Genomic DNA, 57,671 nt, shown 5'->3' with positions numbered 1-57,671 from the left:
GGCTTCCGATATTCAACCCAACGCCGAATGCCTCTCGCACACGCACCATAACTCGTCCCGCGAGCAAGGAATGACCGCCGAGAGCGAAGAAATCATCATCGATGCTTACGCGGGGAAGCCCCAGCACCTCTGCGAACAGGGCGCATATGATTTCCTCTTGCGGTGTACGCGGTTCGCGTCCCATTGCTGCCGCAGCGCGATCCGGCGCAGGCAGAGCTTTGCGGTCGATTTTACGGTTCGGTGTAAGCGGCATCGCATCAAGAACAACGAAAGTGGACGGCACCATATAATCCGGAAGCTTCCGGACTGCATATTGACGCAGTTCTGCAGGTTCAAGTCCAGACGATGATGATGGAACCACATAAGCCGCCAACCGCCGTTCACCCGCATGATCCTCATATAGGGTAACCGTTACTTGTGAGATGTCAGGATGGGCACCCAGCAGCGCCTCGATTTCACCCGTTTCAATCCGGAATCCACGTAGCTTCACTTGGTGATCCGCACGTCCCAAATAATCGATCGTGCCGTCTCTCAACCAACGCACCATATCTCCCGTACGATACATTCGCGTACCAGGAGGACCGAATGGATCGGCAACGAAGCGCTCAGCAGTCAAATCCGCACGTCCCAAGTATCCGCGCGCAAGTCCGGCGCCTGCAATATACAATTCTCCCGCTACCCCGGGAGGCACTGGCTCCAATGAACTGTCGAGCACATACAGCCTTGTATTCTGAATTGGCCGCCCGATAGACGGCTTGTTCGTTGGACTATGATCAAGCAGCCCCGCAGTCGAATAAATTGTCGTTTCCGTCGGGCCATATTGATTGTTAACCTCGCCGTTCAACTCCTGCAGCGCCAGCTTCAACACGAGCGGCAGTGCCTCGCCGCCCGTAATCATCTTGAGCCCGGTGAATCGTTCCGGCCTGCTGTCGGCAAGCGCCCGCCACAGTGTCGGCGTCGCCTGCATGATCGTCGCACCTGTCGCTGCAATACGGTTTGCTAGCGCTGACGGATCCAGAATCGTTTCTTTGCGGGCAATATCGAGTACAGATCCGGATATAAGCGGCAGCAGCAGCTCCATTACGGATATGTCAAATGATATTGTTGTGACGGACAGCATCCGATCCTGTTCGCTCAACGCCAACCGGGCCTTCATGTCATGCAGCAGATTGGTCAAGCCGCCAAATGTAAGCATGACCCCCTTCGGCTTCCCAGTGGAGCCAGAAGTGTAAATGACATATGAAATATGCGATGCTGAAATTGCCTTGATCCTGTCCTCATCCGTAGGATTGTGAGCAGGTGATTCCTCCAGTGCGTCTATCGTTGCCGATTCATCCAGCACGATGGTCTTCCTGCTGCAAGGTGGCAAGCTCGCGGACGTCTCCTTCGTCGCAATCAGACAGACCGGATCAGCATCCTCCAGCATATAGGCAAGCCGTTCGATTGGATAGTCCGGATCAAGCGGCAAATAAGCGGCTCCTGTCTTATGGATAGCCAATATAGCGATGACCGCTTCCACCGAGCGTGGGAGAGACAGCGCCACAATACGATCAGGCCCGACACCGCAGGAGATGAGATAATGGGCAAGCTGATTTGCCTTCGCATTCAACTCTCCATATCGAAGCCGCTCGTCCTCGCACACGACCGAAACTGCTTCGGGAGCGCGCTCCACCTGTTCCTCGAACAACTCTGGCACACTTATGCTCGGCACATCATGTGCAGTATCGTTCCATTCCTCAAGCACCTGTTGGCGTTCTTCAGGCGTAATCACCGGAAGCTGTCCAATAGGCCGATTCGATTCGGCATGCGAAATTCCATCCAATAGATGCAGGAAGCGCTTTTGATGGGCATATAGCTCATCCAGGCTGTAGATTTCCGGATTCGCGTCGAAGTCGAGACGCAGCCCACTGCCATCCGCATGGCTGTATACGTTAATCGTCAAATCATCGACAGGCCCTGCGGACAGGTTGCTGACTTTGCCGCGATAGCCTGCGAAACTGACATCCTCGACAAAAGGCATGACATTAATGAGCGGGCCGATTAACCTGCGATTATCGCCAAGCAGCTTCAAGTCTCTGCGCAAATCCTGATGGCGATACCCTTGATGACGCCGAATCATGCGGATCTCCCGTGTCACCTCACGCAGCAGGTCGCCAAGGCTTCTCTCAGGACTTACCTCCACACGCAGCGGAAGCAAATTCATGACCATACCAGGAACGCGCAATGCGGCTGATCCTAGTCGGCACATTACAGGCAGACCAAGAATGATCTCCTCTTCCTGTGTCAACCGATGCACATATATCGCGGTCGCTGCTGCGAGAACATCCGGCCAGCTTGTTCCCATCTCAGCTGCAATCGACTGCCATCCGCTCACGGTGGCAGCCGGAATATGCGCAGTGCGGCGTACGAAGTGACGGGCCGTTCGCTGTGCATGTCCTCCAAGGCTAACTGCTTCCGGCCTGTCGGAGAAGCGCTCCAGCCAGAATTCCCGGTCACGATTCATCTGTTCCGATGAACGATATGCTGCATCTTCCTCCAAAATGGATTGCAAGGAACCGAACATTCCGGCTCCATTCGGAAGATCATAGGTTAATGCTGTATAGTTTTGCGCCACACGCTGCATCAACAATGCTGCGCCGAATCCGTCAATGACAATATGGTGAATGCGCTGATACCAGAGGTACCGCTCGCTCTCGATCTTAAACAGTGCCTCCGTGAAGAGAGGCCCCGTATGCAAATCAACGGGCTTCTCCATATCGCGGTTCATCCACGCTCGGGCTGTGCCTTCAGGGTCAACCTCTCTGCTTAGATCAATCATGTGCAGCACCCAGTCGTCTGTGGGGACGATCTTCTGCCATGGACCGTCTGCATCCTCTCCAAAGCGGACATGCAGCGCCTCGCCCTCTGTCACCGCCTGACGCAGAGCCGCTTCGAAGCGAGCAGGATCTATCGGCCCGCGAATGTCCACACATTCAGCGGTATTGAAAATAGGGTTGTCAGGATCGAGCTGCTGCGCGAACCAGATTCCAGCCTGCGCTCCTGATAGCGGCCATCGTTCCTTCTCCTGTTCGTGCATGATGATGACCTCCTTTTATATCGAGTAATAATCATAATTAGGCACCGAGTTACTGTTGAGCTTGGCGGACAAGAGCTCCCACCAGCTTGCTACCGTCGGCCGTTCCGCCAATTCCACGAAGCTTACCGCAATGCTGCTGCGCTTCCAGCGTTCCACTAAGCTCATAATCCGAATCGAGTCCAACCCCCATTGCGTGATTAGATTATCTTGATCGCCAATCGCAGACGCCTCCTCCTGCAGCAGTTGCGCAACCGTTTCGCGCACAGATTGCATTGTTACCGAAAATCCCGCTTCTGCTCCGGCTGTTTCCTCTGCTTCCTGCTCGGCAGCATTCCGGTTAAGAGCGTTCAGAACCCATTCCGTCGTTGCCACTACTGCACAGCGCTCAGCCGCATAAGTTAACGCCATGCGATGCTTATCGAGCGAAAAATCAGCTACCGCATCTGCAATGAGGAAGGGCTGGACATCCTGCATAAATGCCTCGCACGAGGTCATCAGGCAGCCAATATGCGCGTAGATCCCACATACGAGCAGTTGATCCCGTCCGCGTTCCCGTAATATTTCAAGCAAATTCGTCTTCTGAAAGGCACTGTAGCGCCATTTTGTCACGAGAATATCGTTCACCCGCGGCGCCAGCTCGTCTACGAACTTTTTCTGATATGGCCCATCATTAATTCCCGACCCCCAGAAGTCTTGCAGCAATCCGCGCTGCTCAGGGGTCTGTCCCCCCGGCTGCGCCGAATACACGACAGGTATGCCAAGCTCTGAACAGCGTTCGCGCAGCTCCTTAATATTCGCAATCAGTTCGACCAGCGGCGATTCGCCAGCCTGATAGGCATCGACGAAATACTGCTGCATGTCATGGATGAGCAGTACGGCACGGCTTGGATCCGGACTCCAGTCGACCCTGTTCTCTGGCAGTTCTGCCTCACTTGGCATTCGATATGGAAGGATAGTAGGAAGACCCATCGTTTCTCCTCTTTTCACTAGTTTTTATGGATAAACTCTGCAACAACACGAGACATTTTCATGAACACGAAACCTTATCACTTACTTTTCACATACTCCTATAGGCACTCACAAATACTTTTTCTAGCGGCTCTCAGACACTTTTAGACAATTCTTTAGGCGCTTCTTCAAGCGTTTCTTCAAGCACTACTTCTGTTGCTACTTCAGTTACTGCTAATGCTTCGTAACATTTCTAAATGCATCTCCGCTTATCACTTACTTCTTGCTCAATGCCTCCTGCTTCGCAGCGATCAGCTCCCGCAGGATTTTCTTGCTTACCTTGCCGACTCCCGTCTGTGGAAAGGATTCGACGAACTCTACGCGGTCGGGAATTTTATATAATGCAAGCCCTCTGTCTCTTAGAAAAGCCTTCAACTCGCTGCCCGTTATGGCAGCTTCATAGGGAATGACGAATGCGCATGTGCGCTCGCCAAGGAATTCATCCGGCATAGACACAACAGCGGCATCATGCACACCAGGATGGGCAAGCAAATGATTCTCGATTTCCTCAGCCGCCACCTTATCTCCGCCGCGATTGATCTGATCCTTCGCCCGCCCCTCAATTACCAAATATCCGGCCGGAGTCATTCTGGCCATATCGCCTGTGCGATAAAAGCCGTCAGATGTAAAGGATCTTGCGTTGTGCTGCTCGGCTCGGTAATATCCGCGAATGGTGTACGGCCCGCGCGTCAGCAAATGTCCCACCTCGCCCGGAGCCACTTCGTCATCCTCATCATCAACGATGCGGATTTCATCATAGGGAGACATTGGGCGGCCCTGCGTAGTAATTATCGTCTCCTCGGGGTCATCGAGCCTCGTATAGTTCACCAAGCCCTCTGCCATCCCATACACCTGCTGCAATGTGCAGCCAATTGTCGATCTTACCCGCTTAGCAGCTTCTGCGCTGAACTTGGCGCCCCCAACCTGCAGCACTTCCAAGTGAGTGAGGTCGTAGCGGCGCGATTCCGCGGCATCCAGCCAAATTAAGGCGAGCGGCGGCACAACGGCTGCGATGGTGACACCTTCCTTGGCAATAAGCGGGAAAGCTTCATCAGGACTTGCTCCGCGGGCAAGCACGATCCGCCCTCCTGCATATAGCGTGCCAAGCACGCCAGGAGAGCTGAGCGGATAATTATGCGCAATCGGCAGCACCGCCAGATATACGCTGTGTTCATTCAACGCGCAAACTTCTGCGCTCATGCGCAGGCTATATATGTAATCGTCGTGCGTCCGTGGAATGAGCTTCGGTAAGCCGGTTGTCCCGCCAGATAATTGGAGGAAAGCGACATCCCCGGAGCTCGGCCCCTTAATCTCGCCAATGCTAGGCTCCGCATACAGATCATCCAGCGCTGTATATTCGCCTGGCTCACCTACAACAATAACGCGGCTTGAATCTGGCAGCGTGTCCTTCACCTGTGCGGCGAGCTCGCGATAATCGAACCCCGCATCCTTATCAGGGATCACATACGCGGCAGCCTGTGTGAACTCACATAAGTAGCCGATCTCGTTCCTGCGGTGCACTGGCAAGGAGAAGACAGGCAGTGCTCCGATGCGAAACAGCGCAAATATGACCTCAAAAAATTGCGGAATATTCGGAAGCTGGACAATAACTCGATCCTGCGCCCTAATCCCCAAACGATAGAATCCAGCAGCAAGGCGATCCGCCTGCTCATCCAGTTCCGCATAACTGATTCGCCGATCGCCGCTCACAATTGCGATGCGATCTCCATATCGGGCTGCACGGTGGCGCAGCATCGTGCCGAATGTCTCTCTCTGCCAGCATCCTTCCTGTCTATAACGTGCAGCAAATTCTTCCGGCCATGTCGGGCATCCTGCCAGCATCGTTCATCCCCCCTGCATCATCATCGGTTGTTGTTCATTCAGCCCCATCGCTTGCAGCAGCGTGCGAAGCTTGGCGGACGTCTCGGCAAGCTCCGCTTCCGCGGACGAGCCGACTACGATTCCCGCTCCCGCGAAGAGACGAAGCGAGCGGCCCTCCACTTCCGCACAGCGAATCGTAACGGCCCATTCTCCGTCTCCATTCGCATCGCACCAGCCGACCGCTCCCGTGAAGAACCTACGCTCGAACGGTTCAATCTCCCGGATTAAGTTCCGAGCGGCCTCCGTAGGCGTTCCGCAAATGGCAGGCGTCGGATGCAGCGCTAGAGCAAGCTCTAAGGAGGATATGTCATGATCCGCAAGCACTCCGTTTATTTCCGTAGACAGATGCCACATCGTCTTCGTAGAAACAAGGGACGGGCCTTCCGGCACATGAAGCTTGCTGCAATACGGACGGAGAGCGGATACGACCGCCTCAATGACAACCGCGTGCTCATGCAGATCCTTGTCCGATCTTAGAAGCTGGGCGGCACGACGCTCATCCTCGTTCAGATCATCGCTGCGTGCTGCTGAACCAGCCAACGGGTTCACCTTAATGTGCATTCCCCGCTTTGTTACGAGCAGCTCGGGGCTTGCTCCAATTAACGTTTGGGCTGTTCCGTTGGCAGCAACCACACCCTTGTCCTTGCTTGCATGCGGGTGCTCTATCGTTAATGGCACTGCAAACGTATATCCACGAGTGTTTTGGCAGAGTAATCGATGCAGCAAGCGTTGCACATCCACATCATGTGTCAACGTCACTTCCAAGGATCGGGACAACACCACCTTCTGGAGTTCGCCCGTTTGCAATCGCTCAAGAACCTGGTTAACGCCTTGTTTATACTGTTCTGGCTCCGGAATTGCTCGTACACAATAACTGTCCTGTTCCGGTTCCTGTTGCAAATAATCATGCGCATCCATGCGCAATGGCTTGTACCGATGCACTTCCTTCGGTACATATAGACACACAGGCTCCTCCATGTGAAACGGAATTGCACCGACAACGACCGGGCAATCACGATCCCCCTGCCGAGCTGCATCCAGCAGCTTCGACACGGCCTGAGGCAAGCTCTCTTCATCCACGGCCTGCCAATCCACCAGCCGCGCCCATTCCCCGTGCGTCAGCAAAGCTCCTTGAGGCGACGAGAAAAGAAAGGACGATCCCGCCTGATATTGTTCCAGAAGCCGTATCCCCTCACTTGTGGGAACGGTATCGCATTTCAACATGTCAATCGACTCCTTCCGATATATCAGTCACCTGACCTCAGTATCAACAGCCCAATGTCGCACCGCCGTCGATACACATGTCGTGCATCGTGATGTGTCTTGCCTGTTCGGATGCGAGAAACAGAACAGCATCAGCAATATCCGATGGCTGCGCGATTCTGCCCAGCGGTATCCCGAGGCGGAACGATTCAGGCGAACCCGCAATCATTGCTTCCGCTCCGTTCTGTCCATTCCACAGTGAGCGCTGCATCTCCGTATCCGTGGAGCCTGGCGACACAATATTGCAGCGAATACGATGCCGAGCGTATTCCAAGCCCAAACACTTCGTGAACATCGTTGTAGCTGCTTTCGATGCCGCATAGGCGGACATCTGCGTGCGCGGTACACCGGAGGCATTGGAGCCTACGGTCACAATCGCTCCCGATCTGCGCTTGGCCATACGCGTTACGACAGCGCGCGACATATAGAATACGCCATTGACATTGACACTGAAGGTTGACTGCCAATCTTCATCGCTCAGCGTCTCAATCGGGCCCAGCCGCAGTATGCCTGCCACATTGACAAGAACGCCGATCGGGCCAAGCTCTTCTTCTATCCGCTCCACCGTTCGATTTACGGCCATACTGTCGGATACGTCGACTGGATAAGCGGCGGCATGATATCCGCCTGCATTAAGCTCGGCTGCGAGGCTGGTACAACCAGCCTCATTCCGATCAACGACAGCCACGGCTGCACCTTGAACGGCAAGCGCGCGCGCCACCGCCTCTCCGATTCCCTGAGCCGCACCTGTGACAACGGCCACTTTGCCTTCAAGCCCTGAATATTTCATCCTGCCAACCTCTCTTTATTTGTCCGGGTGTAGTGCGAATCGCAGCGCCCGGCTCACCAATATTGGAAGTACCGAAACATGCCCTTCCTGCTCGAATTCCTTGTATTCCGCCTCTACCCCGATGGCGGCCGATATGGCTGACAGGCGATTCGCCAGCTCGTTCGCACGCTCACAGTTACGGCATACATGCGTTTTTTCAAGCTCACCAACACCGAGGAGTAATTGTGCTTGCAGCGGGCGTTCTTGCATTCGTGCTTGCGCGATGAAGTTTCGCTCCAGCTCTTGCATGTAGTCCGGATTCCAATGGAGCGATGGACTGCCCGCGATGTAATATCGAAAAGCCTCTGGCTTGCTGAACAGCGTATAGATCGTGAACAAACCACCTAACGAATGACCAAACAGCGCCTGACGATCGCGGTCAATCTGGAACTCACTCTCGATCTGCGGCTTTAGATCCTCCTCTATGAATTGCAGGAAAGCTGCTGCTCCGCCTTGATCAGGGAGTGGTGTGCCATCTGGGCGCTGCTTGAAGTCCGAGGCTGGCAGCGGTGTGAAGTCGTAGAAGCGATCTGGTGCATATGGTCCGTTCGTCTCATACCCAATGCCTACCACAACTGCGGGCAGCACACCGGTCTTATCCGGTCTGCGGCATTGCAGCCGCAGCGCTTCCACCATCATGCCGAATACGGAATTGCCGTCCAGCAAGTAAATAACCGGATAACCGCTTGGTGGAGGCGATCCTAGGGGCTGAGCCACCATTATTTGATACGATCGCCGTTCTGCGCGTGAACGAAGCACCCACTGTTCAGCAAGTGGAATCTCGATCCTGCGGCGTGAAAAGTCGGTAAGCGTCGGCGTTGATTTCATTTGTTCCAACCGCTTTGCCCCCTATTCCGTCAACAGTCGAACAGCATCATCAACGATTTTTTCATATGCAATCAAGCCGCTTCCGAGCCAGTACTGGTTGTTCACTTCATAGACATGACCCTGTTTGGCCGCAGGCATGCTCTTCCAAATTGGACTGTCCATCATCTCTTTCATGCGGTCGCTTCCTTGATCGTAAGCGTTGATGACGAAAATATAGTCCGCATCCATTTCAGGAAGGACTTCTAGCGAAAGATTCGCGCTGTTCTCATTGGCCACCAGCTTCGTAATACCAAGTCCCAAATCCTGATGGAGCACATATCCGCACAAATACTTGCCTCCCATCAGACTAATACCTCTTGGCGCAAACCGAATGATGGCGACCTTCTTGTTCTCAACAGCCTTGCTCAGCTTCTCCTTGGCGTCCGTTACCTTTTGCCGATATGCCTGTAATGCTGCATCAGCCTCAGTGGACTTACCTAGCAAGTCTCCTATTGTGACGAGCGATTTCTCGATATTTCCGGACGCATTTTTAAAAACATACGTCGGCGCGATCTTCGCATAGCTCTCATATATTGTTGCGTCCTTGGCGTATGTCTCCGTGTGCAAGATAATTAATTCCGGGTTATAGGACATTAACACCTCCGGCGAAGGAAGCCCTGCCGACAAGTCCAACTTAGGAACATCCTTCAGTTCTTCTTGCAAGTACTCATGCCCCTTCTTCCCGTTAGACCATTGCGCCACTGGCTTCACGCCCAGCTTCAGCAAGGAGTCCTCCATGTTAGGGGCGAATACCCGCTTCGGTGTGGACGGAAGCTTGATCTCATGTCCAAGCTCGTCCGTTACCGTCCGCTCTTCGGTTGTCGCAACATTCTTCGCTCCCGCGGCAGCGGCTGACACATTGGACGTGGCTTCTTTCGGGCTCTGAGATTCGGATGCGGCATTGCCATCCTCCTTTTTGGCCCCGCAGCCCGCGAGCAAACTTCCGATAAGTACGCAGCACAATAGTGCTGTTAGTCTAAATTTCCAACCTTTTGCCCCTGCATTCCGTCGATTTAACACGATCCCTCTCCTCCAATGATAACGATTCTCAATCGACTCTGAGTATACTCACGTTGCGAAGGATTCACCATAGCCATAATCCTGAAATGTGTTTGGACAATTTCCAGTAAAGAGCAGCAAAGCCTCATCCAGCATCCGAGCAATCGCAACAGCTGAATATTCGAACCAAGGATCTGCGGTTATCGGATGTACATGCCCGTTCCGTACCGCTTGAAGCTGCCTCCATTCGGGAGAATGCTGCAGTGACAGCCAATATTTGCGGGATGAAGCCTCTGGGCACACGGCAAGTAGAATCCGTTCAGGATTCAGCTCACGAAGCTCATCCATCGAGATCGGGGAATGGCCTTGCAGCCCTCTTTCGCAAGCAGCCTTGAGATGCAAGTCATCGTACAGTACTTCCTCCAAGCCTCGATTCTGGTACACGAATAGTTGAGTCTGGTAGATTCGCAGTGCCATGACGCGATCGTCTCCCAACTGCTGCGCCGCTTGTGCGCGTCCGGCTTGGGCGTTTTTTTCGTAATGATCGATCCATTGCTGCGCAAGCTCTTCCTTGTTCAAAAAGCAGGCAATTCCCATAAGCTGCTTTCTCCAGCCCGCTTTACTCGATACATTGTGAACAGGAGCGATCCCATTCAGTTTGCTGCTCTCGCGCATTTGGAGCTGATCTGAGGCAATGATGACGTCCGGCCGTGCCCGGCACAGCTTATCCAAATTAATTTCAAACGTGAATTTATGATATGGATCAGTTAAAAGAAGATGCGTTTTAATTTTGTCGCTGTAGAGGTTGTAATAATAAGGAGACCACTTGGGATCGAGAGGCGCTGCCTCCGGGATGAGTTGGAGCGCAAGCAAGTGGCCTATTGTCGAAGATGAGCATACGGCGATGCTCCTCTTGGAATCTTTGGCGAAATCGGATGGCGACAGACCGACCTCCTTCTTGAACTTGCGGCTAAAATAGAACTCGTCTCGGTAGCCTACCTTCTGCGCAATGTCTCGCAACTTGGCGTCTGATTCCGTCAGCAAGCGCTTCGCATGCATAATGCGCACATCCGTCAAAAATCCCATCGCGCTCTGACCGAACCTTCGTTTAAATAAATCCACAAAATATTTGGGGCTGATGCTCGCCATTTCCGCCAATTGTCCAATCGTGAGCTGCTCATTATAATGGCGCTCCATGAACGCTTTAATCTCCTGCAAATCCGTCTTCTGCATGAGGCCCATCACGTTCGAGCCGTTATCTGTATGCGCTGTTTCCGTTGCACGCATAAATATCCCTCCCTTTTGAAGTCGCGATGAAGTTGATGAATAATATAAATATAACAGATATTGATAATGATTCTCATTTTCAAACATAAACTAACACACCATTTTAAGGAAGTCAACGGAAATATGGAAATACAAAAAAAGACCCCAACATCTGTTGAGGTTCCAGCGTGTAGACAAAGTATCTTTAGATACAAGGTCTACACGCTTTTTTTGTCGAATACATAAGAGAACAATGTGAACGAGGTGAAAATCATGCTTCATCAGGAAATGGAAGATGGCCGCTATCAGATTGCGGTTGTTGCTTTAGACGAACTGGTTCCCCAAGATCATTTGGTTCGTAAAATTGAAGAAGTCATCGACTTCTCCTTCATTTACGACTTGGTAAAAGACCTGTACAGTGCAGATCAGGGTCGGCCCAGCATTGACCCGGTGGTTCTCATTAAGATGGTCTTCATTCAATATCTATTCGGCATCGTCCATGCGCCAAACCATTCGTGAAATCGAAACTAATGTGGCTTACCGCTGGTTTCTCGGCTATGACTTACCCGTTCCATTCCTCATTTCAGTACCTTTGGCAAAAACTATGTGCGTCGCTACAAGGATACCGACATTTTCGAGCAGATTTTCAGCCAGATCCTGAAACAGGCCTGCCGCCATAATTTAGTGGATCCCTCCGTACTCTTCATCGATGCGACACACGTAAAAGCCAACGCTAACAAGAAGAAATACATCAAGCAAATGGTGGAACAAGAGCCGAAAAGGTACCAGACTGAGTTGAAAGCGGAACTGAATCGGAACCGGGCAATGCACGGAAAGAAGCCACTGCCCCAAAAGTCTGAAGCTGCTGTCAAGGAAGTTAAAGTCAGCACAGCCGACCCGGAAAGCGGCTGGTTTGTGAGAAATGAGAAAGAGCAAACCTTTGCCTATTCGGTGCATGCTGCCTGCGACCGAAATGGCTTTATCCTTGGAACAAAGGTCACAGGAGCTCATGTCCACGACAGCAAGATGTTGCTTGAGGTTTTAAAAGAAGTTGCAGATAGCTTTGGCTGCCCCCAAGCGGTAGCTGCAGATGCCGGATACAAGACCCCACACATTTGTAAAACGTTGCTGGATAAGCAGATTCGCCCCGTTATGCCCTACACCCGTCCACATACGAAGGACGGATTCTTCCGGAAGCATGAATACGTCTATGATGAGCATTACGATTGTTATCTCTGTCCGGCTGTCAGGTGTTAATCTATGAGACTACAACCCGGGAAGGATATAAGCAATACCGTTCGAATCCGAGTATTTGCAGAAATTGCCCGTTACGGAGCCAGTGCACGGAGAGCAAAGACGTGATCAAGCGAGTGACCCGTCATGTCTGGGCGAGGTATGTGGAAGAGGTTGACCATCTTAGGCACACACCGGAGAACAAACAGTTATATGCTAAACGAAAAGAAACGATTGAACGTGTCTTCGCCGATCTCAAAGAAAAGCATGGCATGCGATGGACCACTTTACGAGGACTTCAAAAAGTGGCCTTGCAGACGATGCTTGTTTTCAGTGCCATGAACCTCAAAAAACTGGCGAATTGGATGTGGAGGAAAAAAGGACCTTTCTCTATTTTCAAGCTCTGAAAACCATTTTTTTTTTGAAAAAATGCCCCGGTTACACATGTAACCTGAGGCATTTGTCGACAGTCTGAAAGCACCTTTAGGTGCTTTTTTTATTAATAACATCTAACGGCGAGTGTCTATTACCAGTCTGTACGGTGTGTTAGGATCATAATCCGAAGGGTATCTCCCTCGCACTAATACATACACGTCTTCACCCGGATTAATAGTGGTTGTCAGAAAACGCGGTATTGCAGGACTACCGTAGTTGCCCTCATCTTTGAACGAAATAACTTGTCCGTCATTTTTGAATACAATAAACATCAGATCATACGTGCCACCACTATTAGGTGGGGTAAATAACGCTGCTACTGTACGCATGCCTGGAGTAGTGTTCTTTACATGGTAGAAATCGAGATCATCGGGAGCGTCGAGGTAACCCCCATGCTCATGCACATAGCCAAGGTCAACCTCAATTGCAGTATCAAAGGTATCTGCAACACCTTTTTGCGCAAAAGCAGATGGTGCAAAAGTTAGTAGTAGCACGGAAGTAATCAAGGCTGTTATTACTTTTCTTATTCTCATACATTCACCTCCAAATGCAATATGAGTCGGCCGAACTCTTAACAAAATATTACCAATTAATCAATCTTCTGGTATATAGTGCAATAGGACTAATATTTTGTCGATTATTAAACATTAATGTAATATTCTATAAAGAAAACTTAATCTAAGTGGATTGTGGACATAGAGAGGGTGTAAAATAGAGTATGCCTTTCTCAGTTACTTATATTACTGTTGCTCCAGAATAAATGTAGTGACTTGTACACATAAAGAATCGGAGATATGAAAGAGCGTTCGAACATTCGGAATACAGGGGCTCGGTACACAAAAAGCCCCGTTCAATTGGCGGCAGCTTCTTTAAACTTCAATTCCTCATTGGTACGTTCAATACCCCAAAAATGCCGTCGCTACGCCCATTCTAAGAAACAGTCATGTAAACAAACAACCCATATTTTCTTAAATCTGAACATACAAACATCTCATTGATTCCTTTCAATATCAATGATTTTCCCTTTATAGCTCCTTTGTATAATTAGTCGTCGATCCCCAAGACTTTTTACGCTATTGGAGGTCGACGACAAGTTTTTACGTATACTAGGATTTATCGTCACCTTTATGATTTCTCTTTTCAATATTATAATATAGAACCATAGTAGCATACATAAATCAGTTCATTCACCGTTCAATTAGAAATTTAAATGCGGTTGAACGGGTGGCAAAAGGTTGAATGGAGGGGCAACATGAAAGTAATTGGTTTGCTTGGCGGAATGAGTTGGGAGTCTTCGGTTGAATATTATCGGATAATTAATGAAGAGGTAAAAAGAAAACTGGGAGGGCTGCATTCAGCGAAATGCCTTCTATACAGCGTCGATTTTGATGAAATTGAACAGTACCAAGCAGAAGGAAATTGGGAAAAAGCCGGTGAAGTATTAGCTAACGCTGCTCGCTCTTTGGAGAAAGGAGGAGCTGATTTTATCGTTATTTGTACGAATACGATGCACAAAGTTATAGATGATATCCGATCCAAAATCAATATCCCCATTGTACATATAGCAGATGCAACGGCAAATCGAATTAAAGAAAAAGGGCTTCGAACCATTGGGTTGCTTGGCACCAAATATACGATGGAGCAGGATTTTTATAAATCACGCTTAGAGCTGAATGGGATAAAAGTTATTGTACCAAATGCCGATGAAAGAGAACTTATCAATAAGATTATTTATGAAGAATTATGTTTGGGAAAAATTCATCAAGAATCAAGAGACTACTATAAAAAAGTGATCCAGGGATTGATTGAACTAGGAGCCGAAGGAATTATATTAGGTTGTACGGAGATCGGGTTATTGGTAAATCCGGAGGATTCCAAAGTACCTGTATTTGACACAACCTATATACATGCTGTTGAAGCTGTAAATATATCATTAAATTAGGCATTGTTAAACGCCATATCACTAGCAAGTAGACAGAATTAGTAATGCATCTTATGCTGCGACCGTTTCCCGGTATCCACTGGGGAACGGTTGTTTAGTTTGTTCTGAAGGAGATGGAGCCGGTAAATAATCCATCCTTTTTGGAAAAAATGAAAAACCGCCCATAAGAGCGGCCTTAATATTATTTAGTCTTATATTCATTTACTTCGAACGTTAAGATCTTATCAAAGATAACATAGTCTTTTCGTGCGCTGAATGGTCCTTTGTTATTGTTGTGCTTGTTGATAGCATAAGATGCAGTTCCTGATCCAGCTTGTTTATTTTCGTACCATGTGATGAATGCATTTACCTCTTCTATGCTTAAGTCAAATTCCTTTTCAAGTCCGGTAACCATAGTTACTGTCAACAATGCTCTTTCTCCAGTAACTTCAACTGCTTTTGGCGTGGCTGATGCTTCATTAGAATCATAACTCTTAACACCATTTACAACGGATTTTACTACATAAAAATATGTAATATCGTTTAATACAGTCGTATCCGTGTATGTTTCATACGTTGCCCCTGTTACTGTAGTATTGGCGATCGGGTTATAAGGGCCGCCTTTTGTTGTGGAACGTAATACGATGTATTCGCTAGCATTTTGTACTGCTTTCCATGTTAATGTTACTTGTCGATCTCCAGCAAGAGCATTCAAATTTAACGGAGCATCCTTATCAATCATGTACCCGTCTTCATCAATGTCGACTGCATCCATTGTAGGTGAATATCTATTATCATCAATGTATGTTATTTCTACTGTATGTTCCCCTTTTGATAGTCCTGTTTTTTCATACGTTAGGACCGCAAAAGAATTCCCGTGTTCAGCCAACTTGTATGTTTCTGGCACGCCGTCTACCGTTACTTTCGCTGTTCTACTGGTATTATACGTTCTATGCAACAGTCTAAACTTAGTTCCATAGAAAGAAAAAGAAACTTTTGCATTAGCGTCTACTGTGTATCTATATGGTTCTCCTAGTATTCCCCTCGAATCTTTGTCTGCAACTGCCCATGGTTTACTACTCTCTAATTTTATTGCGGAATCATGATCATCTATTCTTTTCCATCCACTTTCAGGTTGCAATAATTGTGAGCCTATTGCTGCTGCAAATACACTAGTTGATACAGAGAAAAACATAAATGCCGCTATAACTACCGCTAAATACTTTTTCAACTCAGTCACTCCTCATGTGATTTAATCTTTCACAGATTACCCTATCAACATATACGTTGTCTAAACAATATATTACTTTTTTAATCATTTTAACCATTTAATAGTAATTCTTTTTTTCCATCCTATCACATATTTAAGTTTCAGAATATTAAGAGCTACCACTACTCCTCTGAAAGCGTTCATCCAGGTTCAAGATTAAAACACGCTTTGCAAGCCAAGCTGTCGCCTTTTGCTAGCGATTTCTTTTTATTTTCCACTTGTCGGCGTTCCTCGTTAACTTTTCATGTTATGCGGTGGCAGCAACAACAAGAAAGAGACCAACATCAACCATCCTATCCCCCATTGCAATATGATAATATTGTTAATAGGAGAAGGAGGCATCTATGAAGAAACTATACATACCTTTCCTGCTTTTGGTCGTATTGCTGACAGCTTGCACACCAACTAGTACGGAAACTCAAGGAAACATCCAGCAAGAGAAGCCCAAGCAAGAGAAGCCTAAGACGCAATCGTCAGACGTATTGAAAGTATATTATCTGGACGTTGGTCAGGGAGATTCAACCCTAATTCGCACGCCCAAGGGACAACATGTCCTAATTGATGGAGGGGACAACAGTCAAGGTGAGAACGTGGTCAAATATTTGAAGCAGTACGGGGTTAAAGAGCTTGACGCAGTCATAGCCACTCACCCTGACGCCGATCATATTGGTGGTCTGGATACCGTGCTTAATGCGATTCCAGCCAAATCCGTATATGCGCCCAGAGTATCTCACACAACGAAGACCTATGAGGATTTCCTATTAGCGGTCAAAAAGCAAAAACTCAAGATCAAATCCGCAAAAGCAGGGGTCGTGCTCCCGCTCGATGGCGTACAAGCTGAGTTCCTTGCTCCAGTCGGAGATTATGGAAAGGACTTAAATGCATGGAGCGCAGTTCTTAAGGTTACATACAAAAATACATCGTACTTATTCTCAGGGGACGCTGAGCGCAAAAGCGAAACCGACATGGTCAACATCGGTGCGAATTTAAAAGCAGATGTATACAAAGTCGGCCACCATGGGTCGGATACGTCTACCTCAGCTGAGTTCCTAAAAGCAATTCATCCAACGTATGCGGTAATCAGCGTTGGCAAGGATAACAAATATAATCATCCGAAAGATGTCATCATGAAACGCCTTAAGAAAGCCAATGTCAAAGTGTTCCGAACTGATAAAGAGGGCACTGTCATTTCAATAAGTGACGGAAAGTCAATAACATTTGAGAAGGCGAGGTAACAACATTGATTCAAGGGGTAATCGACCAGATTGAATGTGATATCGTAACCATTGAAGTAGAAGATGGACATACCATCGAATATCCGAAGCATCTGCTCCCTGCAGAAGCTGAGGTTGGAGATGTTGTTCATATTGTCGGAAATGTAATCACGATTGACAAACAAGCTACAGAAGAACGCAGAAAAGAAGTCGACCAGCTGATGGATGAGTTATTCGAAGATTAATCATTTGCTTTCACAATATGCACCCATAGAATAGAAAACGGACTGCGATAACCTGCAAGCATCCTTAGCCTGGGATAGATATTCCCCTGCTAAGGATGCTTTTTCTTTTGCCATGACTATGAGACATAATCTCTCACAGGACTGTAAGCGTAATTAAAGTAATAATCTTCCGGATCAATTCATCCTGTTGTACAGATTTGTGCTCTCGTTGAAATGATTGATCACCGCCACATAAATGGGTGTAGCTTACACATCCATTTTGCTCAGTCGGTTTCGGACTTGCCAGCATACTCTAGTAAATGTAGTAAATGTCGTGGGAGAAAAGAAAAGTGCATCATATAAAAGGCACAGTACAAGCGGTACAGATTAGTAAATGCAGTACAGACTACGGGATGCAGCGATTCAAGGTTTCCCGTACTAATCAACGCGAGCTATTCCCTACTAAATAAAAACAGCCTTGCTTCATCAGCAAGGCATAAACACGATGATGTCGATCATTGAAGTCGGTAACGATATTGTTCAATCCTATCGTATTATATAGAGCAAGAGCACAAGATGATAACCAACAAGATAAACAGAACTAAGATTGCGCCTGTGCTCGTGAAGCCTCCAAATCCACAGCCTCTGCCAGCAAATTCACCCATTGAGATGACCTCCTTTCTCTAGGTACACAACATAGTATGATGGAGAACAAGGATAGACACGGCGCTTTGCCCAAGCAGAAATAATTAGGCATTCACATAAGTCAAGCAGCGTTTGTCCCTCGGCAAGACTCATTTACATTTATTTCTGCAACCAACAGCCATGAAGCATGCACAAATACCGCCAACGAAATTCGTTGGCGGTACGGATTGTTACGTTTAAATTAGCCAGTTATACAAATCACCTGATGCTTTCCCCACTGTTACCCCTTCACTGCCCCTGCCAGCATCCCCTTCATAATCTGCTCTTGGAAGATCAAGTACATAATAATCGTCGGAACGACCGACAGGCTAAGTGCTGCCAGCGTCAGACTGTAGTCCGTACCGTAGCCATCCGCGAAGATGGAGAGGCTGAGCGGCAATGTCTTCAGCAGCGGATTGCTAATGAAGACGAGCGGGAATGCGAAGTCGTTCCAGAAGCGCAGGAAGCCTAGTACAGACACGGTTGCGAGCGCCGGCATCGACAGCGGCAGAATAACCCGCAAGAAGATCCCTGTATATCCTGCACCATCGATCAATGCGGCTTCCTCCAGTTCTTTCGGGAAGGAGGTCATATACGCGGACAGGACAAATATCGCAACTGGCAGTTCGAATGCTGTATAAGGCAGTACAAGCGCCGCATAGGTGTCGAGAATGGACATTTGCTTCATCATAATGAACAGTGGAACCAGTGTACTATGAATCGGAATGAGCATCCCGAGCAGGAACAATCCCATGATGTACGGCTTCCACTTAAACTTGAATCGTGACAATACAAAGGCTGCAAGTGCGCCGATCAGCAGGGTGGACACGAGTGAAATTACCGTAACAGCCAGAGAATTGCCGAAGGCAACATTCATGCTCGCTACATCCCATGCTCGAACGAAGTTATCCCATCTCCACTCGCTTGGCATGCCGAATGGAGAGGAGAAAAACTCTTCGTTGCTCTTGAAGCTGCTGATGAACAGCCATAGCAATGGATACAGGGTCAATAATGCATACAGGGTTAGCAGCAACCAGACCAGTCCGGCCACCCCCTGCTTCCACACCCGGTTGGAAGCGCGTCTCCTTGTAGAGGAAGGCATGCGGCCAAGCTGTTGAACGGGTTGGTTCCCCATGTTCCTCTCCTCCTATCTTCTTGGACTTATAAGTGGCAACATCGAAGCATGATCGTGTCTGATCGAAATCCGCTCCTATGTTACTCATCATGTTCGAGTCCTTCCTCTACTTAGAGCGCATCCTTCTTCCGATTCATCAGCAATTGACTGACTACAATCAGGATTAAGCTTAGAATGACAATAGATGTCGATACGGCACTCCCATACCCATATCGGAATATATTGAACGTGTTATTGTACATATACGTGGCCAGAAGCTCAGTTGAATGTGCCGGACCGCCGTGCGTCATGATAAAGATGAGATCGAAGGCTTTCAAACTTCCCGAGATGCATAGAATAACAGCCACCTTAATCATGCCCCAAATCATCGGCAGTGTAATGAGGGACAGCTTCTTCCACCCTCCAGCACCATCCAGCTTGGCCGCATCGTTCACTTCGCTCGGAATATTTTGCAATGCTGCGATAAATAAGATTAGATACGGCCCGATATTGCTCCATATGATCGGCGGTCCAATCGACAGAATTGCCACCTTCGGATCGGATAGCCAGCCGAGCTTCCAAGAAGACAGTCCGAGCGAATCCAGAAGGAAGTTCAATATCCCGATCTGAGGATGATAGATATATCCCCATACTAAGCCGATCACGACCGAGGACAGCACCATCGGCATGAATACCGAAGCGCGGATGAACTTCTCGAACCAGCGATTGCGCACGAGCAGCAGCGCCAGCAGCAAGGCAATTGGAACTTGACCGAATACAGAATAAGCCACGATATACAGATTGTTGCGGAATGAGCCCCAGAAGATTGGATCGCTTAAAACTTCTATATAATTTTTCAATCCAATGAACTTCATATCGCCCATGCCTTTCCAGCTAAACAGGCCATAATACGATGACCAGATTACCGGAATGACGACGAACACCAAATAAATAAGAAGCGCGGGCAGCAAGCCAAGCATGATAAACATCCGCGCTCGCGATGCAGCGGTCATAGTCATCTATCCTTTTCTTTTGTTAGGCTGCATGATCCCAATACGTAAGTAGGGTCAGTAATGGCCTTACGTCCAAACACAAACTACTCCTTCAACCCTTGCTCCTGCGCATCCTGAATCTTCTTCGCGATATCTTCCGCCTTCCCGCCGAGAAGCAGCTCCTGCAAGCCATTATTGACGACCTCTGTTGCTCCAGACGTTAATTTCGCATCATAGACAGGTGTACGCTTCACTTGATTCACGAGATCGTACAGCTTGGCGAACAATGCGTTCACTTTGCTCTTATCGAGATCTACCTTGAAGCTGACGAGCTGGTTCGCCTCTAATGTTGTCTTCTGAGCTTCCGGACCAGCCAGTGCCAGAATGAGTTCTTCCGCTATCTTCTTCTTATCGCCTTCTACCTTGCTGCTCAGCGCAGGTCCAACCCCGATCGCGCCGGACACCGAGTTCGGATCTCCCTTACCTCCCGGAATGGATGGCAGCACAGCAACGCCTGTGGCGTCTAGTACCTCTTGAGGCGCCGTTGCGACTAGATTCGTTACCGCCCATCCACCTTCAATGATCATCGCGGCTTTGCCCTGTGAATACAATTGTTCCATTTGTGTCCCGTCGATCGCGTTGAAGCCTTCCTGGAACGCACCAACCGTAGCAAGCTCCTGCAAATGCTCAAGCGCCTTCACGAATTCAGGATCTGTGAACTTCGCTCCGTTTTGTGCAACCGCCTTGTTAAACCATTCAGTTCCCGTCACGCGATCTGCCAGCGAGCTGAGAATACTGGATTGTGCAAGCCATGGAGCTTTATTGCCAAGCGCGATTGGAATGATATTTTTGGATTTAAGCGTTTTAACTGCGTTCAATAATTCATCCCAAGTCTTCGGTACAGTCAGGCCATTATCCGCTAGTATTTTCTCGTTGTAATACAAAATAGACGTTGGAGACAGTCCCATTGGCGCACTGTATATTTTCCCGTCAAACGTGAAGTCATCGAAGGAGTTCGGCATGTAGCCGTCTTTCCAATCCTTATTCGCATCAAGCAATCCATCAAGCGGCTGAATCAAGCCTGCAGCTGAGAACTCCTTGGCAATCGTACCCGGATGCATAATGAATACGTCCGGCATCTCATTTGCAGCCGCAACCGCTTTCAATCGTTGGCGATACGCATCCGGTGGAATTGCTTGAATCTGCAAGTCTACATTCGTGTTATCCTTCTTGAACTGTTCAATGATCCCCCGCATCGCCTTGGCGCGCAAATCTTCCCCAGTGAAGTTATGCCACAAAGTAAGCTGAATCTTACTCTTCGGATCTACCTTCGCCCCTGAGCTCGAATCTGATGGGGATGTCGATCCACCTCCGCAGCCTGCCAGCACCAATGTAAGCATCATCACAAGCATAACCATTTGGCTCCAACGCATTTTGTTTTTCAACATGTACAGCCCTCCTCATGACTTCAAGTTCATTTTTCACAAAAGTGTTTGCCCAACAGTACCATCGGCCCTCTATCCACGCTGTACACTAACTGTGGAAGTGTCGCACTTTTATGAACGATATCTCTTAGGTACCACTATAAAAGAAAGACATTGGTAAAGCAGGTGATATTCTTCGGAGAAAGGGGGGACTTTTTTCAGTTGTGCTGCCGATATTGAGAGGGGGACATACCGATATGCTTTTTGAACAGCTTGCAAAAATATTTCACATCCTCGTAGCCGCAATCGCTTGCTACCTGACTTATCTTCCGCTCCGATCCCGTTAGCAGTTCCTTCGCAAGCCCCATTCGCTCCAATGTTACGAAGTCAATGTAATTCATGCCGGCTTCCCGCTTAAACACCTCACTGAAATGATTCGGATTCACATGCACATAAGCAGCTACCTGTTGTAGCGAGAGACTCTCATGCAAATGTTCTCGAATATAGAACATCGCACGCTGAATATAGGAATTCGCGCGATTCCGTTCATCGTATTGCTGATAGCGTTCCATGATGGCGCAGCAGGCGCGATACAATCCCGCTTCTACTTCATGATTCGGCAGAAGACGATGCCGAAATTCACTGAGCGTACGTTCTTCGGGCACCATTCGCTCCAGCCAGCGGCAGGCTGACACCAATATAGACTGCAAATAGGCCAGAAGCGATTCAGGTGTTGTCTGTTCATCTATGACTTGCGCCTTCACAATCTCTTGAATCCAGTGTGCCAGCGTCGCCCGATTGCCTTGTGTTAATATCGTGGCGAGTTCATTCTCTTCCTCTCGTGTACATACCGTTCTACCGCCTGTTCGATGCTGAATGTCTTGATACTGGATGACCTTTCTATCGCTAACGATATGCGCATAGGCCAATGCTCGCTCGGCTTCCACGTAGGATTGCCGTATCTTCTCATAGTGAGAAACAATAGATCCGAATGCCGCGAAGATCGAGCATTTCAGAAGATTCTCACAATTGGCGAACGTCGAAGAGAGCGTTCTCGTCTGCTCATACTCCGTCTTCTGCTTCCATAATAGAACCATGTGATTGGGACGAAGCAAGATATCACACAGCAATGCTTCGCCTATAATATTCGAAGCTGCGAACAGCAGCAGTTGTTCATCTTTCCAACCAGATACAGTAAGGAAAATAACCTGATATGCTGTGCTCTCCGCCTTAAGCTCCAGAAGCTCCAATACTTGTCCGCGTGCAAGTTGTTCTTCCGGCATTCCTTCCGTCAACAGCTGTTCCAGCAGCTGCTTCTTGAGCAGATGGACATTCAAATGTCCGATCCGATCGTGCTGCTGTCTTGCTTCCCATCTCTGCTTCGCCTTCAAGACCGCCTCCATGATCTCCTCTGGACGGCTCGTCTTCAAGATGTAATCCTGCGCTCCTACTCGCATCGCTTGCTGTGCATAGGCAAAGTCATCATACCCAGACAGCATGATTACCTCTGTTGCTGGATATTGATTTCTCACTAGGGACGCCAGCTCCAACCCACTCATCGCCCCCATTCGAATGTCCGTCATCACGATATGGGGCTGTTCATGATGAATCTGCTGCCATGCCTCTTCTCCCGATGCAGCAGGCAGCAAAGCAGTGATCCCGATCGCAGACCAATCAATGACTTGATGAATGCCTGTACGAATAATAACCTCGTCATCCACGATTAGCAGTTTCATTGTTTTTCAACCTCCTTTTCGATAAAAGGAATCATAAAGGATACGGTCGTCCCCCCACCTTCTACGCTCTGAATTTGCAACCCAGATGCCTCCCCATAATGCAGCTTGAGCCTCTGGTTCACATTTCGCAGCCCATAGCTGTGCTCTGGCTTTCGTGTCTGGTCTAATGGAAGTTCGATCTGCTGAAGGAGTGCGTCCAACTGTCCCTGCGGCATCCCTTGTCCGGAATCTTCAATCGTGAAGTGTATATAGTCATCTGCAGTGTGTTGTGCAATTACCGTAATTCGGCCTTTTGATCGCTTGCCAAGTATTCCATGAATGATTGCATTCTCGATCAGCGGCTGAAGAAGAAGCTTCAGCATCCACTGCGATTCAAGCTCAGGACTAATGTGGAACGTGATGTCGAATTGATCCGGATACCGAATCTGCTGAATCGATGCGTAGTGCTGCGCATGAAGCACCTCCTGCGTGACTTGACAATACTCGCTCCCCTTATTCAAGCTGAAGCGCAAGAAATCGCTTAATGCCCCGACCATCTGCGCAATCGTGGCATCCTTGTTCATGAGCGCCATCCAATGGATGGATGCCAGCGTGTTGTATAAGAAATGAGGGTTGATCTGCGCCTGCAGCGCCTGCATATCGGCTTCTTTCTTCATGGATTCATGCCGCTTCACCTCTTCCATCAGCACATGGACACGTTCTCCGAGCTTGTTATAGCTATGCACGAGCATGCCAATTTCATCAGATGAGGTAATCGGAAGCGCAATGACATCCTCCTCGGGCCGAAATCCCTTCAAGGAGACTGCCACCGTCTGCAGCGGCCTCGTCACCCGCATGATAAGGAACAGCACGATACCTGCGATAATAACCATCGCTAGTCCAATCGTCATGGCCGTTATCGTTACGACATATTGATTCTGCGCCTGATACTGCTCATAAGGAATCACTGCCAGCAGACGCCAGTCTACATGCGGAACTGTCGTATACACGATTGTTTTCTTGTATTTCCCTTCCCCATAGGTGACAAAGCCCTGTCTCTCTTGCATCCCTGGTGCATCCCAGTTCGGAAGCAGTTCCGTCACGGACTTCGACAGACCATCCCGGATCGTACCCGAGAGAATTCGATTGTCCCGATCAACAAGCAGCAAACTCTCTCCACTGCCCAGAGCCGGCTTCATCATAAAATCAGCAATCGCTGCTTCGCTTATGCTGATGGATAGCATCCCCTTAGGCTGATAAGTCGTAGTGCTCCCTATCGGCCGCACGAAGGAAATGACCTTCTCTGCTCCGTTCGTTGTCACGTTCGTGTAGAGAGAGCTCCACCATTTATCCTTTACCTGTTGGATGTTCGTGTTCTTGTTGTCTGTGAAGAGTCCGTTGTTGAAGATCGTCGTGTTGGATAGCGTATGATTGCCGTTGTTTGGATAGATGGAGATGTTGGAGATGTATGATTTGGAAAAAGCAAAGTTCGATAAGAATCCCATCAGTTTAATTTGCAGCCCGCTGCCCTGATTCGTGGACGCAAGATAGCGCTGGATGTCCTCCTGCGCAATTAGGAAAATGGACATATTCTCAACGTCCTGCACGATGAACTCCAGATTGGTCTTGATCTGATCCAGCAGCCCCAGACTGGACAGCTTCGTTCGTTCTTCGGCCTCCATCGCTGCAATGCTGTACAATACAAATCCCAGTGACAACAATGGCACAAGGATGGCACCTAGCAACATTATCGATAACTTGCGCTTCAATGACTTGCCTAACCATCGCTGCATAGTGAAGCATTCCTCCTAATATCGACATTTCAGTTAGGTAAAATTATACAAGGTATGGGCAAACTAAAATATACCACAGCCGTTCTACTATACAATCTATCAATTTCCTGCAGATTAAATAGCCTAGAAGACAATCTTCGGACCCCGTAAAGAAAATAACCCGCAAGAGGAGCTCACTATTTTGCAGAGCGTCCGTCTTACGGGTCTTTGTCTTTCAACTATTTGTCGTTCAACTATGATTAGCGATGCTGTTGCCTCTCGCTGTGCACCCAAGATACATCGCCGAATTAATGCGTTCCTGTTACTCCAAAATCATCAACCGATGATTGATCCGCTCGGTAGAACATGACATCCCCATCCTTTAGTTGGAACGTAACGCCATACGGATCTGTGAATTGCGGGCGGGAACCCTCCCGCTTCCATTGATTTGTGAGCGGTGCTTGAATGTATTGCAAATGCGGCTTCCCCTTCTGCCCGTCCCGTACCGTCTCTATATCAACGTTCACGATGAGGAACCCATCGCGCAGGAAGAATGGCGCCTTGTCGTTAAAGCTGAACTGTTTCGATAAATCAAAGCCCTTCGGCACGATATACAGCTTCGCGGGCAGATTGTATTCTCCATACCACTGTTGAATCGACGAAGATGCACGTGCTTCCGAGACTCCAGTTGGCACACTTGTCGGCCCCATAAATGTCCGGACATGGTACGGCAGGAAGAGATCACTGTAGCTGCCAATTGTCGTCGGTTTCTTCGCTGCCCTTGCCCATTCCCCGATGTAAGCTTGACGGCTTGTCGATATGCTGCTGGCGAACAGCTCATAGAAGGCACCCGCTGCATCTAAGATGCGCTGCTCTGGAACATTACGAAGTCGCGCATTAAGCTCCATACTCCGCCTTACCTTGTCCTCTGCTGAGCCAATCCGAATAAATTTCCGTTCATCAGTATGGTAATAGACGTCTACTTCCTGACGCTTTTGCCCCTTGCTGTCCGTGAAGTAGAAGGTAGGCTTAAGATGGATGCCATCTCCTGAGCCGAACATATTCCCCTTTGTCTTCAGGTCGAACTTGAACGCATATCCTGTCTTCACCGCTACATTTTTATACGAGGAATCTGGATGGCTTCCTTTGCGGACAGGAAGCTCATAAGGAAAGGCATTGCCGCGCGCTTCTCCGTCAATCCCTTGGCGCCCCACCCAATAGGAGTTTCCAGTAGGTTCACTGCTTCCCTTCTGCTTGCGGAATACCGTCTCCCAATTGAAGTCCATAATGTCCGTCACGTGGAAATCGTACACCCTGCCAATGACCTCGACCGCGATTTCATGGGTCGCTACATGGTTCTCCCAATTCGTATTGGCTGTTGGCTGATGCGTGAAGGAATCCGGCGTATTTTCCGCAATCGTGCGGTATAAGACCGAATAATCCCCCTCATCGACCCAGACAGGCAGGAAGAATGTCGTATCTAATTGATTAACCGGTATGTCTGTCCACGTGCGCTTCGGGATGAATCTGCTGCGATCTGCAGTATAGACATCGAATGGGAACCATACCTGCTTCATTCGGAAATATTTCGCATAATCACGATCTCCGTATCCCGGATAGTTCACATGCTGCCCGCTCGTAGGCATTCGGACGGTAAATGGCCGATCCAGTATCAAGGCGGCACGATTGTAATTCGGTGTTGTCTTTTGGTTATGTTCACGATCGTCCGTAATCGAGGAGTAATTCACAACAGGTGTATGTACGGTAACGGTATTGATACCGTTGATTGAGAATTGCTTGTCACTGCCGCCATTTATGTTGCCGGGAACAAGATTGTAGTAGATCGTGCCTGAGCTTGGGGTGTTGGCCGCATTGACGAGCTTGCTGCTAATAAGCATACCGCTTCGATAGAGAACATTTTGACCAATGATCGTAGGTGAAGGGATACTTACAGGTGTCGTTCCATGTTTCGTTGTCCAGCTATTGCTCATAATCGGTGTGCCGTTGAAGGTCACAAGATCATTTCGTACTTCTGGCTCTCCCGTTTGTGATTCAGCCCTGCTTTTGAGTTGTGGTTCATCATTTGGCACACTCGGCCTTGTATACATTCCTGGTACTGTTGCTGGTGTAAATGAAATTGTACCACTATCCTTCGGCTTGACGTGAGCCGATGCATCCGAATTGTGATCCGTTGAAAGAGAAGGGGCTGAGTACCCTGATGGCTGCAGCGTTACTGTTCCATTAGGCAGTGCGTAATTGTTCATGTTTGCTCGTTGAATTCCGTACACTTCGATGTTGTTGATCTGCCAATACGAATAGTCACGTTGGAAGGAAAAGCTGTAGGTCTTGGATTCTGTATCTCTCATCGTCAAATCCGGTTGTGGCGTACACACACGCTGCCCTTGTTTATTCGTCGTGCACACATCTGGTTGCTTCTGCTTCCACTCCAGAGCATAGGTAACCTCTATCTGGCACTGATAGTTCACTTTGCCAGACATTTTAGCAAACGTATTCTGGAATAGATACTGATTCGCAAACACATTAGCATACAAATTCTCGGAGGTTGGAATCCCTCTGAGTACATCGAATTTCTCGTTGCCACGGTTGTCGGCTTTGATCATTCCTGTTACATCTGGATTCATCTTATTTCCGGTTACTGTGCTTCCCGATGAAGGAGCCGCAATCGTGTACTTGCACTGCCCCGTCCCTCCACCAGGGTTCCCTCCGTTGTTATCGTCGGTACAGGAGTTCCCCGTTCCCACGGTCATAGAGAAGGCTGCCTTTTCATCCAACGCCTGAGTGGAGTCAGCAAAATGAGCAGTTATGATTGACGTTCCGGTAGATGCCACAGCTGTAACCAGACCTGAATTGTTGATGGTCATCACACTAGCATTAGAGCTTGTCCACGTTAGTTTAGCATGGTTTTTCAGCTCCCACGTGGTGCCATCAACTTTCGTTAATTTGGCAACCAATTGTGTAGTCCCACCAGGTGCAACACATTTGTTCCCCGTAATCTCTAGTCCCGATGTTCCATCGGCATATGTGGCGATAAGTAATTTGTCTTTGTATCGGTATGTAACTGAGTTGAAGTCAACAAAGAATTTAGAGAAATACCAGACCTGCTTGGCCCCTGGATTTGCCCAGTATTTATTGTAGGTATCGTTATTGAAGGTTTGTTTAAAATAGATTGTGATAGAATCAAGATCCGTTAATCTAGCCACTTCTCCACCCACTGTACTAGGATCAGATGTCCCCCCTATCCCATGTACATCCATTATTGATGTACTATCATCCACAACAACATTTGAAGCCGTAACATCTTTCAATTCTTTGGATATCGCACCTGTTTTTATCCAAGTTTGGTTCAGTGGATCAGTAGGTTCATTGATCATGAAGGGCTTGGATCGAGGAATATCTGCTTCTAAGTATGGATCGGTACATCCAGGGTATCTCGGTAAAAGATGACCTTGTATATTTTCTTTAGGAACACTAGCATCGCATCCTCTACTGTCGGCTACACTTACTCGTCCTGCACCCGCTCTCCAATGCTTTCCGTCCCAGTTTGCTGGATCATATATAGACCATCGATCCCAATAATAGACTCCTCCGAAGTTAGAGTTTTCGTTTGAGGTTACTTTTAACTTTGCTCCTTGTAGTGTGTCTTTTAATCCATCTATCCCCTCATACTTCATTCTTCCTGAAATAAAACCATTTACTGACCTTATAACTCGTTTTGATTCTTTGTCTACCCATTCGAGCTTTTTGATAATTTTCCCCGGTTTAGATGGAACTATGATTGGCGTTGTTTCAAGTGATGATTTAGCAGAATATAAATAACCGCTCACTTCATAATCTTCAACGCCACTATTAAAACTATAATCGATCTCTTCTGCCACCTCTCCTGCTGCAGCAATAGCAATCGAATCGATAATAAATGCAAAATTAATTTCCAGAAGAAGTGAAATCAGTATAGCAGTTATTATTTTTTTTAGTTTCAAAGTAACACTCCTCTATTTAGTGAGAACTGATGTAGAAAGAGTATTGCTGTATAAAGGAGCGTTGAGTGGCATTGTTTCAACCAATATACTTATTTCCCCTTTTGTATGAAAGTTCTCTTTTGGAATTACAAGTCCATATATCACTTTTTTTGAATCAAGTGACTTGATAGCTGTTGCTCTATTTATTCCATTTCGTGACCCGGTAAAACCTTGAATCGCAAGAGACAATCGATTAACTGGATATGATTTTGGTTTCTCATTTACAATCAGTTTTGAATCTAAGAGTACAACGTACACTTTCATATCATCTGAAAAAAGAGTTTGTTTTCCTCCGACTTCCCATACTAACTTATTCTTACTTGGAAGCAATTTTCGATTAGGATCCTTGGGATCGTTCCAGTCAATTGCCGTTAGACTATTTACTTGTCCCACAACAGACTTATTGGGTGCAGAGACAGTTAATTTATCGACACTCCAAGAGTTAATTCCTAGTTTCGCGTACTTATACTTTTCATTCTCCGAAGAATTAAAAATCTCTTCAGCGACCGTGAAAATATTCGTTTTGTGCCAGTACATCTCGGCTGCAGCAACAGCATATTTATCGACGGCTAATTTGTCGCCTTTCTTTGCGGACAGCAATCGTTCAATAACGGTAATCGCTTGTGCTCGCGTTGTGCTCCCCTTAAGTGTTAATTCTCCCGGCGCCGTACCGGACATAATGCCATTTTTCGTTGCGAGGTACATCCACTGCTTATCCTCTACTTGATCTATGCCCAATGCTCTCACTGCCATCTTCGACATTTCTTCACGCGTCAACGTTTGGATCCAATTCGTATCTTCCAAGTCACCAGCCTTATATATCCCGGCTGCTTCAGCCGCATGTACATAGGACTCATACCATTTCCCATTCGATTCACGTACTTCAATTCCCAGAGCAGAGATGGTCATCTTTACGAATTCCGCGCGAGATACATTCTTATTAGGAAGAAAATTGCCATCAGGATAACCTTCCACATACCCCTTATTGATCGCTTGCATAATACTGTGTTCTGCCCAGTGTCCGGAAATGTCCAAAACCTTCGGCGTTGTTGCACGATTTGAACTATTATCATTACCGCTTGAGGTGATATTGGGTTTGTCTACTTGTGGAGATGCATTCACTGTGATGGGATGTATGGAAGCTTGCGCGGATATAAGCAATAGGGCTGCCGCTCCTATTAACAATGACTTTTTCATGTTATCCTCCTAATTCATAATTTCAAATTCCATTTCTTGTGTTCCTCATGTAAATACTCGTATCTCTTTTATGCAGCCTCCTTCACTCCGATAATAGTGATACGGTTCGCACCGAATAGGATCATCACCCTAATATTTGATATCGGACACAAGTCCTGAATTTATAGGGTAATTATACCAAATTATCTTGATTTTCGGAACATTCTGACGAGGGTTAGAGGAAATATTTTACTCAATTACGTATAAGAGTGGATAGATAAAGGAAATCAAAATAAAAAAACCGTGAAATTTGTTGCTTGGTTAAGAAGCCCTTACGAAAGTACAAAAGTTACTTTTTTTAAACTTAGGACAATTATCCTTTCGATTGCTTAAATCATGGAATTTTGAAATAATTGTTATTAAGTGAAAGGGTGCCGTTTTATAAAAAGAGTATTTAAAATAATTTAATTTTAATGGAGAGTAGGAAAATGAATGAAACAAGAACTTCCGATAATTGAAACAGAAAGGTTAATTTTAAGAGAAGTATCAACAGAGGATGCTAATGATATGTTTACCTATTTATCTGATAAAGATGTTGTGAAACATATGGGGTTAGCACCTTTCCAAACCGTTCCAGATGTTTGTGATGAAATTAATTGGTATAACTCTATTATCGAAGAAGGCACTGGCATTAGATGGGGAATTACATTAAAAGATTTTGGAAAAATTATAGGAAGTTGTGGCTTTCTTAATCGGGTTACCAAACATCATCGAGCTGAAGTTGGATTTGAGTTAAGCAAAGATTACTGGGGGAAAGGAATAGCTAGTGAAGCATTAGAAGCAGTTATTAAATTTGGGTACCATCACTATCAGTTGGAAAGAATTGAGGCTTTAATAGAACCAGCAAATCTCCCGTCGCAAAAATTGGTTGAGAAGCAAGGGTTTATAAGAGAGGGGTTGCTAAGACATTATGAATATACTTGTGGAAAATTTGATGATTTATATATGTACTCAATCTTAAAAGGAGACCTCAACCTTTTGTAAGGAATGTATTCAACAAATATCAGCTAATATGAGTTATATGATTATTCTAGAAAAGGGTGCTTTGATGGTATAAAAAGAAGAAAACATATCATATATGTCTAATATGTTTTCTCCTTTATTTTTTATGGATTTTTATAAGTTAGGTCTTGATAACTATTATGCTACCCTCAGAATCTATGCTTTTACAAAAGTCTTGATGCCCTTAACTTCGTACACAGCGTGTTGCGATCCCAGAATATGCTCTGGCTTCGGCTTGCCGCGGCTCTGTCTGTGGCCTTCAATATGTGCCTCGCTTGTCTCCCATTTCTTCCACGCTTCTTCAGATTCCCAGCGAATGAGAATGACGACTTCTTCATCTCCTCTGCTTACCTTCTTGACGCAAATGCTCAAGTCAATAAAGCCCTCGGATTTCTCAATGACTCCCTCTCCGCTGAACCTGTCGACCACGAGCTGTGAAGTCCCTTCCTTCACTTGGATGGTTTTCGTCTCGATAAACATATCTCTATCTCCCTTCATCGCATGATGCATTCCATAGAATAATCTTCGTTCCTACCCTTGAAAAAGTTCCCATTCTCCCTATATTACAAAAAGAGTGCATGTGAAATCCATGGAATATTTCCTGATGGAAAATGGAGATTTCGAGCTATTTTCGTCTAATTCTGCTCATTAACTTCTTGATTGGCTAGGCTTGCAATTTGTTCGAGTACATACTCATAATAACCTGCTCTGGAAGGGACAAAGTCCTGTATCGTTAAGTCTACCTTGATCCCGCTCTCTCCACTCGATGGCACGAATTCCTCGCCAGTAATTTGCTGTGCCTCACCTGCAATCAGCTTGCGGAATTGTTCTGCTTCCAGCATGACTATGGATACCACTTCATCTTCCTGCAATCGAAAATCGGTAATATCTCCTTTATATTCATGAAGGAACACATGACAAAATTCATTATCTATTAAATGTTCCTGTTCAATACTGCTTGGTATAACACCACTGTACGTAAGCTGGGCGAACTCAATCTCGAGTCCTAGCTCCTCTCTTAACTCCCGAATGCCGTCCATTGGCGATTCCCCTGCTTCTAGATGACCAGCAGCCGTAATGTCCAGAAGACCCGCATAATCTAGCTTCTGAGGATGCCGGCGTTGGAACAGCAAGATTGGTTCTCCGTTCTCGACCTTCCATAACCAGCAATGAAACGTTTGATGCCATATCCCCTTGGCATGCACTTCATCCCGTGACCTGATACCGGTGTACTCCATTTCGCTAGTAAAGGTATCGACGTATTCTTTTGCAACTTTGTGGGCAACCATTCATGGATCCTCCTGTTATCTATAGTCTGTATCGATTTTCGCTTCTGTCCACGCTCTGCGCATGATTTCATCGACGGTTTCTTCCGGGGTCATGTCTGAGCTGTCCAGCCACATGCCGATTCGAGGCGTGCCCTGACGAAGGCCATCGTCTAAATCCTGAACAGTCCAAAGCCCATACCCTTGCTTGCCTCGCGACGCTTCACGTTCCGCTACAATATCAGGCCGTGGGCAGAGTACAACGAGGTAGAGAGGACGAGTCTGAAAATTCTGAATGAACGTCTGCAGGACATCACCGATGACGACATCTTGGATCACTGTCGTAAATCCGGCTTCCACATATGCATCCGCAGTTCCTGCAGCCAGGCGATAACGAAGGTTCAACTGCTTCATTGCTTCCTCTGGAGCATCAGGTGACATTTCCTCGCGGCCATTGACGATCATGCGACGGAATATGTCACCACGCACATGAACACCTTTTGCAAAGCGTTCCGCCAACAATTGCGCGATGGTGGACTTGCCTGACGCCATAATGCCCGTAATTACAAATAGGCTCGGTGTATGGGGTTCACAGATCTCAACGTTCATCTTACATCCTCCTGACTATATTGCTTGATGTTGCATCTTCCTATATTCATTCAATGTACCATATTCAACCATGAAAAAGCAGGTCTTCTAAAACAGAGCACCGCAAGTCCTCCATTCATGATAGACCTGAGGAACAATTTTTTGATGAAACGCTCCCATTCGATAAATAGGCCCACATTCCGGATTGACGACGATCACAGTCTACGCTATATTAATAAAAGTTTACTTAATGCAACTTATTTATATCTAGACAACATTTTTGCAATAAGGAAAGGGGGTCATCCATGAACACCACGAATGAACTGAAATACAAAGGGCGAGATTCCCGATTTCGTCCCCGGCAGGCCTCCCAACTCCTCCGGATTTCAGTTCTAGCGGCCACAGGCTTGGCAGTTCTACTGTTATCCATACTCATCGGCAGTGCGGTCGGACCTGTGTCTATACCGTTGAAAGAGACGTTTGCAGCCATGCTTCATGCAACAGGCTGGCTGGAGCACATTCAGATTGCAGAGCGGAATCTTACCATCATTCTGGATATCCGTCTGCCTCGTGTCATCGTAAGTGCATTAGTCGGAGCCGGCTTGTCCATCGCGGGCGCAGCGATGCAAGGAGTGTTCCGCAATCCGCTCGTCGAGCCCGGGTATTTGGGAGTGTCGTCAGGCGCAGCCGCTGGAGCTGTCTTGTGCATCGCATTAGGGCTTGTTCGTCATTCGGCATTCGCGCTTCCCTTGTCTGCCTTCGCAGGTGCACTTATATCCGTTGTACTCATCCTGGCCATATGGCGGGCTAGTGGGAAACCGAATGTGACCACTCTACTATTGCTCGGAATTGGCATGAACGCGCTTCTGTCGGCGGTCATTAATGTGATCATCGCCAGCGCGCCGCATGAACAGCAGCTGCGCAGTATCGTGTTCTGGCTGCAGGGTGGACTCGAGGCGCGAACATGGGAGCATGTACATATTATCGCTCTGCCGATTCTTATCGGAGGCGTTCTGTTAGCGTTATTCAGCCGTTCATTGAATTTGCTGCTGCTCGGTGACGAGCATGCACAATCTTCCGGTGTCCCTGTGCAAATCACCCGCTATACGATTTTACTGCTCGCTTCGTTCTTGACCGGTACAGCCGTGTCGGTAAGCGGAATTATCGGTTTTGTCGGCTTGGTTATTCCGCATCTCGTTCGCCTAATTGTCGGCTCGGATCATCGCCTGCTGCTGCCGTTCAGCGCACTATTCGGGGCATCGTTCCTCGTTCTGGCCGATTTAGCCTCGCGCATGGTGCTGCAGCCGATCACATTGCAGGTCGGCGTCGTCTGCGCTTGCATCGGAGCACCACTGTTCATGATGATGCTGCTGCGCAAACGGAAGGAGGGTTCGACATGAAGACAAGGCGCAAGACATCTTTGGGCATGCCTAGACTGCTTGAAGCCAAGCAATTGACCTATTCGATTAATGGACGAACAATCATCGACAATCTGTCCATGAAGCTGCAGTCAGGCTCCTTCCTAGGCATTATTGGACCGAACGGCAGCGGAAAATCTACATTGCTTCGCATGCTTTGTGGACTACTGAAGCCCGCTCAAGGCTCACTGACACTTGAAGGAAAGCCCTTCAAGGCATACTCCACGAAGGAACGAGCGCAAATGATCGGCTATGTACCGCAGGATTGCTCGCTTGATGCAGACTTCACGATTGAGCAAATCGTCGCGATGGGACGCCACCCTTATAGCCGCTTGTTCAGCGGATTAACAAGTTCAGATGCACAGCAGGTCGAACGGGCGATGGAGCAATGCGGCGTTAATCACCTGCGCGAGCGCTACATTCATGCCTGTTCAGGCGGACAACGCCAGCTTGCATTCATCGCCAAGGCGCTTGCACAGGAGCCGCAAATTCTGCTGCTGGATGAGCCTATCTCCGCACTCGACATTCGTCACCAGCTTCGCACGCTTGCGCTGCTTCGCCAGCTCGCTGACGAAGGATATGCTGTGGTCGCTTCACTGCATGACCTGTCGCTAGCTTCTCGTTACTGCGATCGTCTTCTGCTTCTGCATGACGGGCGCATCGAAGCACTCGGCGAACCGGAAGAGGTGCTCTCAGCAGATGCACTTTATGATGTGTATGGCGTTCATGCCGTCATTCGCCAAGAACCAGGAACGGAAGGCCTGTCAGTCATTGCATTTGAACATGAAGCAGAAGAGCAGAAATGGTATACCCATTACGAAAAAGAACATCTTGGAGGAATGACACAATGAGAAACGTACAAACTCGGCGAAAATCTACTTTTCGCATGCTCTGTATGAGCTTGATCGTGCTTGTTGCCGCTGTCGGGTTGACAGCCTGCACCAGCAATTCACAATCCGATAGCGAGAAATTGTCCAGCACCATTTCAACCACGACCAGTTCTAAGGCCGCTGCATCCTCTGACAATGGGAAGATAGAGGCTGCACCGAAGGTTGCTGCGGTATCTCTCGACACTGCAGATGCCGTACTTGAAATCATTCCTCCGGAGCAAGTCGTTGCCGTACCGAAGAGCATGAAAAATACTTATTTGGCTGTCAACGAGGAGAAGGGCAAGCAGGTGTCCGGTCAAGTCGGCGGTGCGACTGGATTGGATCCCGAAGGAATTTTGGCATTTCATCCAGACGTTGTCCTCATCACGAAAATCCATAATAGCGAAAACGATGCCGAGCAATTGCTCAGCCAAGCAGGCGTCAAGGTTGTCACGTTCGAGCAATGGGGAACATTCGAGCAATTGATTGCGAACTTCCGCACAATTGGCGAGGCTGTTGGAGCTGTCGATAAAGCAGAGGAAGTTGCCAAGGAAATTCAGGGCAAGCTGGACGATGCTGCTAAGCGAACTGCATCACTTGCAAGCAAGCCGTCCGTTCTCGTACTGTCGCCTGTTGGCCCGAATACTGGCCCTTACATCATGGGACCAGGGAACATTTCTTATGATATGATCCGTCTCGCTGGAGCTAAGCCCGCTGCCGAATCACTCGGGATTAAGAAATCGACAAAAGCATCAATTGAGGATGTCATTAACATGAATCCGGACTATATCGTGCTTGGAGATTGGGATGGTTCGGGAGAGGAATGGCTGAAGGATCTGAAATCTCAAGCGGCGTGGAACACACTGGACGCGGTCAAAAATAACCGCATTACGACGATGAAGGCGAAGGAACTGCTTGCGCCGAACCGTTATACGGTAGATGGAATGCTGGAAATGTCGGTATGGCTTCACCCTGATTTATGGAAAGGAGACGCAGCGAATTAATGAGCGAATTCCTAGCAAACGGGCATACGCAGCCCAAGCGGCTTCCGCTAGAAATATCGATGGACACGCCGCGCCGGGCCATCCTTCTTGCTTCCTACAGCGCTTGTGCCAGCATTGATGATGTGCCTGCCATGTACCATCATATTTTGCGCGGACACGGCTCTCCTTCGGAAGCCATCGTGCAAGGCGTTATTCGGTACAGCGATACGGGCACATGTGATCCACTGTATACGGTAACGAAGCGTCAGTCCGAGGCAATTACACAGCTAGTAGAGGCCAAGTTCGGTGAAGTAATTCCTGTCTATATCGGCTGCAAGCATTCGCATCCTTTTGTAGCCGATGCCATCCAGCAAGCGATCAGAGACGGCATCACGGAGCTTGCCGTGCTGCATGCAACACCCTTCTTCACAGCCTCAGGAACAGGAAGCTATGTTCAAGATGCCAAGAAGGCAATCGCTGCAGCCAACAGCGATATGAAATTGACAGTCATTTCTGAATGGCAAGCGCACCCTGACTTCATTCAGCTAATGGCGCGCAGATTGCGCGATGCTTACGTCTGGATGCCTTCCTCGATGCTGCCGACGACACGGGTCATCTTTACGGTGCACAGCAAGCCTGGTCTTCCCTCCGCGCATGGTGACTTTATTGCGTCCTACAAGCATGTTGCCGGATTGATCGCGGAGCAGGCCAATATCGGGAAATGGGATATTTCTTATCGCAGCGGCATGCCCGCCCCCCAACGCTGGCTTGGGCCCGATATTAATGAGGTTATTCTAGGAGCAGCTTCCGATAAGGAAGAAGCTGTTGTCATTTGCGAGCTGACCTCGCTTACCGAAAATGTCGAGGTCTATTACGACATTGGCCAGGAAGCCAAGCAAACGGCAGAGCAGTGCGGGATGCAGTTCGTTTGCACTGAATATCCGAATGATGCCTATGATTTTATGGACTTTTTATCCAACATCGCTGCTGCTCATTTTGAGCTGAAGGCAGCACATTCCTGAAGGAAGCACGAAGCATGTTCTCAGTGGGATAGCCTCTTCCACCTCTCATTGAGTCACTATCCCTTTCAGTCAGGAGAACATGCATGTGTGCTGCGAAGCCAACAAATGTACGGTGAGGTTGCATTAGCGGAAATGCAGATTGCTCCGTACATTAGTTGCGTATGACCATCAATAGTACCAATGGATTAAGGCTGAGCACCTGTATGCTCGGCCTCTTTTTTTACTGCATATATGAGGCATACCTGTTACGATTCATAACCATGATTTTTGTTAGCCGATATGCCAACACACCCTCGATCTAGGTACAAAATTAAAACTCTACATAAAAAGGCTGCTGGGTAGAATCCAAGCATTTTTCAATGCGTTCCCGGAAGTTCTTCCACGTAACCATATTCAAAGCATCCTGAACTGAAAAATAGCCAACTTCTAATGCTTCTTCCGTCGTTGTCATTTCACCGCCGACTTGCTTAGCCAGGAACAGCGTATTGCATATCCCACCGGATACATTTTGATAAATGCCACAGAAGCGAACAATTTCAATATCGACTCCCGCTTCTTCCTTCGTCTCGCGAATGGCCGCTTGCGCTAGTGATTCTCCTTCTTCCACTTGACCACCCGGCATCTCCCACCCTCTTCGAGGGCCTCTAATTAACAAGATCTCATTATTTTCATTCACAATAATTGCTGCTGCGGATACGATATGCTTCGGTGGGTTCATCTCATTCGCTTCCTTTCCATGTTCAGCTGCGATCCTTTATAACTGGGATTCAAGGCTATGACTGCCTACATCTCAAGCTATGATTACTCCACTTTTCCTATTATCCTGCTTGGAAAATAATAAAGTCAATTCCTGCGATATTCTCTTTCTCACCGTGATTTTTTCATTTTCCGACTATTCCAATTTGATTTAATCCTTGACACCAAGCCCATTCGAAAGTATAGTAATCGCATCGGAATTAAACTTGACTGACGAATCAGTTAAGAAGAGAGGGCGATGCAAACTGCCTAAGCTGCCTACTGTACCAAATCAAGAACAAGATAGACGTCAGCAGCTCATGAACGCCGCACTCTATCTCTTCGCAAGCAAAGGATACCATTGTACGAAGATTTCGGATGTGGTGAAGACCGCTGGTGTGTCACAAGGAACGTTCTATTGGTATTTTCATAGCAAGGAACAGATCATCTTAGAGTTAATTCACGATGGTAAGGAGAAACTAACCAACGTCATCGCTCAAGGCTATCGCAAGCATAGCGGTACGATAGATGATATGGTGAGCTCATCCGCACGACTGCTGACCGAACTATTCACGTTCGCTGATCAGAACCGGAACTTAATGGCACTGCTTCTCATGAAGGGGCAAGGCGCTGATCCTGCAGTACGAGAGGCAGTCTCACAGACTTGGATCGCTTTCGAAGAAGCATTCAAGCACAATATACAACGGGCGACCGAGCTCGGCATGTTGCCGAACTCCAATGATTTATCGCTGCGCGCCAATATTCTCGTCTGCTTAATTACTGGGGTATTATCCAAATGGCTCTTCGGGCCCATGCATGAGGTCGATTATCTATCCGATTACTCACCAGCGGAAATCGCTGAAGCTACTGCCAAATTCGAATTTCGAGGGCTGCTCGGATAACTTCGCTCTTGGCCACTTTCATAGACAGGTTCAGTACGAAATAGAGAACGTATTCTGGCACATCGTTGCAAGGATATTCCCTACATTTAAAAGGAGGCAACAACTATGTCAGTCCAATTGAAAAAATTTCTGAAAGCCACTACTCTGCTAACCGTTCTTGCAGTCGCACTTGTCGGATGCGGAAGCAAGTCAACATCCAATGCAGGTTCCACTAACGCGCTGGAACACATCAAGCAATCCGGAAAAATTAGAGTCGGGCTTATGGGTACCTATGCCCCATATAACTTCATCAATGATAAGCGCGAGGTCGATGGCTTCGATGCCGATATCGCCAAGGCAGTCGCTAAGCATATTGGTGTGGAAGTTGAGTTCATTACTGGTGAATTCTCGGGCCTCATCGAAGGATTGCAAAAAGATAAATACGATGCACTGGTCAGCCAAGTAACCATTACCGATGATCGCAAGCAGAAGATGGACTTCTCCACTCCGTATGTGAAAAATGCGGTAAATGTCATCGTCAAGAGAGACAATACGTCCATTCAGAAGCTCGAAGACTTCAAAGACAAGAAGATTGGTGTCGGACTTGGAACCAATGACGAGAAGTATTTGCGTGATGTAGCTATGCCTAAGGTTGGAAACTTTGAAATTGCCACATATAACGACGTCATTACATCCTTGCAGGATTTGAATGTTGGCCGTATTGATGCGACGATTAACAATGTATTTGCACTCAAGCCGTTGATTGACAAAAATCATTTCGACGTGAAGGCAGTTGGAGAGCCAATTAAAGAGGATGTAGCAGGTATCGCGATTCGTAAAGATAACCCAGAGCTGTTAGCTGCCATTAATAAAGCACTAGAAGAAATGAAAGCAGATGGTACATTCAAAGAAATCTTCAAAAAATGGTTTGATGTAGAACCTAACATTTAAGCCAGTCCGGGAAGGTGCAAGCGATGGAACTCGTTATTCAAAACCTAGACTTTCTATTAAAAGGCGCTTATTACACACTGCTGATTACGATCGTATCCATGTTCTTTGGACTCCTCATCGGATTGGTTGTCGCCGTAGCTCGCTTAAAGGGAAATAAGTTCGTCCGCAATGTCGCAAGAATATATGTGTCCATCATTCGCGGAACGCCTGTATTGGTGCAAATCTTCATTATCTACTATGGACTACCCGACTTCGGGATCACACTTGGGCCGCTCAACGCGGCCTTTATTTCACTTAGTATCAACATCAGCGCTTACTTGTCCGAGACGTTCCGCGGTGCCATTCTTGCTGTATCCAGCGGACAGACAGAGGCTGCCCAATCCCTTGGGCTGACGCCGTGGCAGACGATGTGGCGGGTTGTGCTGCCGCAGGCTGCACGTGTAGCGATTCCCCCAATGGGCAATACGTTCATCGGCATGCTGAAGGAGACCTCGCTCGTATCGATCGTTACGGTAACCGAGCTGCTGCGCACCGCGCAATTGTTGATTGCGCAGTATTACGTGGCGATGCCATTTTTCATCGCGATTGCCATTATGTATTGGGTAATGAGCCTGAGCTTCTCCGCGATTCTGAACCGAATCGAAGCTCGCTTGTCGAAAGCCTACTAAGGACGTGAGATCATCATGATTGAGGTAAAAAAACTAGGAAAAAGCTTCGGCGAACTGGTCGTGTTCCAAGATATTGATCTGCAAGTCCGTTCCGGTGAAATCGTCGTACTCGTCGGCCCCAGCGGATCTGGCAAGAGCACACTGCTGCGCTGCTTGAATGGCCTAGAGACTCCTGATTCCGGATCTATTCAGATCGGTAATGCGGTATGGAATGCTGCGCTGGACGCCTCTTCCAAGAAGAAAGCCGTACAGCGTATTCGCACATTAACCGGGATGGTATTCCAGTCGTTCAACCTATTCCCTCATATGACCGTGTTGGAAAACGTCACGATGGCTCCGACCATTGTGAAGAAGATGAGTAAGGCTGATGCCGCAAATATTGGAGGAACACTTCTTGAAAAAGTAGGCCTCCTCCACAAAAAGGACGAGTATCCGTCCCGCCTGTCTGGGGGGCAGCAGCAGCGTGTCGCCATTGCTCGCGCACTCGCGATGCAGCCGCAAATTATGCTCTTCGATGAACCGACTTCTGCACTTGATCCCGAACTGACAGGCGAAGTGCTGGCGGTGATGAAGAAGCTGGCAGCAGAAGGCATGACCATGATCATCGTGACACATGAGATGAAATTCGCCAGAGAAGTTGCGAATCGCGTCATCTTCATGAGCGACGGTGTTATTCAGGAGGAAGGAACGCCTGAACAATTTTTCGATCAACCGAAGACGGAGCGTGCCCGCAAGTTCTTGCGTCAGCTCGCCAGTGAACCAGACGCGATCTCATAAGACGAACAGAAGCTCGGAATGATCTGGTCGTTACGATAAGATAAGAATTCTGCAAAGGGAGTGTACAGCATGAAGTTCGACAAAGCAGCGCATCTGGCCAGTGTCGCGGAACGGGCTCGTTCCATTATGGAAAGAGAGAACATAGAAGCGATTGTGGCAAGCGGCTGCGAAAATTTCTATTACTTGTCGGGCCACCCCAGCACATTCATGTATACGCTGCGTATGAGCGAAGTCGCATTGGCCGTTATGTTCCGCGATCCAGCGCGCCAGACGGTCATTATTATGAATGAGTTCGAGGCGGCTGGCGTTCCGAATGACCTTCCACAATGCGAGCTGCGAACGTACCCGACCTGGGTCGATGTCGATGATCCACTTGGCTTGCGGGGTGATAAGTATGAAGGCAGACGCCCCGTCAATCATCAAGTTCAGGAGATGTTCGGCCTGCTCCAACACGTGCTCGCTGATTACGGAGTAAGTAACGGCAAAATTGCTGTAGAGCTAGGCTCCATGAAGTACGCAGCTGCGCAAGCACTGCAAGAAGCCCTGCCGAATGTCGAACTGACGGAAGCCAGCGCGATCTTCACCGAACTGCGTATGCTCAAGACTCCATGGGAGGTTGAACAGCTCCGCCAGAGCTGCGCATATGCCGAGATCGGCATCACAGAAGCCAGCAAGGGCATTCACATCGGCAGCTCTGCAGCTGAGATCGCGGATGCGTTTCGGCTCGCGCTGCTGACTCATGCGAGCGGCTCGCCTTCCCGCTTCCATATGATATCTGTGGGTGACCATTTCGCACCTGCACATATTTTTGATACAAGACCTAGCCAAGCTGGAGAGGTTATTAAGTTCGATGTTGGTGTTGATGTTGCTGGCTACGGTTCGGACATCGCCCGTACCTTCGTGCTCGGCGAACCATCCGATACGGTAAAGCGCATCTACAACGCGCTGCGAACTGGACATGATCATCTATTGAAGATCATCGAACCTGGTATGCCGATGAAGCATGCATTCAATGATGCAATGTCTATTATCCGACAATCTGGTCTGCCTACCTACAATCGCGGTCATTTAGGCCACAGTGCAGGTCTTAGCTTGGCAGCTGAAGAAGCTCCATTTCTAAGCCCATCCGAGAACACGATATTCCAGCCAGGCATGGTGATTTGCTTGGAGACCCCTTACTACGGGTACGGTATCGGATCAATCATGATCGAGGATATGGTGCTCATTACAGAGAACGGAATCGAACGGTTGAACACATTATCCCGGGATCTGATAGCTCTGTAATTCTCAGGCCCAGCATCTGATACCAGCAGCTTGGCTGCATACCAATAAAGGTCAGGAACGCAGCAATCCGCTGTATCCTGACCTTTTTATATCTCTGCAATATATCCCTACATATCAACACCAATTGATCGATTAATCATAATTGCCCCATCTTTTGTAGCGTATGGTGCCGTTGCATGTAGCATGTGATCCCTAGTTTTTTGTGGCGGTGGTTAATGCCAGAACATCCTTCGTAACATCCACCACCAGCTGTGGTTCATCATTGATGACCATATGCCCGCTCTTCGTCGCCACAATCAGCTTGCTGTTCGTTGAAATGTCCAGCATTCTCCGCTGGCCTGCCTGCCAGATTTCCTCAAGCTTCTTCGCCCCTTGTTCTGAAATGCCTGCATTTGAGAAAGGGTGTGGAATCCCTCGTGGAATCACTTTTACAGGTATATCTCCCAGCTTCTGTCCACGAATTGCATCTTCCGTGCTCCCAAGCAGCTTCACTTCCTCCTCAACGGCATCGAAATAACTTGGCTTCGCAATCACATTGATGAACTGCGAACGCTTTTCCTTTGCAACCAGCCCTTCCAGCAAGGAATCTTGGAACAGGCGCAGCACGCCTGAGCTCTTCATAAGTCCAAGTAAGAAAGCGGATGGCCTTTCTTGATTGGTTTCCTGCGCATATATTGATGCTGTCTCCCGCATGTAATCTTCTGTTCTAGCGTCAATTAACACTAACCCGGTCACTTCTTCCCGATAGGTCTGAGCAAATAATCGCGCATACATGCCGCCTAAGGAATGCCCAACTAGGATGTAAGGCCCCTTAATTCCTTCTTTGTCGAGTGCTTCATGCAGTTCCTTCACAATATGTTCTCCTGTTCGTTCCGTACGTGCCTTCGTACTCCAGGCATAACCTGCACGATCATACGTCACTACAGTGGCAAATGGGGCAAGCTGTGCGGGAATGTCCCCCCAAGATAAACTCGTCTCCCCGCTTCCTGCTTCCATGATGATGGTAGGAACACCTTTCCGGCTCTCGCCAGTACGCTGCAGATGAAGCTGGTAATTGCTAGAGTCAATCTGAATAAGCTTGCCCTGCATAGGGAAGGCTTGCTCTCCGAGCTTCGAAGCAATCATTTCATACACAAATCCTGAACCAATCAGAATGATGAGGAACAAAAAAGAAAACAATAACCCTTTTTTCCAACGTGCCTTCCCTTTGGTCGTGTTGCTTATGAGCTCGCTCGGCATGCCGTATCCCTTCCTTCTCTATTTATTTAGTACATTGTATTAAAAAGGAGTATAGCATGCTGTATAAAAACGGTAAAGCGTGTATAATAGGGACATGCCAAAAATAGTTGATCATGGAAAACGAAAAAGACTGGTTGCCGAAGCGGCCATTCGCGTCATCCAGCGAGAAGGGCTCGATAATGCAACCGTTCGAACGGTCGCGATAGAAGCAGGATTGTCCGTTGGTTCATTGCGTCATTATTTTTCTTCACAAGTTGAGCTATTTGTCTTTTGTATGAATATTTTTCGCGAGCAGGTGGAGGAACGGTTATCCACGCTTGTGCTCGATGATCGAATACTTCCCAGCCTGCTTCAGCTTCTGATGCAGTTCCTGCCTATCGACGAAGACCGAAGAACCGAAATGGAGGCTTGGCTGTCGTTTACTTCTAAGACGCTCACTCATTCCGAACTGCAGCATTTAAGCCATGAATTGAATGATGGGATTTATCACGTTACCAAGTTTGTTATCGACCAACTGCTAGAGAAGAATCTTGCCAAGCCGGAACTCGATTATGATATGGAAGTCGAGAAGCTATATGCGCTTCTGGATGGGCTAGCCCTCCACCTCATCCTTCATCCGCAGCGATTGCAAGCCGAGCGTGTTGAGCGAATTCTGAATGAGCATCTTCATTCATTGTGCAGCACCCAAGAGAATGAGATCTAAATACGAATGATGAACTGAATTACACCGCTGTAAATAAAAACAGACCAATGTCCACCTTCTATGATGGACAATCGGTCTGTTTTATTATTATATGGAAGTTTGACCCTGGCAGCTCACCGCGTTCCAGCAAGCGAGAATCACTTGATCCGCAATATCATCTGTGAGTTCAAGCAAATTTTGCTGATTAGCCTTTAAGAGATAAACAATGGATCCATAGTGCATCTGAACCATTATTTGAGGCTCCAATTGAACGAATATGCCTTCCTCGACTGCCTTTTGATACAGCTTCTGTAGGGGGCCGCACCAGCCATCCTTGTAAGCCTCCAGCTTTGACTGCTCGTGAATATAAGGAGAGAATGAATACTGCTCAATAAAACGAAACCCCTTTGGATATTTATTACCCAGCTCGATTAAGCTGCGCCAAGCTTTACAAAACTGCTTTTGAATAGAATCAGTCTCGTTTATGTTTTTCGTCACGAACTCTCCGTTAAATCGCACGATCGCCTTGTACAGTTCATTAATGATATCTTCCTTGCTGCTGAAATAGTGATAAATGTTTCCAGTAGAAACACCTGAAACCTTAGCGATCAGCGACATGGACGTAGCCTGCAGTTCCCTGTCGATAATCAAATCCAGCGTTGTCTCAAGTACGGCCTGCTGCACATTGTTGTATTGCTCGAACATGCTTACAACCTCTTTTCGCTCATCTTCAAAACGAACAATCAATCTAAACATAATACACTATTCGGCGTTCTTTTGCGATCCTGGAATGCGCGATAATAGCGGTTCACGTCTCAGAATGCCGTCGCTGATTCGATTTAACTATCGATTTCGTTTAGACTTTATCTAAGCTTTTTAAATGTTCCACGAATATCTTCAATAATAGCGCCTGGGTTTTCCCAACCCGTGAAGTGACCCCCTCTTTCATGGGCTTTCAAATAAATCGGGTTATACCATTTTGCATCCGGGCTGTCGAGGAACGCTTGAACGCGGGTTTCGGTAGTCGTACCCGGAGGATTTTCGCCTCCAAGGAAAGTGATACCCATAGGCGCTTCAACGATTGGTGTGCGATTATGGGATGGCGTCCATGGATAACGATTCGCATTTGTATACATCCGAATCGTCATCTCAATGCTATTGCTGAACCAGAAAATCGATGCCATAGTCAGAAGCTCATCCTTGGTGTACTTGGCTTCGATGTTGTAGTCCGTATCGTCGCCCCACTTCAACCAACGAGTCATGATCCAAGCAAGAAGTCCGACCGGAGAGTCGTTCAGCCCATAGGAGATAGTCGCTGAGTCAAGCATGTGAACAGCCACATGAGATACATAAGTGCGTTGGAAGTGAAGAATTCCTTCACGAATATCATCCGGTGTGCCAGCCGGCACTTTAAATCCGTCGGTTAGATCCCATGGACGTTCGCCTTGAAAAAGATTGAGCAGAATCGCATGACCCAAATGAATCCCGTAAAGCGAATCCGCATATTTGTGACCAAGTTGACCTGTAATCAGCGCGCCATAGTCGGAACCACTGGCCGCATATTTTTTATGGCCTAATACTTCCGTCATGAGTTTATGGAATAGATCTGCAATCTTCCAGAAGTTCAAATCTGGCTTCGTAAGCGGCGTGGAGAACCCGAAGCCAGGAAGCGAAGGAATGTAAACATCAAATGCATCTGCAGGATCTCCGCCATATGCAGCAGGATCTGTCAATGGGCCAATGACTTTGCTCCAGTGCCAGAATGTCCAAGGCCAGCCATGACTAATAATAAGCGGGATTGGATTTGATCCCTTCCCAGGCTTATGCATGAAATGAATAGGTACTCCATCTATCTCGATTTTATAGTGATCAAAAACGTTAATCTGCGCTTCTGCTTTGCGCCAGTCGAAATCATTAGCCCAATAGTCAACCAATTCACTCATATATTTAGCATCGATACCATAGTATCGGTCTTCATTTCCTGGATTGCTGATAAAACGAGTATCCTTTAAGCGTCTTTGAAGATCGGCAATTTGTTCATCCGATACATGAATGTTCATTTTATATTGTTCAAGTGACATAATCGTAAACCTCCGTTCATTTTAAAATTTATTTGATGAATTCCATTTTGACTCTAGTAATTGTTAAGGACTGAATGAACCATTTGCCATCGACCTTCACGTACGTATCGTGATAATGACCATAACCGCGGATCGATGAAAACTCCGCCCCCTCTGGAAACATAATGTTATCTTCCATTGACCACACCGCTTTCGCTGTAGTTGCCGATGTGAAGTCAATCTCACGCGAGAAGATGTGATGAATCGGTTGTGCCGATCCAACGTTGTCATGAATAGCGTGTTGAATCTCTTGTTGACCCTTCATTCTCACAAGCAAGTTTCCTTTTTCATCATAGGCTTCAAAAGTAGCTTCTGTAGTAAACAATTTTGCAAGTTCTGACCACTTTTTCTCATCTGCATACCGAACATAGCGAGCCTTAAGATTGCTAATCTCTTCAATTGCGACAAGCTTTTGGATGTCATCCATTCTTTTCACTCCCTTGTACATAGCAAAAGTATATTCAACCCAATTGGTTAGATTGAATATTCATTCTATAAATAAAACAATTTTGCTACCTTGAAATTTTTCCTACAGTCGCCGGTAATAAAGTAAGCCAAGCTTGGTTTTGCTGTTAAAAGCAGCCTAGATCGAATGTTCATTCTAATCATATATCGGAATTTTCTGTCAGTCAATAATCTAATGGCTCCCCATATGATCGTGATATTATAGAAGAAAGGCTGATCCCCCCTGCAACTATTCAGCAGCAAAAGGATCAGCCTCTCTATTTCCAATATTCTATTTCACGAATTCTACTTGATACCCGTTCGCCTTCAACTGATCAACGACCATATCTTGGATCACGTAATGGCCTGCACCTACAACGACAAAGTGCGTCGCGGAGCCTTCTTTATCCAACAGCTCCATCAGCTTCTTCGCCATGTTCTTGTCGCGTTCGCCAAACAAGCGCTTTGCCGAATCAGTTTGTGTCATCTCTTCCGTGCTAATGAAGGATTTCGTGAACTGATCTAGATCCGCCTTCACCCACAGCTTCTGCCAAGATTGTAACAGCTCCATGGACTCATCCGGCTTGCCTGTCGGTGTCAACACGTGATCCAATGCATCATTCAATTCCTTCTCTTGTGTCGCAGCTGGAACCTTACTGAAGACATCAGCTTGGAACTTTAAGCCTTCCAGCTCATGAATTGGCTTGCCAGTAAGCACTGCCGAATTGGTGAAGTAGGAATCAATGCCAAGCGCAGCAGCTTGCGCCATCTCTTCTGCGGCCCCAGTCATGCCAGCAAGCGTAAGGCTATTCGATACGGCCCATGGCTTGAAGCCGTCAAAGACATCCTTCGGCAGCTGCATTTGCTCCAATACCTGTTGCAGCTTCGCATAGGTTTCCTTCGAGACATGATCCTTCAATGTTGTACCGTCTGCATACGCCATCGATTGTGTGAAGTAGTCCATATCTTTGTTGCCTAGCAAATTAACTTCAACCCACAACGAATCTGCCTGCTTGAAAGCATCCCGCACACTCTTCTTCATCGGATACATTTCAGGAGTGCCGACATGAATCGATCCGAGCATGTAAAGTGTGTTTTGCCCTTTCGTTGCCTTCCACAGAAGCCCCTTCGCTCCACCGTCAACAGCATCATACGTGTACTCTACAAGACGGCTTGCCATAACAACCGCTTGCTCAACCGTACTTGGCTTGTCTAGATCAAGGCCTTTGCCTGTACCGTTAACGATCCCTTTCTTCTGGAAGAAAGCAACCGGCTCGTCCGTGCCAATGTTCATCGATTCTGGCAATTCATATTGATCCAATACCCCGTATACTGCATGGATTACCGATTCTCTCGTAATGACTTTCTCGGTTGCCGGTACTGTGAACGTATTCTTTTTCTTTAATTCCAGTGCATCCAGCTTCGCAGAAGTTGCCTTCAAGAGTGCTTGGAACTTGTCTGTTGTGATCGGCTGTTGGAAAGTACCGTCTGTGTACCACGTCAGTGGGAATATTCCGTACTTTTCTCCCTCATTCAGAACGCTGATTGACCAAGAACTTACTTGCGGAGCTTCGACCGGCGCTTGATTCGCCTGTGCCGGAATGACAAATCCGAGCATTGCAACTACAGCAACGAGACCGCTGGCCAGACTACGTTTGATCTTATCCCATTTGCTAGTCTTCACCAAGATTCCCCCTTTATAGCATATATGTAGATCTACAAACCCTACCGATTATAGCGCTTAACCTATCGGAAGGCAATAATATCCTAGGAGATTGTAAACAAAATATTAAATATCTTTATGTAACAAAATTGTAGGCTTCCTAAAAATAATATAGAATCAAGCTATCTGGTTTTTAATGGAGTGGCTGTAATGAACGTAGCAATATGTGATAATGATAGAAATGTTGCAAATGATATTGAGGATCTACTTTCAAACATGTCCGGAATGGAATTCTCCAGCGATGTGTATTATAGTGGCGCTGACTTGCTAAGATGCTTGCAGGCTGGGTCACATTATCATATTTATCTGGTTGATATTGAAATGCCTGGCCAAAATGGAATTGAAATTGCTTCGGTTATCCGGGAGCAGGATCGAAATGCGATCATTATCTTTATCACAGACCATAAAGAATATGTATATGAAGTTTTTGAAGTTTTGCCGTTTCGCTTTTTAAGAAAGCCTGTAACTGCTCAAAAGTTGTCCCCCATCTTGCTGGACGCTGCGGAACACATCAAAGTGTCGAAGCAGCTATTCTTTTTTCAGATCGGGCATGACAAATACCAGCTTCGCTGCAGTGACATTCTTTATTTTGAAGGGGCAGGAAGAAGGGTAATTATCCATACCAATCGAGATACCTATGAGTTTTACGGAAAAATCGCGGACATCCTGTCTGGGCTGGATACGAATCTGTTTTGCCGGATTCATGCCTCATTCTTAGTGAATATGGAGTACATCCGCTCCATTAACAAAATGGCTATTCATTTGCAAAACGAAGCGCAATTGCCGATCAGCAAGCGCTATCTGAACGAGGTGAAACAAGCACATCTGTCCTTCATAGAACGGAGAAGCGGCAATCCATGACTTATTTTCAGACAACTACCGATACGATCATTTTTGGGCTTGAAGTCGTTCTTAGCATGATCGAGATTCTATTTATACTGCGTCTCTTTAACAAAGTGTTTGGAGAGGCTCGGATCAATCACATCAAGCTGTATGCAGCAGCCGCTATTGCAATGCTGTCTATAACATGCGGTTTGCGAATGATTCTGAATCCCGTCCGCCCTGCGGCGCTTCCACCCATCACCGTACTATGCAGTATGTTCTTTTTACTATGCTATCCGTCGAATCGCCAAAAAAAGGTGTTATATATTGGGATACTTTTAACGGTATCCTATTTCTGGCTTCTATTATACGATTTGATCGTTACACCAATCGAAGATAAGAGCATTTGGCTAACACTTATTCTATGTCACGTAGGTTTTTATCTGTTATTGGAACTTATCCGAAAAACGGACAGAGGGAAACAGTGGTCTATCCCTTTTCATCTTTGGCTTTTACTTATGGCCATTACCGTAGCCAGTACGGCAGCGCTAGGCGTTATGGAATATTATATTTCTAACAGGGAGGATCCCTACTCGCTGACCGTGGAAATTCCAATTAGTCTCATATTTTTGTTCATTAACCTTTCGCTGTTTGTGGTTTTTGATAAATTCTCTACTCTAATGCATACAGAACGGGAGAACACCATGCTGGAACAGCAGGTGCAATTACAGCATAGGTATTACAAGGAACTAGAGGCCGCCCATCAGCAGGTCCGGGCACTGCATCATGATATGGGGAATTATATCAGAACTGCCGAGCAGCTGGCGGCAAAGCAGGACAACAACAACGAACTCATTGGCTTTTTAAACGCTGCATCCGGCCAGCTCAAAGAAATTGAAACCGTGATTTCAACCGGGAACCAATACTTGGATTCCATATTGAACATCAAAATCGCCGAAATGCTCCACGAGGGCGTATCCGTCGAGACAGATATTCATGTACCTTCTAGCTTAAAGCTGTCATTTGAACAAGCCGTCATTATCGTTGGGAATCTGATGGATAATGCGAGAGAGGCGTGCAGGGAATTGCAGAGTGGGGAGCGTTGGGTTCGCATCAACCTGTCCTACATCAACCACACGCTATTCATCCGCATTGAGAATTCAGCGAGCCCCATTCAGAAATGGGACAACGGATTGCCTGTGTCTACGAAGAACGAACCGGTTTTTCATGGATTAGGATTAAAGAACGTGAAAAAAGCCGTGGATGAACTTGGCACCATGGATGTAGAGAGCACGGCGCAATCTTTTCTTGTTCGGATTGCTTTGTATGACAGGTAACCCAATTTTGACAAAAACCCCGTCGATTTTTTACAAGTTCATAATCTCTTAGGGATCGAGTGCTACAATCTGAATGGTTGCAGCACTCTTTTGTGTGCGAACGATTTTGTTTGTAGGTTATTGATTATACGTTTGGCAAAAAAGGAACGGGGGATAACGATGCGTAACAAGAAAAATATACTCCTGATTGGCGGACTGGCGGCAGCCTTGCTTCTGGGCGGTTGTTCATCAGGCATAATAACAAACCAGATTGTAGAAAGTGTCCAAGGTCTTGAGGAATTAGAAGATACAGCCAATTTCGTGAATGAGACCGTACAAAACGCTATCTGGGATGAAGTCGCTACAGAGATTGAGGAAGATGAAGATCTGCAAAATATAGAATGGGACGATGTCAAGGATCGTATGGCACAAAAAAAACAGAAAATAGAAGTCCACTCCATTACCGATGGCAGTCGATTGCATACGATCACAGACAGTAAGCAAATCTTCGAATTTACAAAAAACCTCCATATTGAGCGTTGGAAATACCTTCGTTCCATCCCGGAAGATGCGAAGGACTTGCTTGTCTATGTAACGTGGTCGGAAAAGACGAAAACCGTGTTTGGCAAAAATACGGGGGAACTTTACGAAACCAGCCGAAACACGTTATACAAAAATAAGGATGGATACTATATGGTAATGGAACCTGTACCTTCTCTTGCCCCCATCCGGAAGTTCTACTCTAAAGTGCCTGCGAATGCGGCAGAATATCTGCTTTCTCTGGTAGAGGCGGACAATAAATAATCGAACAACGCTGTTAGACTGACCTAAGAAGCTGGAACAGCGACAGCTTAGACGAGAATATAAAGTCCTAGACTGTCGCTGTTCCATTGCGTTAACGTGTCCCGTTAGTTGAAAGGCCCCTCGTAGGAGCCCTTCTTTTTCCTCCCTGCACACAATTATACTTTGTGAACCGCGAACCAAAGCTCGAAATAATTGAGGCCGTCTTTAGTGCCATACATTTCAAACTCTCCCCCATCTACCTGCTCGTAGCCGGACGTCGGGAGCCATTCGGTAAAAATGCGGCGGTAAAGCGTCTCAATCGTCTCTCCGAACTGATCCCATGGATGCGGATCCGACGGGAAGATCGCCCAAGTATGCGCGGGAATAGTCACCGATGTATACCCATCCGTATCGCTGGCTTCATTTTTAAAGGCACACAGCATGTATGGGAACGTTTCTGGTCCAGTCTTCCGGTAGCTGCACACTGCATGCACAGTATGCAACTCTTGGCTGACGAATGATGGCAAAGTGCCAGCACGCGCTTCAAGCTGCTTCACGTCGCCGTTTGCATGGCTCTGCTCCCACAACATGGCTGGTGTCTGCGGCGCCTCACCGCCCCCATCGGTTCGGAATATGCCTTCAATACCAAACACCTCAAAGCTTTGCTTCGTCTCGATTCGATAATTCATAGCCTCTACCCCTTTGATCGTAATTAGGAAGGACAGACGGGGGTAAGCTTTGAGCGCAATCCCGTCCTGACGGGCTATGGCTGGCGTGATTCCATGCAGTGCATGGAAAGCCCGCGCAAATGAGACAGGCGATTCGTAGCCATACTTCAACGCAACATCGATTACCTTTGCCGTCCCATCGTGCTGCAATTCGAGCGCGGCAAGCGTCAGCCGTCTCCGTCTAATGTACTCCGCTAATGTCACGTCCGTAATGAACGAGAACATTCGCTGGAACTGGTATGACGAGCAACAAGCCATTCGAGCCACCTCACTCAGCTTAATCTCCCCAGTTAGGTTGGCCTCAACATATTCTATCGCCCGATTCATTCGCGCCAGCCACTCCATCGCATTCCCTCCTCTCTTCGAATTAAGCATAGCAGGGGCGGATAACCGCTTCGCAACAATTTGTGCCCTAAAAAGTTGCTTCCCTCTTAATGTGCTGTCCGCCCCGACTACCTTTCGTGGTCTTTGGGAAAAAAACCACAAGGAAGACAACATCAATAATAGATTTTGCCGTACGCTGCTGTAGTCTAAGCTGGCACCTATTCCGATATTGGACTATCGTGTCCCGTTTAGTGTAATAGATTCTCGTTAGTTTGTTGAGTCAAAATATTCTGATAAAATCCCCACTAAAACTTGCTTATAATCGTTAATATGATAGGAAGAGTTGTCCACTTTTTTCTTAGCTATGTTTAAGCCATTAAATATTTCTTCTTCTAGTTCCCTTCTTGCCTTAAGAACCTGCAGAGTTCCTTCTAACCCTTTGTAACTCTGCTTTTTTCCATACCCTTGGCTTGTATAATATTCTATAAATCCCTCTGACCATTCTTGAGGTCTTTCTTTTACAGCCTTTCTGAAAGAAAGTTCAAGATCGTTCTGTTCTACGTAAATCAACAATGGATTCAGTTGCTCCACAATTGTTGCCAGTTCTATGACATAACTTATAACGTCTTCCTTCTTTGCAGCATATTTAATCATCCCCATAGTTACAGGGTTTTGTATAAAACAACAATCAAAAACAAAGGTGTCTGTACCATTCAAAACACTCTCCGTAAACTTCTTCCATTTCTCTGTTATCAGTTTTCTGTTCAGATCAAGTGACAATTCATACACATCATTTTTGAAAACTGCATGTAGCAATTCATCTGGAAAACGTGAATCGTATTCGTTTTTTACTTTCCGATATTCTAGGAAGTAATTGTTACCATCTTTAATCATACGATTACTCAACAAATCTTTGAACTTTTCGTGGGTACTCAATAATTCATCGAATTCATTTTCCTTAAAAAAGGCGACTCCGTCATAATCAGCAGGATGATCTAGATTTCCTTCTAAAAACAGCTGAGATTTAATGTTCATTTCCGTAAGAATTTCATGAACTAGTTCAGCAGTTGTTGTTTTCCCGGATCCTGGCAACCCCTCAATCAAGACTAACTTCGATCTCATAAAATAGTTCCTCCATTCGTTATTAGGAGGATAAGCAGGTAAGAATCAATAGAGATGCGGTTTCCCGCGAAAATAAAAGCGGATACCATCAGGTATCCGCAGAATGGGTTTATGATATACCTTTCCCTGCATACCCTGTAAGATTAAAGAAAAGCATGCCAAATAACATAGTGTAGTCACTATTACAGGCATCTTTTCAAACTGTTAATCTTTACAGAGTAATCAACATGATAAGGTTTAATGCTCCTTTGTTTGCATCTCTATTGTTCAGATTAACATTACGCATAGATAAATACAAGTAGGGGCTTTTCATACAAACCTACCGATTAGCTTAACAAAAAGAGCAGACTATCGTCGCCTGCTCAATAAAGTGTGTTATTCAACTATCGTGTCCCGTTAGAGTAAGCATGCAATGTCATATAAAAAAAGTTAAACTGTTTTTATTGGCTTAACAGCAGTGAGCTAGTCCTCTTGTGTGCGAGCAGGCAAAAGAATACTCCACTCCAAGCCGGTAAATAATTTATCAGTAACTTTTCGTGTAAGTGTGAGCTGCTTCGGTATATGCTGCATGCCATCAACGAGAGCAAAAGAGTAATTATCTAATGTGTGTGTCATACGGTCGTCTTCAACGTTCTTGTAATTGCTAGAACCACTATGATTAATGTACAGTGAATAGACTTGACCTGTTTCATCCGTTGCTACCCATTGATCATCTTCACAGTTATTACGAAATACGCCAGATACGATTAGTTTCAACGAAGTCCCTTTGCCCAGCTTTACATAAGGCCGCGAATCTTCAAATCCATCTACTTTCATCACTGTAAGTTCATCGCCGTGTGCCTTCCATATAACGGGATGTGATGATAATTGCTTCATATTGACCGTAACCGATTCCGAAGAATGTACGGGAAGGTTGTAATTCTTCACAACGATTCGAGCCGGATCAGGCACGTTGTCCCTAATGTTATACATCGTATATATACAGGTGATTAAATCAGACGAATCCTTGTTGTCATTACGACAGTACATATTGTCTAGAGTGCTGCGATAATCCTCATCCTTATCGTTGGCCGCATAATTCACTCTACCAAGCTTATTCCCATGTTGATCCTCCAAGTAAAAACCTAACTGGTGGTAGTCATTCAATGGCAGTACCGCAGTTGGAGAAATCTTGGTTTGAAACTCGATTTGAAATGCACTGGCATGATAAGTTAATTTCATAGCTTCAATCTGCGTTCCATCCGGCGATATATATTTAGCGTCGCGCAGAGGAATCACTTGCAACTGCTTTCTTGCTAAACTTATATCAATTTCCATGGAAAAGCTCCAATCTCCATGCAGCAGATTATGAAATTCAGGCTTGTCCGAAGCTTGGCCAATATAGTCAATGTTACCATTCATGTGAATGATATCCGTTTCCGGAGTTTTGACAAAACTTATTTTCGCGATGCGATACCCAGAATTAACATATCCTCTATCTTTCAGCTCAGGTAAAAAGTCATTTCCTGTCACATGCGCATCTAGCGATTTCCCTTTCGCATCCGTAAATGTAACCATGTCCGCATTAAACATATCGTTGACCACTTTTCCGCTTGGATCAGTTAGACGGTAGGCAATGAGTGCACGGACCGTATCTACTACGACTTCCTTGATCTCAAGTGTATATCCTTTGTCGCTCACCTTGATATTCGCAAAGTGATGAATGCCTAACCTCTCCGAGTGCAGCAGGCTTACATCGACAGTATCCGTCGTGCTGAACAAAGATTTAATCCAATTCGCAATCGTCGGCTGCGCGAAACTCATGGAGAGGAGAACCAGCAGTAATCCTGCGGCAGTAACCAGTGGCCAACGAATACGCAGCTTCCGACGGAACCACCCCCTGTAATTCTCACCATCTTCTGAAATTTGTTGCTCCTCTATAGAAGCGCTGTCAGTAGAGAGAATACCAGCCATGACCTGCGCGGTGAAATCCTCGTCAGGTTGTGCATGAAATAGTGCGTCCTTCAACATCTGGCCTTCCTCAATACATGCCTCCAACCGAAGGCGACATGCTATACATCCTTCGATATGTTCCATCACAGTACCCAGTTGTTTCTGGATCATTAACTCCTCAATACGTTCTTGATTGATGCAATTCTGTGCCACATGCATACGCTCCTTTCTGCTCGATGAGGCGTTTTAGTGATTGTTTACCACGGTACAATGCATTTTTGACTTGATGCATGTTCAACCCTGTTACAGCGCACATTTCTTCATAAGTAAGCTCTTCGGTATAGCGCAATAATAAGACCAGCCGTTGTATATCGGATAATTGCAACATCAGGCGATGAATGTCTGCTTCGGACTCAGCTTTCAAGTAGATATGTTCTGGCGTATCCACTTCTATGAAATTATCTGTATCCAGTTCAATCAGGGTCAATGCTTTACGCTTAAATTTATCCTGGAATGTGCGAACAACAATGGTATATAGCCATGCGGCAAAGCTCTTGCCTGATTCATGTGACCCCAGATTACGGTATGCTTTCATGAAGGCCTCTTGGGCGGTATCTTGTGCATCCTCGTGGGTCGCTCCCATCCCGACTAAGATCCCATACACTTTCTGTTTGTATTTGTTGACCAAATCAGCGAACCGTTCGGGCTTACCATTAAGAATAAGGGTGATGATATCATCATCTGTCTGATTGCAGCTCATAACTTTCTCCTTCCTCATAAAGTTGGTACATCTATATAGACGAGTATTATGTTCTGTTTTTCTCACCTATTTGAAATTCGAGGTAATTCCTCATTATTCCATTACCATTATCCTGCCGGTTAGCGCAACGTGGCTGCCGATCCATGACGGCAGCCACGTTTTAGTTATTTATTAAGCTATCGTGTCCCGTTAACTTAGAGGTGCTTCGTTGATATTACGAGTTATTAGTGGAAAGTTCGTCAATCGCTTGAACAGCTAGTTCTAACGCTTTAATTCTTCTTTCCAGGAGTGTTCTTTGGGGACTACCAGTCTTTGACTTAGCATAACTGTTTTCAATTGATGGAAATAAACCAGTAATAACATTGCGAGCTTCTGCTAAATCTCCCTGGGTATAATGATGGGGGCTTTGATTCCAAACGTTTTCTAGCAAAGCTAAGCCGATGTAAATAGCTCTGAGTCGTTTCTTCACTAGAGTAGTACTTGCACCATTTTGAGTCATCTGGGACAAGGCATTCTCTAGTTTACTGATTGTCGATTGCAAAGATTTTATTGATTCCTGCTTATCTACATTTGTTACGTGTTCCATGTTAGAATTGTCCTTTCTTCATACCTTTTCGAAGTAAACTGTCCGTTAGTGAAACAAAGGCATCCGATCATTATGTCCGGCTGCCTTCGTGTCTGTATTCAACTATCGTTCTCCGTTAGAATTCCTGTAATACGAATAATTGGGTGGTTGAACAAAAACGAGCGCCTCGGTACGATGGGGTTGTGCA

At 46.9% G+C, this 57,671-nt stretch carries 49 protein-coding genes and 1 pseudogene (1 of these 50 running past the window's edge); 18 read left to right on the top strand and 32 right to left on the bottom strand.

Annotation, left to right across the window (positions count from 1 at the left end):
• The 8 genes from ABN764_RS00250 to ABN764_RS00215 form a co-directional block, all read right to left on the bottom strand.
• Positions 1-3,076: the start of a non-ribosomal peptide synthetase gene (locus tag ABN764_RS00250; protein ID WP_446670616.1), read on the bottom strand. It extends 4,139 nt beyond the left edge of the window; the window shows 3,076 of its 7,215 coding nt (coding positions 1-3,076); the start codon lies at positions 3,074-3,076; its stop codon lies off the left edge, out of view.
• Between the two features lie 15 nt (positions 3,077-3,091).
• On the bottom strand, positions 3,092-4,045 hold the full coding sequence (locus ABN764_RS00245; RefSeq protein WP_446670615.1) for an isochorismatase family protein: 954 nt from the start codon (positions 4,043-4,045) through the stop codon (positions 3,092-3,094).
• Between the two features lie 255 nt (positions 4,046-4,300).
• Positions 4,301-5,926, bottom strand: coding sequence for a (2,3-dihydroxybenzoyl)adenylate synthase (locus ABN764_RS00240; protein WP_446670614.1), 1,626 nt, complete (start codon positions 5,924-5,926; stop codon positions 4,301-4,303).
• Positions 5,927-5,929: 3 nt separating this feature from the next.
• Complete coding sequence (dhbC, locus tag ABN764_RS00235; protein ID WP_446670613.1) at positions 5,930-7,189, bottom strand: isochorismate synthase DhbC; 1,260 nt, start codon at positions 7,187-7,189, stop codon at positions 5,930-5,932.
• A gap of 43 nt (positions 7,190-7,232) precedes the next feature.
• A complete protein-coding gene (locus tag ABN764_RS00230) occupies positions 7,233-8,018 on the bottom strand; it encodes a 2,3-dihydro-2,3-dihydroxybenzoate dehydrogenase (protein ID WP_446670612.1) in 786 nt (261 codons plus the stop codon).
• A 15-nt stretch (positions 8,019-8,033) separates the two neighbouring features.
• Positions 8,034-8,885 carry an alpha/beta hydrolase gene (locus tag ABN764_RS00225; protein ID WP_446670885.1) on the bottom strand — a complete coding sequence of 284 codons (852 nt, stop codon included), beginning with the start codon at positions 8,883-8,885 and terminating at the stop codon, positions 8,034-8,036.
• Between the two features lie 21 nt (positions 8,886-8,906).
• The gene (locus ABN764_RS00220) at positions 8,907-9,944 is read right to left on the bottom strand and encodes an ABC transporter substrate-binding protein (RefSeq protein ID WP_446670611.1); all 1,038 of its coding nucleotides are present in this window, start codon (positions 9,942-9,944) and stop codon (positions 8,907-8,909) included.
• Positions 9,945-9,992: 48 nt separating this feature from the next.
• Positions 9,993-11,210 (bottom strand): helix-turn-helix domain-containing protein, encoded by a 1,218-nt coding sequence (locus tag ABN764_RS00215; RefSeq protein ID WP_446670610.1) that lies wholly within the window; start codon positions 11,208-11,210, stop codon positions 9,993-9,995.
• A 252-nt stretch (positions 11,211-11,462) separates the two neighbouring features.
• Here ABN764_RS00215 and ABN764_RS00210 point away from each other — a divergent pair.
• Positions 11,463-12,829, top strand: a pseudogene (locus ABN764_RS00210) (IS1182 family transposase).
• Positions 12,830-12,931: 102 nt separating this feature from the next.
• Here the strand turns inward: ABN764_RS00210 and ABN764_RS00205 are convergent.
• Positions 12,932-13,390 (bottom strand): hypothetical protein, encoded by a 459-nt coding sequence (locus ABN764_RS00205; protein ID WP_446670609.1) that lies wholly within the window; start codon positions 13,388-13,390, stop codon positions 12,932-12,934.
• A gap of 719 nt (positions 13,391-14,109) precedes the next feature.
• Between ABN764_RS00205 and ABN764_RS00200 the strand changes: the two genes are divergently transcribed.
• A complete protein-coding gene (locus ABN764_RS00200) occupies positions 14,110-14,799 on the top strand; it encodes an aspartate/glutamate racemase family protein (RefSeq protein WP_446670608.1) in 690 nt (229 codons plus the stop codon).
• A gap of 181 nt (positions 14,800-14,980) precedes the next feature.
• Here ABN764_RS00200 and ABN764_RS00195 read toward each other — a convergent pair whose 3' ends face one another.
• A complete protein-coding gene (locus tag ABN764_RS00195; protein ID WP_446670607.1) occupies positions 14,981-16,009 on the bottom strand; it encodes a fibronectin type III domain-containing protein in 1,029 nt (342 codons plus the stop codon).
• A gap of 383 nt (positions 16,010-16,392) precedes the next feature.
• On the opposite strand from ABN764_RS00195, the gene ABN764_RS00190 reads away from it, so the two are divergent.
• Together ABN764_RS00190 and ABN764_RS00185 are read left to right on the top strand one after the other, a co-directional pair.
• Complete coding sequence (locus ABN764_RS00190) at positions 16,393-17,283, top strand: ComEC/Rec2 family competence protein (RefSeq protein WP_446670606.1); 891 nt, start codon at positions 16,393-16,395, stop codon at positions 17,281-17,283.
• Positions 17,284-17,288: 5 nt separating this feature from the next.
• Complete coding sequence (locus ABN764_RS00185; protein ID WP_028532574.1) at positions 17,289-17,507, top strand: DUF3006 domain-containing protein; 219 nt, start codon at positions 17,289-17,291, stop codon at positions 17,505-17,507.
• Positions 17,508-18,040: 533 nt separating this feature from the next.
• Here the strand turns inward: ABN764_RS00185 and ABN764_RS00180 are convergent.
• From ABN764_RS00180 to ABN764_RS00145, 8 genes are all read right to left on the bottom strand, one after another.
• Complete coding sequence (locus ABN764_RS00180; protein ID WP_268627053.1) at positions 18,041-18,151, bottom strand: YjcZ family sporulation protein; 111 nt, start codon at positions 18,149-18,151, stop codon at positions 18,041-18,043.
• Between the two features lie 260 nt (positions 18,152-18,411).
• Positions 18,412-19,305: a carbohydrate ABC transporter permease gene (locus tag ABN764_RS00175; protein ID WP_139295441.1), complete on the bottom strand. Its 894-nt coding sequence runs from the start codon at positions 19,303-19,305 to the stop codon at positions 18,412-18,414.
• 110 nt (positions 19,306-19,415) lie between these two features.
• Complete coding sequence (locus ABN764_RS00170) at positions 19,416-20,297, bottom strand: carbohydrate ABC transporter permease (RefSeq protein ID WP_446670605.1); 882 nt, start codon at positions 20,295-20,297, stop codon at positions 19,416-19,418.
• A gap of 83 nt (positions 20,298-20,380) precedes the next feature.
• A complete protein-coding gene (locus tag ABN764_RS00165) occupies positions 20,381-21,724 on the bottom strand; it encodes an extracellular solute-binding protein (RefSeq protein WP_446670604.1) in 1,344 nt (447 codons plus the stop codon).
• 194 nt (positions 21,725-21,918) lie between these two features.
• Positions 21,919-23,436: a response regulator transcription factor gene (locus tag ABN764_RS00160; RefSeq protein WP_446670603.1), complete on the bottom strand. Its 1,518-nt coding sequence runs from the start codon at positions 23,434-23,436 to the stop codon at positions 21,919-21,921.
• A complete protein-coding gene (locus ABN764_RS00155) occupies positions 23,433-25,208 on the bottom strand; it encodes a cache domain-containing sensor histidine kinase (RefSeq protein WP_446670602.1) in 1,776 nt (591 codons plus the stop codon). The genes ABN764_RS00160 and ABN764_RS00155 overlap by 4 nt, the downstream gene beginning before the upstream one ends.
• A gap of 287 nt (positions 25,209-25,495) precedes the next feature.
• Positions 25,496-29,185 carry a DUF5704 domain-containing protein gene (locus tag ABN764_RS00150; RefSeq protein ID WP_446670601.1) on the bottom strand — a complete coding sequence of 1,230 codons (3,690 nt, stop codon included), beginning with the start codon at positions 29,183-29,185 and terminating at the stop codon, positions 25,496-25,498.
• 12 nt (positions 29,186-29,197) lie between these two features.
• The gene (locus ABN764_RS00145; protein ID WP_446670600.1) at positions 29,198-30,421 is read right to left on the bottom strand and encodes an S-layer homology domain-containing protein; all 1,224 of its coding nucleotides are present in this window, start codon (positions 30,419-30,421) and stop codon (positions 29,198-29,200) included.
• A 471-nt stretch (positions 30,422-30,892) separates the two neighbouring features.
• On the opposite strand from ABN764_RS00145, the gene ABN764_RS00140 reads away from it, so the two are divergent.
• Complete coding sequence (locus ABN764_RS00140; protein WP_446670599.1) at positions 30,893-31,444, top strand: GNAT family N-acetyltransferase; 552 nt, start codon at positions 30,893-30,895, stop codon at positions 31,442-31,444.
• 174 nt (positions 31,445-31,618) lie between these two features.
• Here the strand turns inward: ABN764_RS00140 and ABN764_RS00135 are convergent, their stop codons facing one another.
• The 3 genes from ABN764_RS00135 to ABN764_RS00125 form a co-directional block, all read right to left on the bottom strand.
• A complete protein-coding gene (locus ABN764_RS00135) occupies positions 31,619-31,942 on the bottom strand; it encodes an antibiotic biosynthesis monooxygenase family protein (protein WP_044353517.1) in 324 nt (107 codons plus the stop codon).
• A 155-nt stretch (positions 31,943-32,097) separates the two neighbouring features.
• Positions 32,098-32,751 (bottom strand): NUDIX hydrolase, encoded by a 654-nt coding sequence (locus tag ABN764_RS00130; RefSeq protein WP_446670598.1) that lies wholly within the window; start codon positions 32,749-32,751, stop codon positions 32,098-32,100.
• Between the two features lie 15 nt (positions 32,752-32,766).
• On the bottom strand, positions 32,767-33,336 hold the full coding sequence (locus ABN764_RS00125; protein WP_446670597.1) for an AAA family ATPase: 570 nt from the start codon (positions 33,334-33,336) through the stop codon (positions 32,767-32,769).
• A gap of 284 nt (positions 33,337-33,620) precedes the next feature.
• Between ABN764_RS00125 and ABN764_RS00120 the strand changes: the two genes are divergently transcribed.
• The 4 genes from ABN764_RS00120 to hemH are packed head-to-tail and all read left to right on the top strand — an operon-like array spanning position 33,621 to position 37,607.
• Complete coding sequence (locus ABN764_RS00120; RefSeq protein ID WP_446670596.1) at positions 33,621-34,715, top strand: FecCD family ABC transporter permease; 1,095 nt, start codon at positions 33,621-33,623, stop codon at positions 34,713-34,715.
• The gene (locus ABN764_RS00115; protein WP_446670595.1) at positions 34,712-35,584 is read left to right on the top strand and encodes a heme ABC transporter ATP-binding protein; all 873 of its coding nucleotides are present in this window, start codon (positions 34,712-34,714) and stop codon (positions 35,582-35,584) included. Before ABN764_RS00120 ends, ABN764_RS00115 begins: the two co-directional genes overlap by 4 nt.
• Positions 35,581-36,606: an ABC transporter substrate-binding protein gene (locus ABN764_RS00110; protein WP_446670594.1), complete on the top strand. Its 1,026-nt coding sequence runs from the start codon at positions 35,581-35,583 to the stop codon at positions 36,604-36,606. The genes ABN764_RS00115 and ABN764_RS00110 overlap by 4 nt, the downstream gene beginning before the upstream one ends.
• Entirely contained in the window at positions 36,606-37,607 is a 1,002-nt protein-coding gene (hemH, locus tag ABN764_RS00105) for a ferrochelatase (RefSeq protein ID WP_446670593.1), read from the top strand. Before ABN764_RS00110 ends, hemH begins: the two co-directional genes overlap by 1 nt.
• Before the next feature lie 310 nt (positions 37,608-37,917).
• On the opposite strand, the gene ABN764_RS00100 is transcribed toward hemH, so the two are convergent.
• A complete protein-coding gene (locus ABN764_RS00100) occupies positions 37,918-38,325 on the bottom strand; it encodes an NUDIX hydrolase (RefSeq protein ID WP_090514759.1) in 408 nt (135 codons plus the stop codon).
• Positions 38,326-38,662: 337 nt separating this feature from the next.
• Here ABN764_RS00100 and ABN764_RS00095 point away from each other — a divergent pair, with 337 nt between their 5' ends.
• The 5 genes from ABN764_RS00095 to ABN764_RS00075 all read left to right on the top strand — a co-directional run bounded on the left by ABN764_RS00095 (position 38,663) and on the right by ABN764_RS00075 (position 42,903).
• On the top strand, positions 38,663-39,244 hold the full coding sequence (locus ABN764_RS00095) for a TetR/AcrR family transcriptional regulator (protein ID WP_174808915.1): 582 nt from the start codon (positions 38,663-38,665) through the stop codon (positions 39,242-39,244).
• Positions 39,245-39,349: 105 nt separating this feature from the next.
• Positions 39,350-40,174, top strand: coding sequence for a transporter substrate-binding domain-containing protein (locus ABN764_RS00090; protein ID WP_446670592.1), 825 nt, complete (start codon positions 39,350-39,352; stop codon positions 40,172-40,174).
• A gap of 23 nt (positions 40,175-40,197) precedes the next feature.
• Complete coding sequence (locus ABN764_RS00085; protein ID WP_021262238.1) at positions 40,198-40,842, top strand: amino acid ABC transporter permease; 645 nt, start codon at positions 40,198-40,200, stop codon at positions 40,840-40,842.
• 15 nt (positions 40,843-40,857) lie between these two features.
• Positions 40,858-41,619 (top strand): amino acid ABC transporter ATP-binding protein, encoded by a 762-nt coding sequence (locus ABN764_RS00080; RefSeq protein ID WP_446670591.1) that lies wholly within the window; start codon positions 40,858-40,860, stop codon positions 41,617-41,619.
• Between the two features lie 69 nt (positions 41,620-41,688).
• Positions 41,689-42,903, top strand: a complete 1,215-nt coding sequence (locus ABN764_RS00075; RefSeq protein WP_446670590.1) for a M24 family metallopeptidase — start codon at positions 41,689-41,691, stop codon at positions 42,901-42,903.
• Positions 42,904-43,095: 192 nt separating this feature from the next.
• Here the strand turns inward: ABN764_RS00075 and ABN764_RS00070 are convergent, their stop codons facing one another.
• Positions 43,096-44,142, bottom strand: coding sequence for an alpha/beta hydrolase (locus tag ABN764_RS00070; protein WP_446670589.1), 1,047 nt, complete (start codon positions 44,140-44,142; stop codon positions 43,096-43,098).
• A gap of 94 nt (positions 44,143-44,236) precedes the next feature.
• Between ABN764_RS00070 and ABN764_RS00065 the strand changes: the two genes are divergently transcribed.
• On the top strand, positions 44,237-44,845 hold the full coding sequence (locus ABN764_RS00065) for a TetR/AcrR family transcriptional regulator (RefSeq protein ID WP_446670588.1): 609 nt from the start codon (positions 44,237-44,239) through the stop codon (positions 44,843-44,845).
• A gap of 87 nt (positions 44,846-44,932) precedes the next feature.
• On the opposite strand, the gene ABN764_RS00060 is transcribed toward ABN764_RS00065, so the two are convergent.
• From ABN764_RS00060 to ABN764_RS00045, 4 genes are all read right to left on the bottom strand, one after another.
• Positions 44,933-45,529, bottom strand: a complete 597-nt coding sequence (locus ABN764_RS00060) for a TetR/AcrR family transcriptional regulator (RefSeq protein WP_174808522.1) — start codon at positions 45,527-45,529, stop codon at positions 44,933-44,935.
• A gap of 158 nt (positions 45,530-45,687) precedes the next feature.
• Entirely contained in the window at positions 45,688-46,905 is a 1,218-nt protein-coding gene (locus ABN764_RS00055) for an epoxide hydrolase family protein (RefSeq protein WP_446670587.1), read from the bottom strand.
• A gap of 28 nt (positions 46,906-46,933) precedes the next feature.
• Positions 46,934-47,371 carry a nuclear transport factor 2 family protein gene (locus ABN764_RS00050; RefSeq protein ID WP_174808524.1) on the bottom strand — a complete coding sequence of 146 codons (438 nt, stop codon included), beginning with the start codon at positions 47,369-47,371 and terminating at the stop codon, positions 46,934-46,936.
• A gap of 309 nt (positions 47,372-47,680) precedes the next feature.
• Complete coding sequence (locus ABN764_RS00045) at positions 47,681-49,072, bottom strand: TraB/GumN family protein (protein ID WP_446670586.1); 1,392 nt, start codon at positions 49,070-49,072, stop codon at positions 47,681-47,683.
• A 189-nt stretch (positions 49,073-49,261) separates the two neighbouring features.
• Between ABN764_RS00045 and ABN764_RS00040 the strand changes: the two genes are divergently transcribed.
• From ABN764_RS00040 to ABN764_RS00030, 3 genes are all read left to right on the top strand, one after another.
• A complete protein-coding gene (locus ABN764_RS00040) occupies positions 49,262-49,972 on the top strand; it encodes a LytR/AlgR family response regulator transcription factor (RefSeq protein WP_446670585.1) in 711 nt (236 codons plus the stop codon).
• Entirely contained in the window at positions 49,969-51,270 is a 1,302-nt protein-coding gene (locus tag ABN764_RS00035; RefSeq protein ID WP_446670584.1) for a sensor histidine kinase, read from the top strand. Before ABN764_RS00040 ends, ABN764_RS00035 begins: the two co-directional genes overlap by 4 nt.
• Before the next feature lie 159 nt (positions 51,271-51,429).
• Positions 51,430-52,053 carry a hypothetical protein gene (locus tag ABN764_RS00030; protein WP_446670583.1) on the top strand — a complete coding sequence of 208 codons (624 nt, stop codon included), beginning with the start codon at positions 51,430-51,432 and terminating at the stop codon, positions 52,051-52,053.
• 155 nt (positions 52,054-52,208) lie between these two features.
• Here ABN764_RS00030 and ABN764_RS00025 read toward each other — a convergent pair whose 3' ends face one another.
• From ABN764_RS00025 to ABN764_RS00005, 5 genes are all read right to left on the bottom strand, one after another.
• A complete protein-coding gene (locus tag ABN764_RS00025; protein ID WP_446670582.1) occupies positions 52,209-53,105 on the bottom strand; it encodes an AraC family transcriptional regulator in 897 nt (298 codons plus the stop codon).
• Positions 53,106-53,351: 246 nt separating this feature from the next.
• A complete protein-coding gene (locus ABN764_RS00020; RefSeq protein ID WP_446670581.1) occupies positions 53,352-54,206 on the bottom strand; it encodes a P-loop NTPase family protein in 855 nt (284 codons plus the stop codon).
• Between the two features lie 462 nt (positions 54,207-54,668).
• Positions 54,669-56,351 carry a DUF4179 domain-containing protein gene (locus ABN764_RS00015; protein WP_446670580.1) on the bottom strand — a complete coding sequence of 561 codons (1,683 nt, stop codon included), beginning with the start codon at positions 56,349-56,351 and terminating at the stop codon, positions 54,669-54,671.
• Positions 56,317-56,898 (bottom strand): RNA polymerase sigma factor, encoded by a 582-nt coding sequence (locus tag ABN764_RS00010; protein ID WP_446670579.1) that lies wholly within the window; start codon positions 56,896-56,898, stop codon positions 56,317-56,319. The genes ABN764_RS00015 and ABN764_RS00010 overlap by 35 nt, the downstream gene beginning before the upstream one ends.
• 214 nt (positions 56,899-57,112) lie before the next feature.
• Complete coding sequence (locus tag ABN764_RS00005) at positions 57,113-57,484, bottom strand: hypothetical protein (RefSeq protein WP_446670578.1); 372 nt, start codon at positions 57,482-57,484, stop codon at positions 57,113-57,115.
• Positions 57,485-57,671: the final 187 nt, after the last annotated feature.

The sequence above is a fragment of the Paenibacillus wuxiensis genome (assembly GCF_040195695.1).
GTDB classification, from domain to species: domain Bacteria; phylum Bacillota; class Bacilli; order Paenibacillales; family Paenibacillaceae; genus Paenibacillus_B; species Paenibacillus_B suaedae.
The sequence above is the reverse complement of the archived record's forward strand: the minus strand, read 5'-3'. Positions and strand labels throughout refer to the sequence as shown.

Coding starts and splice junctions, on each gene's coding strand:
- ABN764_RS00040 (WP_446670585.1), top strand. CDS start 49,262: ATGAACGTAGCAATATGTGATAATGATAGAAATGTTGCAAATGATATT.
- ABN764_RS00145 (WP_446670600.1), bottom strand. CDS start 30,421: ATGAAAAAGTCATTGTTAATAGGAGCGGCAGCCCTATTGCTTATATCC.
- ABN764_RS00030 (WP_446670583.1), top strand. CDS start 51,430: ATGCGTAACAAGAAAAATATACTCCTGATTGGCGGACTGGCGGCAGCC.
- ABN764_RS00200 (WP_446670608.1), top strand. CDS start 14,110: ATGAAAGTAATTGGTTTGCTTGGCGGAATGAGTTGGGAGTCTTCGGTT.
- ABN764_RS00190 (WP_446670606.1), top strand. CDS start 16,393: ATGAAGAAACTATACATACCTTTCCTGCTTTTGGTCGTATTGCTGACA.
- ABN764_RS00060 (WP_174808522.1), bottom strand. CDS start 45,529: ATGTTCGAGCAATACAACAATGTGCAGCAGGCCGTACTTGAGACAACG.
- ABN764_RS00175 (WP_139295441.1), bottom strand. CDS start 19,305: ATGGGGAACCAACCCGTTCAACAGCTTGGCCGCATGCCTTCCTCTACA.
- ABN764_RS00005 (WP_446670578.1), bottom strand. CDS start 57,484: ATGGAACACGTAACAAATGTAGATAAGCAGGAATCAATAAAATCTTTG.
- dhbC (WP_446670613.1), bottom strand. CDS start 7,189: ATGTTGAAATGCGATACCGTTCCCACAAGTGAGGGGATACGGCTTCTG.
- hemH (WP_446670593.1), top strand. CDS start 36,606: ATGAGCGAATTCCTAGCAAACGGGCATACGCAGCCCAAGCGGCTTCCG.
- ABN764_RS00035 (WP_446670584.1), top strand. CDS start 49,969: ATGACTTATTTTCAGACAACTACCGATACGATCATTTTTGGGCTTGAA.
- ABN764_RS00020 (WP_446670581.1), bottom strand. CDS start 54,206: ATGAGATCGAAGTTAGTCTTGATTGAGGGGTTGCCAGGATCCGGGAAA.
- ABN764_RS00225 (WP_446670885.1), bottom strand. CDS start 8,885: ATGAAATCAACGCCGACGCTTACCGACTTTTCACGCCGCAGGATCGAG.
- ABN764_RS00135 (WP_044353517.1), bottom strand. CDS start 31,942: ATGTTTATCGAGACGAAAACCATCCAAGTGAAGGAAGGGACTTCACAG.
- ABN764_RS00070 (WP_446670589.1), bottom strand. CDS start 44,142: ATGCCGAGCGAGCTCATAAGCAACACGACCAAAGGGAAGGCACGTTGG.
- ABN764_RS00010 (WP_446670579.1), bottom strand. CDS start 56,898: ATGAGCTGCAATCAGACAGATGATGATATCATCACCCTTATTCTTAAT.
- ABN764_RS00245 (WP_446670615.1), bottom strand. CDS start 4,045: ATGGGTCTTCCTACTATCCTTCCATATCGAATGCCAAGTGAGGCAGAA.
- ABN764_RS00110 (WP_446670594.1), top strand. CDS start 35,581: ATGAGAAACGTACAAACTCGGCGAAAATCTACTTTTCGCATGCTCTGT.
- ABN764_RS00095 (WP_174808915.1), top strand. CDS start 38,663: ATGAACGCCGCACTCTATCTCTTCGCAAGCAAAGGATACCATTGTACG.
- ABN764_RS00170 (WP_446670605.1), bottom strand. CDS start 20,297: ATGACCGCTGCATCGCGAGCGCGGATGTTTATCATGCTTGGCTTGCTG.
- ABN764_RS00130 (WP_446670598.1), bottom strand. CDS start 32,751: ATGGTTGCCCACAAAGTTGCAAAAGAATACGTCGATACCTTTACTAGC.
- ABN764_RS00160 (WP_446670603.1), bottom strand. CDS start 23,436: ATGAAACTGCTAATCGTGGATGACGAGGTTATTATTCGTACAGGCATT.
- ABN764_RS00075 (WP_446670590.1), top strand. CDS start 41,689: ATGAAGTTCGACAAAGCAGCGCATCTGGCCAGTGTCGCGGAACGGGCT.
- ABN764_RS00155 (WP_446670602.1), bottom strand. CDS start 25,208: ATGCAGCGATGGTTAGGCAAGTCATTGAAGCGCAAGTTATCGATAATG.
- ABN764_RS00140 (WP_446670599.1), top strand. CDS start 30,893: ATGAAACAAGAACTTCCGATAATTGAAACAGAAAGGTTAATTTTAAGA.
- ABN764_RS00065 (WP_446670588.1), top strand. CDS start 44,237: ATGCCAAAAATAGTTGATCATGGAAAACGAAAAAGACTGGTTGCCGAA.
- ABN764_RS00085 (WP_021262238.1), top strand. CDS start 40,198: ATGGAACTCGTTATTCAAAACCTAGACTTTCTATTAAAAGGCGCTTAT.
- ABN764_RS00230 (WP_446670612.1), bottom strand. CDS start 8,018: ATGAAATATTCAGGGCTTGAAGGCAAAGTGGCCGTTGTCACAGGTGCG.
- ABN764_RS00165 (WP_446670604.1), bottom strand. CDS start 21,724: ATGTTGAAAAACAAAATGCGTTGGAGCCAAATGGTTATGCTTGTGATG.
- ABN764_RS00205 (WP_446670609.1), bottom strand. CDS start 13,390: ATGAGAATAAGAAAAGTAATAACAGCCTTGATTACTTCCGTGCTACTA.
- ABN764_RS00025 (WP_446670582.1), bottom strand. CDS start 53,105: ATGGAGTGGCTGGCGCGAATGAATCGGGCGATAGAATATGTTGAGGCC.
- ABN764_RS00080 (WP_446670591.1), top strand. CDS start 40,858: ATGATTGAGGTAAAAAAACTAGGAAAAAGCTTCGGCGAACTGGTCGTG.
- ABN764_RS00180 (WP_268627053.1), bottom strand. CDS start 18,151: ATGGGTGAATTTGCTGGCAGAGGCTGTGGATTTGGAGGCTTCACGAGC.
- ABN764_RS00120 (WP_446670596.1), top strand. CDS start 33,621: ATGAACACCACGAATGAACTGAAATACAAAGGGCGAGATTCCCGATTT.
- ABN764_RS00055 (WP_446670587.1), bottom strand. CDS start 46,905: ATGTCACTTGAACAATATAAAATGAACATTCATGTATCGGATGAACAA.
- ABN764_RS00090 (WP_446670592.1), top strand. CDS start 39,350: ATGTCAGTCCAATTGAAAAAATTTCTGAAAGCCACTACTCTGCTAACC.
- ABN764_RS00050 (WP_174808524.1), bottom strand. CDS start 47,371: ATGGATGACATCCAAAAGCTTGTCGCAATTGAAGAGATTAGCAATCTT.
- ABN764_RS00215 (WP_446670610.1), bottom strand. CDS start 11,210: ATGCGTGCAACGGAAACAGCGCATACAGATAACGGCTCGAACGTGATG.
- ABN764_RS00115 (WP_446670595.1), top strand. CDS start 34,712: ATGAAGACAAGGCGCAAGACATCTTTGGGCATGCCTAGACTGCTTGAA.
- ABN764_RS00125 (WP_446670597.1), bottom strand. CDS start 33,336: ATGAACGTTGAGATCTGTGAACCCCATACACCGAGCCTATTTGTAATT.
- ABN764_RS00100 (WP_090514759.1), bottom strand. CDS start 38,325: ATGAACCCACCGAAGCATATCGTATCCGCAGCAGCAATTATTGTGAAT.
- ABN764_RS00240 (WP_446670614.1), bottom strand. CDS start 5,926: ATGCTGGCAGGATGCCCGACATGGCCGGAAGAATTTGCTGCACGTTAT.